The sequence below is a fragment of the Dactylosporangium sp. NPDC005572 genome, assembly GCF_040605515.1.
GTDB lineage: Bacteria > Actinomycetota > Actinomycetes > Mycobacteriales > Micromonosporaceae > Dactylosporangium.
Genome location: NZ_JBEXCY010000050.1, coordinates 1 through 57,671, shown reverse-complemented (window position 1 = coordinate 57,671; position 57,671 = coordinate 1). Strand labels below are relative to the sequence as shown.

At 72.4% G+C, this 57,671-nt stretch carries 49 protein-coding genes and 1 riboswitch (1 of these 50 running past the window's edge); of the genes, 19 read left to right on the top strand and 30 right to left on the bottom strand.

Translation table 11 applies throughout. The features are described from left to right. A protein-coding gene (locus ABZS66_RS24195) for a hypothetical protein (protein WP_354761223.1) crosses the window boundary here: on the top strand, positions 1–53 show its 3' end. The gene continues 883 nt to the left of window position 1, outside the view; only the last 53 of its 936 coding nucleotides appear in the window; its start codon lies off the left edge, out of view; its stop codon occupies positions 51–53. A gap of 1 nt (position 54) precedes the next feature. Beyond that, positions 55–594 carry a sigma-70 family RNA polymerase sigma factor gene (locus ABZS66_RS24190; protein WP_354761221.1) on the top strand — a complete coding sequence of 180 codons (540 nt, stop codon included), beginning with the start codon at positions 55–57 and terminating at the stop codon, positions 592–594. A gap of 32 nt (positions 595–626) precedes the next feature. On the opposite strand, the gene ABZS66_RS24185 is transcribed toward ABZS66_RS24190, so the two are convergent. The 8 genes from ABZS66_RS24185 to ABZS66_RS24150 all read right to left on the bottom strand — a co-directional run bounded on the left by ABZS66_RS24185 (position 627) and on the right by ABZS66_RS24150 (position 13,602). Continuing rightward, positions 627–1,790, bottom strand: coding sequence for an NAD(P)/FAD-dependent oxidoreductase (locus ABZS66_RS24185; protein ID WP_354761219.1), 1,164 nt, complete (start codon positions 1,788–1,790; stop codon positions 627–629). A gap of 519 nt (positions 1,791–2,309) precedes the next feature. Continuing rightward, positions 2,310–4,583: an excinuclease ABC subunit UvrA gene (locus tag ABZS66_RS24180; RefSeq protein WP_354761217.1), complete on the bottom strand. Its 2,274-nt coding sequence runs from the start codon at positions 4,581–4,583 to the stop codon at positions 2,310–2,312. A 63-nt stretch (positions 4,584–4,646) separates the two neighbouring features. After that, the gene (locus ABZS66_RS24175) at positions 4,647–6,248 is read right to left on the bottom strand and encodes a glycoside hydrolase family 13 protein (protein WP_354761215.1); all 1,602 of its coding nucleotides are present in this window, start codon (positions 6,246–6,248) and stop codon (positions 4,647–4,649) included. A 38-nt stretch (positions 6,249–6,286) separates the two neighbouring features. After that, a complete protein-coding gene (locus ABZS66_RS24170; RefSeq protein ID WP_354761213.1) occupies positions 6,287–9,163 on the bottom strand; it encodes a CBM35 domain-containing protein in 2,877 nt (958 codons plus the stop codon). 33 nt (positions 9,164–9,196) lie between these two features. Further along, positions 9,197–10,075 (bottom strand): carbohydrate ABC transporter permease, encoded by an 879-nt coding sequence (locus tag ABZS66_RS24165; protein WP_354761211.1) that lies wholly within the window; start codon positions 10,073–10,075, stop codon positions 9,197–9,199. Positions 10,076–10,082: 7 nt separating this feature from the next. Continuing rightward, positions 10,083–11,018 carry a sugar ABC transporter permease gene (locus tag ABZS66_RS24160; protein WP_354761209.1) on the bottom strand — a complete coding sequence of 312 codons (936 nt, stop codon included), beginning with the start codon at positions 11,016–11,018 and terminating at the stop codon, positions 10,083–10,085. A gap of 2 nt (positions 11,019–11,020) precedes the next feature. After that, positions 11,021–12,373 carry an extracellular solute-binding protein gene (locus tag ABZS66_RS24155; RefSeq protein WP_354761207.1) on the bottom strand — a complete coding sequence of 451 codons (1,353 nt, stop codon included), beginning with the start codon at positions 12,371–12,373 and terminating at the stop codon, positions 11,021–11,023. A gap of 233 nt (positions 12,374–12,606) precedes the next feature. Continuing rightward, positions 12,607–13,602: a LacI family DNA-binding transcriptional regulator gene (locus ABZS66_RS24150; protein ID WP_354761205.1), complete on the bottom strand. Its 996-nt coding sequence runs from the start codon at positions 13,600–13,602 to the stop codon at positions 12,607–12,609. A gap of 285 nt (positions 13,603–13,887) precedes the next feature. Between ABZS66_RS24150 and ABZS66_RS24145 the strand changes: the two genes are divergently transcribed. Together ABZS66_RS24145 and ABZS66_RS24140 are read left to right on the top strand one after the other, a co-directional pair. After that, positions 13,888–15,264: a glycoside hydrolase family 43 protein gene (locus tag ABZS66_RS24145; protein WP_354761203.1), complete on the top strand. Its 1,377-nt coding sequence runs from the start codon at positions 13,888–13,890 to the stop codon at positions 15,262–15,264. Next, entirely contained in the window at positions 15,261–16,694 is a 1,434-nt protein-coding gene (locus tag ABZS66_RS24140) for a glycoside hydrolase family 43 protein (RefSeq protein WP_354761201.1), read from the top strand. Before ABZS66_RS24145 ends, ABZS66_RS24140 begins: the two co-directional genes overlap by 4 nt. Positions 16,695–16,750: 56 nt before the next feature. On the opposite strand, the gene fumC is transcribed toward ABZS66_RS24140, so the two are convergent. From fumC to ABZS66_RS24125, 3 genes are all read right to left on the bottom strand, one after another. After that, positions 16,751–18,214, bottom strand: coding sequence for a class II fumarate hydratase (gene fumC, locus ABZS66_RS24135; RefSeq protein WP_354761199.1), 1,464 nt, complete (start codon positions 18,212–18,214; stop codon positions 16,751–16,753). A 6-nt stretch (positions 18,215–18,220) separates the two neighbouring features. After that, entirely contained in the window at positions 18,221–19,921 is a 1,701-nt protein-coding gene (locus ABZS66_RS24130; protein WP_354761197.1) for an NAD-dependent malic enzyme, read from the bottom strand. A gap of 86 nt (positions 19,922–20,007) precedes the next feature. Beyond that, the gene (locus ABZS66_RS24125) at positions 20,008–22,584 is read right to left on the bottom strand and encodes a tetratricopeptide repeat protein (RefSeq protein ID WP_354761196.1); all 2,577 of its coding nucleotides are present in this window, start codon (positions 22,582–22,584) and stop codon (positions 20,008–20,010) included. A 218-nt stretch (positions 22,585–22,802) separates the two neighbouring features. Between ABZS66_RS24125 and ABZS66_RS24120 the strand changes: the two genes are divergently transcribed. Next, a complete protein-coding gene (locus tag ABZS66_RS24120) occupies positions 22,803–24,242 on the top strand; it encodes a hypothetical protein (protein ID WP_354761194.1) in 1,440 nt (479 codons plus the stop codon). A gap of 206 nt (positions 24,243–24,448) precedes the next feature. Further along, the gene (locus tag ABZS66_RS24115; RefSeq protein ID WP_354761192.1) at positions 24,449–25,894 is read left to right on the top strand and encodes an ATP-binding protein; all 1,446 of its coding nucleotides are present in this window, start codon (positions 24,449–24,451) and stop codon (positions 25,892–25,894) included. Positions 25,895–25,899: 5 nt separating this feature from the next. Here the strand turns inward: ABZS66_RS24115 and ABZS66_RS24110 are convergent, their stop codons facing one another. Continuing rightward, positions 25,900–26,565 (bottom strand): hypothetical protein, encoded by a 666-nt coding sequence (locus ABZS66_RS24110; protein WP_354761190.1) that lies wholly within the window; start codon positions 26,563–26,565, stop codon positions 25,900–25,902. Between the two features lie 250 nt (positions 26,566–26,815). Then, positions 26,816–27,274 carry a hypothetical protein gene (locus tag ABZS66_RS24105; protein ID WP_354761188.1) on the bottom strand — a complete coding sequence of 153 codons (459 nt, stop codon included), beginning with the start codon at positions 27,272–27,274 and terminating at the stop codon, positions 26,816–26,818. A gap of 177 nt (positions 27,275–27,451) precedes the next feature. On the opposite strand from ABZS66_RS24105, the gene ABZS66_RS24100 reads away from it, so the two are divergent. Then, positions 27,452–27,838 (top strand): hypothetical protein, encoded by a 387-nt coding sequence (locus ABZS66_RS24100; RefSeq protein WP_354761186.1) that lies wholly within the window; start codon positions 27,452–27,454, stop codon positions 27,836–27,838. Here ABZS66_RS24100 and ABZS66_RS24095 read toward each other — a convergent pair. After that, positions 27,820–28,167, bottom strand: a complete 348-nt coding sequence (locus tag ABZS66_RS24095) for a hypothetical protein (RefSeq protein WP_354761184.1) — start codon at positions 28,165–28,167, stop codon at positions 27,820–27,822. The genes ABZS66_RS24100 and ABZS66_RS24095 overlap by 19 nt on opposite strands. Before the next feature lie 52 nt (positions 28,168–28,219). On the opposite strand from ABZS66_RS24095, the gene ABZS66_RS24090 reads away from it, so the two are divergent. Beyond that, positions 28,220–28,573, top strand: coding sequence for a hypothetical protein (locus ABZS66_RS24090; RefSeq protein WP_354761182.1), 354 nt, complete (start codon positions 28,220–28,222; stop codon positions 28,571–28,573). On the opposite strand, the gene ABZS66_RS24085 is transcribed toward ABZS66_RS24090, so the two are convergent. Continuing rightward, positions 28,548–29,492, bottom strand: coding sequence for an alpha/beta hydrolase (locus tag ABZS66_RS24085; protein WP_354761180.1), 945 nt, complete (start codon positions 29,490–29,492; stop codon positions 28,548–28,550). The genes ABZS66_RS24090 and ABZS66_RS24085 overlap by 26 nt on opposite strands. A 62-nt stretch (positions 29,493–29,554) precedes the next feature. Between ABZS66_RS24085 and ABZS66_RS24080 the strand changes: the two genes are divergently transcribed. Further along, the gene (locus tag ABZS66_RS24080) at positions 29,555–30,094 is read left to right on the top strand and encodes a TetR/AcrR family transcriptional regulator (RefSeq protein ID WP_354761178.1); all 540 of its coding nucleotides are present in this window, start codon (positions 29,555–29,557) and stop codon (positions 30,092–30,094) included. Here ABZS66_RS24080 and ABZS66_RS24075 read toward each other — a convergent pair. Beyond that, on the bottom strand, positions 30,091–31,311 hold the full coding sequence (locus tag ABZS66_RS24075) for a hypothetical protein (RefSeq protein WP_354761176.1): 1,221 nt from the start codon (positions 31,309–31,311) through the stop codon (positions 30,091–30,093). The two genes, ABZS66_RS24080 and ABZS66_RS24075, sit on opposite strands and share 4 nt — an antisense overlap. Positions 31,312–31,361: 50 nt before the next feature. Between ABZS66_RS24075 and ABZS66_RS24070 the strand changes: the two genes are divergently transcribed. Then, a complete protein-coding gene (locus ABZS66_RS24070) occupies positions 31,362–31,835 on the top strand; it encodes a hypothetical protein (protein WP_354761174.1) in 474 nt (157 codons plus the stop codon). 220 nt (positions 31,836–32,055) lie between these two features. Further along, the gene (locus tag ABZS66_RS24065) at positions 32,056–35,202 is read left to right on the top strand and encodes a BTAD domain-containing putative transcriptional regulator (RefSeq protein WP_354761172.1); all 3,147 of its coding nucleotides are present in this window, start codon (positions 32,056–32,058) and stop codon (positions 35,200–35,202) included. 7 nt (positions 35,203–35,209) lie between these two features. Here ABZS66_RS24065 and ABZS66_RS24060 read toward each other — a convergent pair whose 3' ends face one another. From ABZS66_RS24060 to ABZS66_RS24040, 5 genes are read right to left on the bottom strand one after another with little or no spacing between them, the layout of a single operon-like run. Then, a complete protein-coding gene (locus ABZS66_RS24060) occupies positions 35,210–36,040 on the bottom strand; it encodes an ABC transporter permease (protein ID WP_354761170.1) in 831 nt (276 codons plus the stop codon). Beyond that, positions 36,037–36,876: an ABC transporter ATP-binding protein gene (locus tag ABZS66_RS24055; protein ID WP_354761233.1), complete on the bottom strand. Its 840-nt coding sequence runs from the start codon at positions 36,874–36,876 to the stop codon at positions 36,037–36,039. Before ABZS66_RS24055 ends, ABZS66_RS24060 begins: the two co-directional genes overlap by 4 nt. 20 nt (positions 36,877–36,896) lie before the next feature. Further along, positions 36,897–37,364, bottom strand: a complete 468-nt coding sequence (locus ABZS66_RS24050) for a Clp protease N-terminal domain-containing protein (protein ID WP_354761168.1) — start codon at positions 37,362–37,364, stop codon at positions 36,897–36,899. Between the two features lie 3 nt (positions 37,365–37,367). Continuing rightward, a complete protein-coding gene (locus ABZS66_RS24045; RefSeq protein WP_354761166.1) occupies positions 37,368–37,592 on the bottom strand; it encodes a hypothetical protein in 225 nt (74 codons plus the stop codon). Positions 37,593–37,638: 46 nt separating this feature from the next. Beyond that, entirely contained in the window at positions 37,639–38,163 is a 525-nt protein-coding gene (locus tag ABZS66_RS24040; RefSeq protein ID WP_354761164.1) for an isochorismatase family protein, read from the bottom strand. Positions 38,164–38,223: 60 nt separating this feature from the next. Here ABZS66_RS24040 and ABZS66_RS24035 point away from each other — a divergent pair, with 60 nt between their 5' ends. Beyond that, positions 38,224–38,949, top strand: a complete 726-nt coding sequence (locus ABZS66_RS24035; RefSeq protein ID WP_354761163.1) for a class I SAM-dependent methyltransferase — start codon at positions 38,224–38,226, stop codon at positions 38,947–38,949. 24 nt (positions 38,950–38,973) lie between these two features. Here ABZS66_RS24035 and ABZS66_RS24030 read toward each other — a convergent pair whose 3' ends face one another. Further along, on the bottom strand, positions 38,974–39,519 hold the full coding sequence (locus tag ABZS66_RS24030) for a DUF4240 domain-containing protein (protein ID WP_354761161.1): 546 nt from the start codon (positions 39,517–39,519) through the stop codon (positions 38,974–38,976). Positions 39,520–39,535: 16 nt separating this feature from the next. Beyond that, positions 39,536–41,455, bottom strand: a complete 1,920-nt coding sequence (locus tag ABZS66_RS24025) for a hypothetical protein (RefSeq protein ID WP_354761159.1) — start codon at positions 41,453–41,455, stop codon at positions 39,536–39,538. 154 nt (positions 41,456–41,609) lie between these two features. On the opposite strand from ABZS66_RS24025, the gene ABZS66_RS24020 reads away from it, so the two are divergent. Beyond that, positions 41,610–42,278: a tyrosine-protein phosphatase gene (locus tag ABZS66_RS24020; RefSeq protein WP_354761157.1), complete on the top strand. Its 669-nt coding sequence runs from the start codon at positions 41,610–41,612 to the stop codon at positions 42,276–42,278. A 24-nt stretch (positions 42,279–42,302) separates the two neighbouring features. On the opposite strand, the gene ABZS66_RS24015 is transcribed toward ABZS66_RS24020, so the two are convergent. From ABZS66_RS24015 to ABZS66_RS24000, 4 genes are read right to left on the bottom strand one after another with little or no spacing between them, the layout of a single operon-like run. Beyond that, positions 42,303–42,899, bottom strand: a complete 597-nt coding sequence (locus ABZS66_RS24015; protein ID WP_354761155.1) for a suppressor of fused domain protein — start codon at positions 42,897–42,899, stop codon at positions 42,303–42,305. 3 nt (positions 42,900–42,902) lie between these two features. After that, positions 42,903–43,727 (bottom strand): hypothetical protein, encoded by an 825-nt coding sequence (locus ABZS66_RS24010; RefSeq protein ID WP_354761153.1) that lies wholly within the window; start codon positions 43,725–43,727, stop codon positions 42,903–42,905. A 10-nt stretch (positions 43,728–43,737) separates the two neighbouring features. After that, the gene (locus ABZS66_RS24005; RefSeq protein WP_354761151.1) at positions 43,738–45,219 is read right to left on the bottom strand and encodes a hypothetical protein; all 1,482 of its coding nucleotides are present in this window, start codon (positions 45,217–45,219) and stop codon (positions 43,738–43,740) included. Beyond that, positions 45,206–45,535, bottom strand: coding sequence for a hypothetical protein (locus tag ABZS66_RS24000; RefSeq protein ID WP_354761149.1), 330 nt, complete (start codon positions 45,533–45,535; stop codon positions 45,206–45,208). The genes ABZS66_RS24005 and ABZS66_RS24000 overlap by 14 nt, the downstream gene beginning before the upstream one ends. Positions 45,536–45,657: 122 nt before the next feature. On the opposite strand from ABZS66_RS24000, the gene ABZS66_RS23995 reads away from it, so the two are divergent. Continuing rightward, entirely contained in the window at positions 45,658–46,893 is a 1,236-nt protein-coding gene (locus tag ABZS66_RS23995) for a hypothetical protein (protein ID WP_354761147.1), read from the top strand. Positions 46,894–46,926: 33 nt separating this feature from the next. On the opposite strand, the gene ABZS66_RS23990 is transcribed toward ABZS66_RS23995, so the two are convergent. Continuing rightward, positions 46,927–48,417 carry an alkaline phosphatase PhoX gene (locus ABZS66_RS23990; RefSeq protein WP_354761145.1) on the bottom strand — a complete coding sequence of 497 codons (1,491 nt, stop codon included), beginning with the start codon at positions 48,415–48,417 and terminating at the stop codon, positions 46,927–46,929. A gap of 80 nt (positions 48,418–48,497) precedes the next feature. Continuing rightward, on the bottom strand, positions 48,498–50,630 hold the full coding sequence (gene helR, locus ABZS66_RS23985; RefSeq protein WP_354761143.1) for an RNA polymerase recycling motor ATPase HelR: 2,133 nt from the start codon (positions 50,628–50,630) through the stop codon (positions 48,498–48,500). Between the two features lie 240 nt (positions 50,631–50,870). On the opposite strand from helR, the gene ABZS66_RS23980 reads away from it, so the two are divergent. The 4 genes from ABZS66_RS23980 (at position 50,871) to ABZS66_RS23965 (ending at position 55,339) form a co-directional block, all read left to right on the top strand. Then, positions 50,871–51,488 (top strand): response regulator transcription factor, encoded by a 618-nt coding sequence (locus tag ABZS66_RS23980; protein WP_354761231.1) that lies wholly within the window; start codon positions 50,871–50,873, stop codon positions 51,486–51,488. A gap of 47 nt (positions 51,489–51,535) precedes the next feature. Further along, entirely contained in the window at positions 51,536–52,120 is a 585-nt protein-coding gene (locus ABZS66_RS23975) for a D-alanyl-D-alanine carboxypeptidase family protein (RefSeq protein WP_354761141.1), read from the top strand. Continuing rightward, entirely contained in the window at positions 52,117–54,081 is a 1,965-nt protein-coding gene (locus ABZS66_RS23970; RefSeq protein ID WP_354761139.1) for an ATP-binding protein, read from the top strand. Before ABZS66_RS23975 ends, ABZS66_RS23970 begins: the two co-directional genes overlap by 4 nt. A 184-nt stretch (positions 54,082–54,265) precedes the next feature. Next, a complete protein-coding gene (locus ABZS66_RS23965; RefSeq protein WP_354761137.1) occupies positions 54,266–55,339 on the top strand; it encodes a hypothetical protein in 1,074 nt (357 codons plus the stop codon). A 922-nt stretch (positions 55,340–56,261) separates the two neighbouring features. Further along, positions 56,262–56,405, top strand: a riboswitch (cyclic di-AMP (ydaO/yuaA leader). 353 nt (positions 56,406–56,758) lie between these two features. On the opposite strand, the gene ABZS66_RS23960 is transcribed toward ABZS66_RS23965, so the two are convergent. Further along, on the bottom strand, positions 56,759–57,142 hold the full coding sequence (locus ABZS66_RS23960) for a hypothetical protein (RefSeq protein ID WP_354761135.1): 384 nt from the start codon (positions 57,140–57,142) through the stop codon (positions 56,759–56,761). Between ABZS66_RS23960 and ABZS66_RS23955 the strand changes: the two genes are divergently transcribed. Then, positions 57,117–57,548: a hypothetical protein gene (locus ABZS66_RS23955; protein ID WP_354761133.1), complete on the top strand. Its 432-nt coding sequence runs from the start codon at positions 57,117–57,119 to the stop codon at positions 57,546–57,548. The genes ABZS66_RS23960 and ABZS66_RS23955 overlap by 26 nt on opposite strands. Positions 57,549–57,671: the final 123 nt, after the last annotated feature.

The following is a 57,671-nucleotide window of genomic DNA, read 5'->3' as shown; positions in this document are numbered from 1 at the left end:
CCGGGGCCGCCCTCGACTTCCTGGCCGTCGCCGCGACGATGGGGTGCGACTGACGTGGACGACGACCTGCGCATCCGCGACGGCCTGCTGGCCGGGCGCGAGGACGCCCTCGCCGAGGCCTACGACACGCACGCGGCCGCCGTGTACGGCATCGCGCTGCACCTGACCCGCGACTCCGGCGTGGCCGAGGACATCGTGCAGGACGTCTTCGTCGACCTGTGGCTGCGCCCGGAGCGCTACGACCCGGGCCGCTCGCGGCTGCGCGGCTGGCTCTGCATGATCAGCCGGCGCCGGGCGATCGACTGGCTGCGCCGCCGGCGCACGCAGGAGCTGCACCGGCACGCGCTGGCCGAGTCGGGCGTGGTCCTGCCGTACGTCGAGGACGAGGTCATGACATCCCTCGCCCACAAGCAGGTCCGCAAGGCCGTGAACGAGCTGCCCTTCACCCACCGCCAGGCGATCGTCCTGGCCTATTACCACGGCCTGACCTACCGCGAGGTCGGCGTGGCGCTCGGCATCCCGGAGGGGACGGCGAAGTACCGCCTCAGCAGCGCACTGCGGCGCATCGCCGAGCAGGTGGCCGCCTTCACCTGACGCGGTGACGACGCTCGGGACGCCGCAGGACGTCACGGTGCAGGAGCTGCGTATCGAGTGCCTCTTCCCGGCGCCGCTGCCTTGACGTCGGGGAACGACCCGTCGCCGAACAACACCCGCCGGGCGGCCGCTTGCCCGGCCCCGGTGCGCAGGGCAGCCACCGCCGCCTCGGCGACGGCGGGGGAGCGGACCCCGGCGAACAGCCGCCGCAGCGCGAGCCGCCCCCGGAAGCGTGCCCGCAGCGCGCCCCCGTCGTACTGCCGCAGGACGGTCTCGTCCCCGCTCCGCAGATACCGTTCGGTGACGTCGGCGGCCAGCTCGGACAGCCGCAGGCAGGGGTCGAGCCCACCAGCGGTGAGCGGCGACACGGCCCCGGCGGCGTCCCCGACGAGCAGCCCGCGCGGGCAGGCGAGCCTGCGCAGGATCCCGCCCACGGGGATCGGTCCGCCGCGCCGCTCCGCCGTGCCGGTGGGCCCGGCGCTGACGACGGCCCGGCCCGGCGCGTCGGCGGCGAAGCGGTCGAGCAGCTGCCGGAGCCCGCCACGCATCGCGTGCTGATATCCGGCGACGCCGATGTGGGCATGTCGGCCGTCGTCGATGACCCACCCCAGATAGCCGGGCGCGATCCTGGGATCGAGCACGCAGTGGAACGTGGGAACGTCGCCACTGGCCGTCATCGGTTGGACGATCTCGGCCCCGACGAGCAGCTGCCGGTTGACGTCGAGCCCGAGATCCCGCGCCACCCGCGACCGCGCACCGTCCGCCCCGACGACGAACCGGACCCGGACCGGGTCCTGCGCTCCGCCGGCGAGCTCGGCGACTCCGTGCGCGAGCCCTTCGTAGCGGACCCCGAGCCGCACCTGGGCCCCGGCGCGTTCGGCGGCCCGGCGCGCGTGCTCGTAGACCCCGGGCATGTCGGCGACCCGGTACTCGTCCCGGTCGCTCGTGAGCCGGACCGGCGCGCGGCGCGACGGCGGGTACAGCACCACGTCCCGTACCCCCGGCCCCAGCAGATGCCCGGGAACGTCGAAGTCCTCGAGCGTCCGCCGCACGAAGATGCCGGTCGTGCGGACCCCGGAGGCGAGCGACCGCCGCCGATCGACCACGAGCACGCCCAGCCCGCGCTCCGCGAGCAGCCGGGCCGTGTGCAGGCCGGCGAGGCCCGCACCCACCACCAGGACGTCAACAGTCTGCACAGCTCACGACGCTACGGCGGGGATGTCTTCCCGCCGCCGTCGTGCACGCTACCCGCCAGCGACATTCACACCCTCGCCACATTCCCCGGCGCGCGGTCGACGCCGGAGGCCCCACGGCCCGGCGCGGCGGGCGGGGTGTGGCGGGCGGCGTTGGGTGCGGGCCGGCTCGGGCGCGGGCTGGGTCTGGCGGCGCGGGGTGTGGGCCGGGCGGCGCCTGGCGCGGGCTGGGCCTGGCACGGGGCGTGCGGGCGGCGTGAGTTGTGGGCCGGGGCGGGCTGGGGCGGGCTCGGGCGGGCTCGGGCGGGCTGGGGCGGGCTGGGGCGGGCTCGGGCGGGCTCGGGCGGGCTCGGGCGGGCTCGGGCGGAGCGGGCGGGCTCGGGCGGAGCGGGCGGGCTCGGGCGGAGCCGGCGGGCGCCGGGCGGGCTGGGCTCGTGATCGTGGGAAACATCTGGCTGTCCGGGCAACCGGATGTTTCCCACGATCATGAGCCGGGCTGGCCCCGGGCCGGGCGGCGTGGTGTCAGGCGTTGACGTACTTGGCCAGGTGTTCGCCCGTCAGGGTCGAGCGGGCCGCGACCAGGTCGGCCGGGGTGCCCTCGAAGACCACCTTGCCGCCGTCGTGGCCGGCGCCCGGGCCCAGGTCGATGATCCAGTCGGCGCGGGCCATCACGGCCAGGTGGTGCTCGATGACGATGACCGACTTGCCCGCGTCGACCAGGCGGTCGAGGAGGCCCAGGAGCTGCTCGACGTCGGCCAGGTGCAGGCCCGTCGTGGGCTCGTCGAGGACGTAGACGCCGCCCTTGTCGGCCATGTGGATGGCCAGCTTCAGGCGCTGGCGTTCGCCGCCCGAGAGGGTGGTCAGGGGCTGGCCGAGCGTCAGGTAGCCGAGGCCGACGTCGGTCATGCGGAGCAGGATCGCGTGGGCCGGGGCCGACTTGGCCTTGCCTGTGGCGAAGAAGCCCTCCGCCTCGGCCACCGGCATCGCCAGGACCTCGCTGATGTCCCTGCCGCCGAGCTTGTACTCCAGGACGGAGGCCTGGAACCGCTTGCCCTCGCACTCCTCGCACACGGTCGACACGCCGGCCATCATGGCCAGGTCGGTGTAGATGACGCCGGCGCCGTTGCAGTTGGGGCAGGCGCCGGCCGAGTTGGCGCTGAACAGCGCCGGCTTCACGCCGTTGGCCTTCGCGAACGCCGAGCGGATCGGGTCGAGCAGGCCCGTATACGTCGCCGGGTTGCTGCGGCGGGAGCCGCGGATCGCGGTCTGGTCGACCGAGACCACGCCCGCGCCCTTCGGGATCGAGCCGTGGATGAGCGAGCTCTTGCCCGAGCCGGCGACGCCGGTGACGACGCACAGGACGCCGAGCGGGACGTCGACGCTCACGTCCTGCAGGTTGTGCCGGGTCGCGCCGCGGATCTCCAGCTGGCCGGCGGGCTTGCGCGGGCCGGGCTTCAGGGTGGCCCGGTAGTCGAGGTGGCGGCCGGTCAGCGTGCCGCTGGAGCGCAGCCCGTCGACGCTGCCCTCGAAGCAGACCGTGCCGCCCGCGCCGCCGGCGCCCGGGCCGAGGTCGACGACGTGGTCGGCGATCTCGATCGTCTCCGGCTTGTGCTCGACCACGAGGACCGTGTTGCCCTTGTCGCGCAGGCGCACCAGCAGACCGTTCATCCGCTGGATGTCGTGCGGGTGCAGGCCGACCGTGGGCTCGTCGAAGATGTACGACACGTCCGTCAGGCTCGACCCGAGGTGGCGGATCATCTTCGTGCGCTGGGCCTCGCCGCCGGAGAGCGTGCCGGAGGGGCGGTCGAGGCTCAGGTAGCCCAGGCCGATCTCCACGAACGAGTCGAGCGTCTGCTGCAGCGTGGCCAGCACCGGCGCGACCGACGGCGCCTTGATCCCGCGGACCCAGTCGGCGAGGTCGCTGATCTGCATCGCGCACGCCTCGGCGATGTTGAGCCCCTCGATCCGCGAGGCGAGGGCCGCCTGGTTGAGCCGCGTGCCGCCGCACTCCGGGCAGGCCGTGAAGGTGACCGCGCGGTCGACGAAGGCGCGGATGTGCGGCTGCAGTGCCTCCTTGTCCTTCTGCAGGAACGACTTCTGGACGCGGGGGACCAGCCCCTCATACGTCATGTTGATGTTCTCCACCTTGACCTTGACCGGCTCGCGGTAGAGGAAGTCGTGCAGCTCCTGCTCCGTGTAGTCGCGGATCGGCTTGTCGGCGTCGACGAAGCCGGAGGCGGCGAAGATGCGCACGAGCCAGCCGTCGGGGTTGTACCCCGGGATGGTGATCGCGCCGTCGTTGAGCGACTTGCTGCGGTCGAACAGCTCGTCGAGGTCGATGTCGTTGGTGGTGCCCATGCCCTCGCACCGCAGGCAGGCGCCGGCCGGCACGTTGAAGCTGTAGTGGAACGCCGGCCCCGCGCTCGGCGCCCCGAGCCGGCTGAACACGATGCGCAGCATCGCGTTGGCGTCGGTCGCCGTACCGACCGTCGAGCGGGAGTTGGCCCCCATCCGCTCCTGGTCGACGATGATCGCCGTGGTCAGTCCTTCGAGCAGGTCGACGTCGGGCCGGGACTGGCTCGGCATGAAGCCCTGGACGAAGGCGCTGTAGGTCTCGTTGATGAGCCGCTGCGACTCGGCCGCGATCGTGCCGAACACGAGCGAGCTCTTGCCCGAGCCCGACACCCCGGTGAACACCGTCAGGCGCCGCTTCGGGATCTCGACGCTCACGTTCTTCAGGTTGTTCTCACGGGCTCCGTGGACCTTGATCAGGTCATGACTGTCTGCCTCATGCACCGGGCCACCCTAACCGCCGGGTCTGACATTTTCCGAGCTTCCCGGCGGTCAGGGTCGCGGCGATCAGGCCGTCAGCCGCAGCCAGACGGCCGTGTCGCCGGGCAGGAGCCCTCCGTCGAGCGGCCCGCTGGCCAGCAGCACCGCCGCGTGCGGCGGCAGCGCCACCGGATGGGCCGCGAGGTTCACGATGCACGCGAAGCCGCCCGGGCGGGTGAACGCCAGCACGTCCTCCGGCGAGTCCGACCAGGTCATCGGGGCGTCGCCGAGGCCCGGCTCGGCCCGGCGCAGCGCGAGCGCGGCCCGGTACAGTGACAGCATCGAGTCCGGGTCGGCCGCCTCGGCGTCGACCGTGAACGACGCCCACGAGGACGGCTGGGGGAGCCAGCCCGGCCCGCCGAAGCCGTACGGGGGTTCGGTGCCCGACCACGGCAGCGGAACCCGGCAGCCGTCCCGCCCCGGGTCGGCGCTGGCGGTACGGGCGAAGATCGGGTCCTGACGGGCGGACGACGGGAGATCCTCCACCTCGGGCAGGCCCAGCTCCTCGCCCTGGTAGACGTAGACCGAGCCCGGCAGTGCCGTGGTCAGCAGGGCCGCGGCCCGCGCACGTCGGGTGCCGACGGTCAGGTCCGACGGGGCGAGGTGGCGCGCCTGCCGCAGGGCGTGGTCGAAGCCGGTCTCGGCCCGGCCGTAGCGGGTCACGTGCCGGGTCACGTCGTGGTTGGACAGCACCCAGGTGGCTGGTGCCCCGACGGCGGTGTGCGCGTCGAGGGTCTCGTCGACGCAGCGGCGCAGCGCCTTGGCGTCCCACGGGCAGCCGAGGAAGTCGAAGTTGAACGCGGCGTGCAGCTCGTCCGTCCGCAGGTACCGCGCGAACCGCTGCGGATCGGCCAGCCACACCTCGCCGATGAGCGCGCGGGGCGGGTCGTAGGCGTCGGCGATGCGCCGCCACGAGCGGTACACCTCGTGCAGCTCGTCGCGGTCGTTCCACGGGTGCGGGTCGGGCGGCGAGAGTGGGTCGAAGTCGGGCAGCGCCGGGTCCTTGACGACCATGGCGGCCGAGTCGATGCGGATGCCGTCGACGCCGCGGTCGAACCAGAAGCGCAGGATGTCCTCGAACTCGGCGCGCACCGCCGGGTGGTCCCAGTTGAAGTCGGGCTGGCCGGCGTCGAACAGGTGCAGGTACCACTGGCCGTCGGTGACCCGGGTCCAGGCCGGTCCGCCGAAGATCGAGCCCCAGTCGTTGGGCGGCAGGTCCCCGAGAGCGCCGCGCCCGTCGCGGAACCAGAACCGGTCGCGGTAGGCGTGGTCGGTGAGGGCCCGCTGGAACCACTCGTGCGCCACCGAGGTGTGGTTGGGCACGATGTCGATGATGATCCGGATGCCCAGGGCGTGCGCCTCGTCGATGAGGGCGCACGCCTCGGGCAGCGTGCCGAACGCCGGGTCGATGTCGCGGTAGTCGGCGACGTCGTAGCCGGCGTCGGCCATCGGCGACGGGAACCACGGGCTGAACCAGACGGCGTCGATGCCCAGGTCCCGCAGGTACCCGAGGCGGCGCCGGACTCCGGCCAGGTCGCCCACGCCGTCGCCGTTGTCGTCGGCAAAGCTGCGCGGATAGATCTGGTAGATGGCCGCGTCACGCCACCATCGGGCCCCTGCTGTGGACACGTGGTCCCCGCTTTCTCGTTGATGTGGAGGGTGTACTTCTAAAAGCCGCTGTTGCCGGGGCCGCGCACGATCGCGTAGCCCATGGAGTTCGACAGGCCGCCGGAGGCCGCGCCGCTCACCGTGACGTAGTTGAAGGTGGCGGTACCGACGGCGTTGAGCTCGATGCCGTAGGTGCCGGCGCCGGCGATGCGGACCCGGTCGAAGGTGACGCCGGAGATCGTCCGCTGCCAGCTCAACAGCACGCCCTGGTACGAGCTGTCGAGGATGTCCACGTCCCGCACCAGGACGGGGGTGGTGATGTCGCGGGCCTCGGCGTAGAGCCACAGCCCGCCGATCGCGCTGCCCCAGTTGCGTTCGTAGCCGCCGGTGCGGGTCAGCGTGTTGCGCTGCACGCTCGTCGTTCCGGCGAACGGCTGGGCGCCGTGCCAGGTGCTGATCGCGATGCCCGACGAGGCGTAGACCGTGTCGGAGAAGAGGTTGTCCTCGATCCGGTTGCCGTTGCCACCGTAGATGGCCGCCGTGTTGGCGAGCATCGGCAGCTGCGCGGTGTTGAAGGTGAAAGCGCTGTTGGTCACCGACGCCGTGTACGACCACATGGCGAGGGCGTCGTCGCCGGTGTTGCGCAGCACGCTCTGGTCGACCCGGGTGTTGCGCACGTCGTTGTTGAGGTTGACGCCGTCGGCGAACGTGTCGCGGATGCGGACCCCGGCGACGTAGAGCCCGTCGGTGCCGCTGCTCGCCCAGAGCCCGACCTTGGTGTGCTCGACCCAGATGTTGTGCAGCAGCGAGCCGGTACCGAAGTTGCCCTCCAGCGCGGCGTCGAAGTTGGCGTCGTCGCGGTAGCGGACGTCGCCGGCGATCGTCAGGTCCGCGATCTGCACGTTGGCGCCGGTGGCGTAGAACCCGCCCTTGCCGTTGCTGCCGCGCACGGTGGTGTGCCACTGCCCGGCGCCGCGGACGGTGACGTTGTCGACGTTGATCCGGGACGTGACGTCCCAGGTGCCGGCGGGCAGCCACAGCGTGCGCCCCTGCGACCGGGCCGCGGCGACGGCGGCGTTGAACGCGGCGGTGTCGTCGCCCCCGCCGGAGACCGCGCCGTAGTCGGTGATCGGCAGCGAGTTCGGCGGTGCCGTCAGCGCACCGGCGACGAGTTCGGTGTCGACCAGGTCGACGGTGATCGGGGTGCTGCCGTCGTTCTGCAGCCGCAGGACCGTGCCGGCCGGGTACGTCGGCAGGGTGGTGCGGAACTCGTCGAAGAACCGGTGCGGCTCGCCGCCGGCCGGGTCGTTGTTGTAGGGGTAGGCGCCGTAGACCCAGCTGTAGACCGAGTTCAGGGTCAGGTCCTTGACCTTGGCGCCGCCGGCGTAGACGGCGAGCGGCACGTTCTGGCCGTTGTCGGGCACGGACGCGCGCACGACGAGGGAGTTCGCCGGCTTGGTGAGGGTGAACTGGACGTACTTGCCGGCGTTGTCGAGCCGGACCGCGCGCCGGCCGGACGCCTCCGCGGCCATCGTCAGGTAGGCGCGGTCCGGTCCGACGGCGGTCGCGTTGGTGCTGCCGTTCTCCGCCTCGTACTCGGTGTAGGCGACGGTCGCGCCGCGGGCGGCGAGGGCGACCGAGCCCGGGACCGCGACGTTGTCGAGCGACACGTTGCCGGTGTCGCCGCTGTCGACCTGGTAGCCGACGAGGTTGAGGCCGGCCCGCAGCGGCAGGGTGTGTGTGGTGGTGAGCCAGCCGGTGCCGGCCGGGAGGGTCAGTTGCCCGGCCTTGACGCCGTTGGCGTAGGCGCTGAGGGTTCGGGTGCCGCCGGTGGTGTTGTTGTACCGGAGGGTCAGCGTGGCGGTGCCGGCGGCGGTGACGTTGACCGTGCGGATGGCGCGCGCTCCGGTCGCGGTGAACCCGGTCGCGTAGCCGCCGCCGGTGTAGCCGCCGATCGTCGTCGCGGTGGTCGCGCCGCCGGAGAGGAAGGCGGTCTCCAGCTCCGCGCCGCCGGCCGGTGGCGACGTCGATGTCGACGGCGACGGCGACGCACCGGCGATGGCGAGGTTGTCGAGGTTGACGTTGCCGAAGTCGGTGCTGTCGAAGCGGTAGGCGACGGTGTTGCTCGCGTTCGGCAAGGTCACGGTGTCGGTGCGGGTAGCCCAGGTGTCCCAGTTGGCGGTGGGTGCGAGGGCGATCTGCGTGATCCGGGTGCCGTTGACGTAGAGCGACAGCGTCATGGCCGAGCCGGTGCCGTTGGCGTAGCGCAGGGTGAGCTGGCGGGGGCCGGTGCCCGGGACGGTGAAGGTCGTTGCGGCGCTGCCCTTGTTGGCGTCGACGTAGCCGCCGACGAAGCCGGTGCCGGTGTACCCGCTGTGGTCGGTGGCGATCGCGGCACCCCCGGACAGCGCCGCCGACTCGGCCTCGTAGGTACCGGCCGGTGGGGCGGGGACGTCGGCGACGGCGAGGTTGTCGAGGTTGACGTTGCCGGAGTCGGTGCTGTCGAAGCGGTAGGCGACGGTGTTGCTCGCGTTCGGCAGCGTCACGGTGTCGGTGCGGGTCGCCCAGGTGTCCCAGTTGGCGGTGGGTGTGAGGGCGATCTGCGTGGTCCGGGCGCCGTTGACGTAAAGCGACAGCGTCATCGTCGCGCCGGTGCCGTTCGCGTATCGCAGGGTGAGCTGGCGGGGACCGGTGCCGGGCACGGTGAACGTCGTGGCGGCGCTGCCCTTGTTGCCGTCGACATAGCCGCCGACGAAGCCGGTGCCGGTGTAGCCGGCGTGGTCGGTGGCGACGGCGGCGCCGCCGCTCAGCGTCGCCGACTCGGCCTGGTAGGTGGTGGTGGCCGCTTCGGCCCGCAGTGTGGCGGTCAGGACGGCGGAGGCCGCCGCGACCAGGGTGGCGGCCCCGATCGCGAGCAGGCGGGATCGTCGGAGCATCGAACCGATCTCCTCTTCGTTGGGTGTTGGGTATCAGCCTTTGAGCGCGCCCGCGGACAGGCCGCTCAAGATGCTGCGCTGGAAGACGGCGAAGATCACCACCATCGGGATGCTGGCGATCGCCAGCCCGGCGAACATCTCGTTCGGGGTGACGTAGCCGTTGAACGCCAGGCGGCTCAGCGCGACGCTGATCGTCTGGGCGCCGGGGTCGGGCAGCACGAGCAGCGGCCACAGGAAGTCCTTCCAGGCGCCGATGATCGCGAAGATCGACACCACGGCGAGGACCGGGCGGGACAGGGGCAGCACGACGTGCCAGAGCATGCGCAGCCGGCCGGCCCCGTCGATGGCGGCCGAGTCGAGCAGCTCGTCGGGGATCTGGTCGAAGAACCGCTTCAGGACGTAGATGTTGAACGCGTTGGCCGCGCCCGGAAGCCACAGCGCCCATGGGCTGTTGAGCAGGTTGAGGTGCAGCAGCGGTACGTCGGCGACGGTGAGGTAGCTGGGCACGAGCAGCGCCGCGGCCGGCAGCATCAGGCTGGCCAGCATGCCGCCGAGGATCAGCTTGCCGAGGCGTGGCCGCAGCTTCGACAGCGCGTAGGCGGCGGCGACGTCGACGACGAGCTGGACGAGCCAGCCGCCGACCGCGTAGAAGGCGGTGTTGAACAGGTAGCGGCCGATGTCGAGCTTGCGCCACGCGTCGAGGTAGGTCTCCGGGTGCCAGCTCTGCGGCACGATGGTCGGGGTCGGCTGGGCCAGCTCGACCGGCGTCTTCACCGCGCCGGTGACCATCCAGTAGAGCGGGAACACGAACAGCAGCACGAACAGCACGGCGAGGGACCACAGCACGACGCGGTAGAGCAGCCGGTGGCGCCGCAGCTCGCCGGCGGAGACGAGGGAACGCTGATCGGACACGGTGACCTCACGGGTTGCGGGTGAGCCGCAGGTAGGCGGCGGAGAACGCGCCGAGCACGACGAACAGCAGCACGCTCATGGCGGCGGCCATACCGAAGTCGTTGTTGACCGTGAACGCGTAGCGGTAGATCAGGACCATCACGGTGACGGAGTCGGGATTGGTGGTGCCGGTCAGCTGGTACGGCTCGATGAACACCTGCATGGTGGCGATGATCTGCAGCAGGAGGAGCACCAGCAGCAGGAACCGCATCTGCGGCAGCGTCACGTGGCGGATCCGCCGCCAGATCCCCGCGCCGTCGAGCTCGGCGGCCTCGTAGAGCTCGCCCGGGATGCCGGCCAGGCCGGCGAGGTACATGATGGTCGCCCCGCCCATGTTGGCCCAGGTGCTCACCAGCACGAGCGAGACCATCACCATCCGCGGCGACTGCGTCCAGCCGGAGGTGGGCAGGTGCAGGGCCGACAGGACGCTGTTGAACAGGCCGTTGCCAGGGTCGTAGAAGTACTGCCAGAGGATCACCGTGACGATCGGCGGCAGCATCACCGGCAGGTACACCGCGAAGCGGAAGAACCCCTTCAGATGGCGCAGCTCGTGCAGGACGATCGCGACGGCGAACGGGACGGCGTAGCCGAACAGCAGGGCGAGGCCGGTGAACTCGAGGGTGTTCTTCCAGGCGGTCCAGAACAGCGGGTCGTCGAGGACCGCCTGGAAGTTGGCGAGCCCCACCCACTGCGGCTCGGTGACGAAGTTGTCCTGCTGGAAGGCCAGGATGATGCCCTTGACCAGCGGCCACCAGCTGAACAGGCCGAAGCAGAGCAGCCCGGCGGCCAGGAACAGATAGGCGTGGACGTTGTCGGCGATGCGCCGCCGGCGGAGGGAGCCGCCGCCCCGCGCGGTACCGGCCTGCGGCGGCCGCGCGGGACGGGTCGGGGTGAGGGTCGCCATGGTCACCGGACGGTCGAGAGGATCTGGTTGACCTGGGTCTCGGCGTCCTTGAGCAGCTGGTCGACGTTCGCGTTGGGGTCGGTGAGGACCTTCAGCATCACGGTGTCCAGCGCGGCGTAGACCTGCTGCGCGTTGGGCGGCTCGAGCTTGAGCGGGATGCCGGCGCTCGCGTCGTTGAACGGCTTGTAGTTGGCGGCCGGCACGTTGGCGTGCTTGGTGTTGGCCGCGATGAGCTTGCGCTCCGACTCGCCGGTCCAGATGTTCGGCTCGGGGATCCCGACCGGCTGGTTCTTCGCCTTGTCGAGGGCCTTGTCGGCGTCGACCCGGTCGGGGTCGAGCTTGCGGAACGCGAGCCACTTCAGGCCGGCCTTGATCTTGGCGGGAGAGAGGCCGGCCTTGAACATGTAGCCGTCGCCGCCGCCCAGGGTGGCCTTGCCGTCGGGGATGACGCCGAGGCCGTAGTCCTCGTACCGGCCCTTGTACTGGTTGACGATGTTGGGCAGGTCGCCGGTGCCGCCGACGAACATGCCGAGCTTGCCCGAGGCCATCTGGGTGAGCAGATCGGCGTACTCCAGCTGCTGCTTCTCGGCCATCGACCGGTCGGTGAACCGCATGTCCTTGAGGTTCTGCAGCACCTGCCGGCCCTTGTCGGTGTTGAAGCCGGCCTTCCAGGTCTCGCCGCTCTTCACGGCGACGTCGCCGCCCACGGAGTAGAGCTCGGCGGTGAAGTGCCAGCCGCCGGTGTTGTTCTTGCTGTAGTCGCCGTAGCCGGTGATCCCGTTGCCCAGGGCGGTGATCTTCTTCGCGGCCGCGCGGACGTCGGCCCAGGTCGTCGGCGGCTTGTCGGGGTCGAGGCCGGCCTGCTGGAACAGGGTGCGGTTGTAGATGAGGCCGAGCGAGTAGTTGGCCGAGGGCAGGCCGTAGACCTTGCCCTTGTCGTCGCTGAACACCTGCGTCAGGACCGGTCGCACGTCCTTGATCGCCGGGACCTCGCCCAGGTAGGGCGTGATGTCGGAGACCTGCTTCTTGGCGATGAGGTTCTGCGGGTCGGTGAAGTAGACGTAGAAGACGTCCTCGAGTTGGCCGCCGGCGAGCTTCGCGCTGAACGTCTTCGGGTCCATCTGACCCTCTTTGGCATCGATCTTGATGTTCGGGTACTTCGCCTCGAAGTCGCGGATGTCCTTCTCGAAGTTGGCCCGGTTGTACTCGTCGGTGGCGGCCGGCATGCCGTTGACCGTGATCGTCACCGGTCCGTCGGCCGACTCGGCGGGATCCTTGCTATCGCCACAGGCCGCGAGCAGCAGTGACGCGGCGGCGAGCACGCCGAGCGCGCCGCGCAGGGTGCGGTGCTTCATGGTGCCTCTCTCTCAACTTCTCCACGAGCTTGTTCACGAGTCAGGAAGTCGGGGTGCGAGCCCGAGGGGTGCGGCTTCTCTGCTCACGACGCGTGAGGGCCGCGCCGCGATCGGCGGCGCGTGGAGATGAGAGTAGGACCGTAGGCATCAGAAAGTCCATAGGTTCTTGCAATCGGATGCAAAAACATGAACCTCTGCTTGCATGGGCCTGCAAGATTGCGTGTTTCTGCTGGTCAACCCCTGTTCAAGGCCGGGCCGGTCGAGTCCCGGACGATGAGCTCCGGGTCGTAGAGCTGCTCATCGAGGCCGACCTTGCGGCCCTCGATCTGCGCGACGAGCGACGCCACCGCGGCCGCGCCGATCGTCTCGATCGGCTGGCGCACGGTGGTGAGCGGCGGGTCGGTGTAGGGCATGTACGCCGAGTCGTCGAACCCGATCACCGAGAGGTCCCGGGGCACGTCCAGGCCCTGCCTGCGGGCCGCGCGGACGGCACCGAGGGCGAGCGCGTCGCTGGCGCAGACGACCGCCGTCGCGCCGTCGGCGAGCAGCCGCGTCGTCGCCGCCTGCCCGCCCTCCATCGTGAACAGCGTGCGCGCGACGAGCCGCCGGGCCGGCCCGTTGACCCGGGCCAGGAACTCCGCGACCTTGCGGTCGGACGGCACGTGCCCGGCCGGGCCGGCGACCACGCCGATGCGCCGGTGCCCGAGTGCCTGCAGGTGGGCGAGGGACAGGTCGACGGCAACGGCGTCGTCGACGCCGACCCGCGGCACGTCGGGGTTCTCGTCGGCCGGGTTGATCAGGATCACCGGCAGCTTGCGGCGGCGTAGCGCCGCGGTCTGCTCCGGGCCGGCGTCGGCGTAGCTCGCCGCCACGAAGACGATCCCGGCGACCTGCCGGGCCAGCAGCATCTCGATGTAGTGGGCCTCCGAGACGCCGTCGGACGTGCGCGTGCACAACACCGGCACGAGACCCTGGCGAAACAGCGCGCCGGCCATCGCCTCGGCGTAGGCCGGGAAGATCGGGTTGTGCAAGTCGGGCAGCACCAGCCCGACCAGCCGGGCCATCTCGCTGCGGTGCTTGAACGGCCGCTGGTAGCCCAGGACGTCGAGCGCGGTGAGCACGGAGTCCCTGGTCGCGGCGCCGATGCCGGCCTTGTCGTGCAGGACGCGGCTGACCGTCGCCTCACTCACGCCCGCGAACTTCGCCACCTTCGAGAGCCTCGTCGTCACGTCCGGAGTCTAGCGTCAGGTCGTGCAAAAACGCCATCCTGTCTTGCAACGGTTTGCATAACCGAGAGTAGTCGGCCGCGGGCCGGCGCTGCGGCGGGACGGGTTGACACCCATGGGTGTTATCGCTAACACTCCCACCTGACGCGCCGCCCGCCACGCGGCCGTCGATGAGCTGACGCCCCCCAGTCGCCGAGCCCTTCCCGCCGGTCCCGCCACGCAACCCCAAAATGTGAACGCTCACAGCGAGCGTGAACCGGCGAGGCGCCCGCAGAGAGGACCGCCATCGTGCACCTGAGCCGCCGAACGTTCGTCCAGCTGACCGGTCTGTCCGCCGCCGCCACCACGATCGGTGTCGCCGCCACCGCGGGGTCCGCCGCCGCCGCGAACAGCGCCTACGTCTTCGCCTACTTCACCGAGTCGCCGAGCATGACCGGCGCCAACTACGGCCTGCACCTCGCGGTGAGCACCGACGGCCTGAACTGGGCGCCGCTGAACCAGAACAACCCGGTCGTCACGCCGACCGCCGGCACGCTCGGCCTGCGTGACCCCTTCGTGCTGCGCAAGCAGGACGGCACGTTCGTCGTCCTGGCCACCGACCTCAACGGCACCGACTTCGGGCAGAACAACCAGTACCTGCACGTGTGGGACTCGACCGACCTGACGAGCTTCACGGGGTACCGCCGGATCCGCATGCACACCCTGAGCACCCACACCTGGGCGCCGACGGCGTTCTGGGACGCGGCCCGCGGACAGTACGGGATCGTGTACTCGGCGAACAACGGCGCCGACGTCTTCATGGTCAACTACACGTCGGACTTCCGCACGGTCAGCGCCAACCAGGTGTACTTCAGCCCCGGCTTCAACGTCCTCGACGGCGACATCGTCGTCGACGGCAGCACGTTCTACCTGTACTACAAGAACCTCGGCAACGGCCTGACGTACGGCGCCCGCTCTTCGACCGGCGCCGCGAACAGCTACACCACCTACACCTCCGGCCTGCGCCAGGGCAGCGCCATGGAGGCGCCGATGCTCGTGCGCAACAACGCCGGCACCGGCTGGTGGCTGTGGGGCGACTCGTTCAGCCCGGTCAACAACGACTACTACGCCTGGTCGAGCACCAACGTCGGCGGCAACTCGTGGAGCGTGCTGAACCAGCGCGACTACACCCCGCCGCTGAACGCCAAGCACGGCTCGATCGTGGGCGTCACCTCGGCCGAGTACAACGCCGTGGTGTCCCGCTGGGGCCTGCCGGCCTGGGTGCGGTTCAAGTCGTCGAACTTCCCCGACCGCTTCGTCCGGCACGCCGACAACGTGGGCCGGATCGACGCCTACCCGTTCGACCCGTACCAGGACCAGCTGTGGCGGATGGTGGCCGGCCTGGCCGACGGCGCCGGCGTGTCGTTCCAGTCGGTGAACTACCCGACGCGGTACCTGCGCCACTACAACTACGAGATCCGCCTCGACGCGAACGACAACACTGCCGCGTTCCGCGCCGACGCCACCTTCTACCGGGTCGCCGGCCTGGCCGACTCGACGTGGTCGTCGTTCCGGTCGTACAACTTCGCCGACCGGTACCTGCGCCACTCGAACTATGTCCTGCGCATCGACCCGATCGGCACCGCCACCGACCGCCAGGACGCCACGTTCAAGGTGACGTCGTGAGAGGCCACCTCGTGCGGCGCGCGATCGCGACGGTGGCCGCCGTCTGCTGCCTGCTGCTGGCGACCGCCACCCGTGCGGCCGCGCTCGACCCGTTCACCGGCTACCTCCTCGCCCACTTCGTCGGGGAGTCGGCGACGGCCCAGCAGATCTACCTCGCCCACAGCAAGGACGGCCTGCACTGGACCGACCTGAACAACGGCGGGCTGGTGCTGCGCTCCACGGTCGGCACCAACGGCGTCCGCGACCCCGCCCTGGTCCGCTCGCCGGCCGGCGACCGGTACTGGATCATCGCCACCGACCTGTGCATCTCCTGCGGCCAGGACTGGAGCACCGCCCAGAACAACGGCAGCCGCAACCTCGTCGTCTGGGAGTCCACCGACCTGGTCACCTGGTCGGCGCCGTGGCTGCTCAACGTCGCCGGCGCCATCCCCGACGGCCGCAACGCGTGGGCCCCGGAGGCGATCTGGAACCCGGCCACAAACGACTACGTCCTCTACTGGGCGACGAACGCCACGCTGAACGGCGTCCTCAAGCACCGCATCTACGCCGCGCGGACGTCCAACTTCCGCAGCATCACCACCCCGCAGCTGTACATCGACCGCGCCGGCACGCAGGGCATCATCGACACGCAGATCATCGAGGTGCCGACCGGCAGCTACCGCTACGTGCGCGCGTCCGGCGACGGGCAGATCACCATCGAGGGCAGCAACTCGATCCTCGGGACGTGGACGAACCTCGGCAACCTGTCCGGGATCGGCCTGACCGGCTCCCAGGTCGAGGGGCCGATGTGGATGAGGTTCAACACCGGCAGCGAGTGGGCGCTGTACCTCGACCAGTACGCGTCCGGCCGCGGCTACCTCCCGGTGCTGACCACCAACCCGGCCACGCCACCGGGCAGCTACCGGATCCCGGCCGCGAGCACCTACGCGATGGGCGGCACCAAGAAGCGCCACGGCGCGATCCTCAACCTGACCGCCGCCGAGGAAAGCCGCGTGCTGGCCCGCTGGCCCAGCAACGTCGCCGTCAACCGCATCCAGTCGTACAACTTCCAGGACCGCTACGTGCGGCACACCAACTTCGACGTGCGCATCGACCCGAACGTGAGCCCCGCCCAGGACGCGCAGTTCCGGCTCGTGCCGGGCATCAACGGCGCCTCCGGCACCGTCTCGTTCGAGTCGGTGAACTTCCCCGGCTACTACCTGCGGCACGTGAACTACGACTTCGTCCTGGCGGCCGGCGACGGGACGGGCACCTTCGCCGGTGACGCCACGTTCCGCCAGGTGGCGGGCCTGGCGAGCAGCTCGTGGACGTCGTTCCAGTCGTACAACTTCCCCGACCGGTACATCCGCCACTACAACTACCAGCTCCGGCTCGACCCGATCACCGACGCGACGGGCCGCGCCGACGCCACCTTCCGCATCACGACCTGACGGGGTCCACTGTCGCCGGTGCCGGGCGGCCTCGTGACCGCCCGGCACCGGCCTGCTCATCTGTTGGTGGCCAGGTCTGCGGTGCCCGGGTGGGTCATGTCGGCGGGCACCACCACCCGGTCGAACAGGTCCTCGCTGACGCCGCGCTGCAGGGCCGCGTCCTTGAGGGTCAGGCCGTGGTCGACCGCGAAGTGGGCGATCTCCGACGCCTTGTCGTAGCCGATGACCGGCGAGAGCGCGGTGACCATCATGACCGAGCGGTCGACGTTCTGGCGCAGCCGCTCCTCGTCGAGCCGGACGCCCTCGACGAGGAACCGGCGCAGGTGGTCGGTCATGTCGGCGAGGATGCGCACCGAGTGCAGCACGTTGCTGATGATGATCGGCCGGAACGCGTTGAGCTCGAAGTTGCCCTCGCTGCCGGCGACGGCGACCGCGGTGTCGGAGCCGATGACCTGGACGCAGACCATGAGCATGGCCTCGGCCTGGGTCGGGTTGACCTTCCCCGGCATGATCGACGAACCCGGCTCGTTGGCCGGCAGGTCGAGCTCGTGCAGGCCGGTGCGCGGCCCGGAGCCGAGCCAGCGCAGGTCGTTGGCGAACTTGAACAGCGTCACGGCGACCCCGCGCAGGGCGGCCGACGTGCGCACGAGCGCGTCGAGGGAGCCCTGGGCCGCGAACTTGTTCGGCGCGGTGACGAACGGCCAGCCGGTCAGCGAGGCGATCGCCCGGGCCGCCTCCTCGCCGAAGCCGGGCGGGGCATTCAGCCCGGTGCCGACCGCGGTGCCGCCCATCGCCAGCCGGTACAGGCCGGCCCGGGTCGTGGTGAGGTGGTCGGTGGCGTCCCGCAGCTGGGCCGCGTAGCCCGACCACTCCTGGCCGACGGTGAGCGGGGTGGCGTCCTCCAGGTGCGTGCGGCCGATCTTGACGACGTCGACCCACTCCCGGCTCTTGGCGGCGATCGCGTCGTGCAGGCGGGTCAGCGCCGGCACGAGCTGCTCGTCGATCGCCGTCACGGCGGCGATGTGCATCGCCGTGGGGAACGTGTCGTTGGACGACTGGCCCATGTTGACGTCGTCGTTGGGGTGGATCGGCGTCTTGCTGCCCAGTTGGCCGTCGGCGAGCTGGATCGCCCGGTTGGCGATCACCTCGTTGACGTTCATGTTGGACTGGGTGCCGGAGCCGGTCTGCCATACGTACAGCGGGAACTCGCCGTCGAGCCGGCCCGCGATGACCTCGTCGGCCACCCGCGTGATGAGCTGCGCCTTCCACTCCGGCAGCCGGCCGGCGCGGTAGTTGACGACCGCGGCGGCCTTCTTCACGTAGCCGTAGGCGTGGTAGACCGCCTTGGGCATGCGGTCGTCGCCGATGTCGAAGTGCTCGAGCGACCGCTGGGTCTGCGCTCCCCAGTAGCGGTTCGCCGGCACCTCGACCGCGCCGAGCGAGTCGGTCTCGGTGCGCGTGCCGGTGGCGTCGATGCCGATCGGCAGGTCGCGCTGGTGGGGTTTCGCCTGCTGGGTCACGGTGCGTCACCCAGCCTTGATCTCGCGGTACCGCGGCTGCCACATCGCGTCGCGGACCTGCCGGGCGGTGTCGGTCAGCTTCGTGCGGGCGAGGCCCTCGGCGGCGGCCTCGTCGGCGACCGCGGTGGCGACCGTCGCCGACACCTGGCGCAGGTCCTCCACGTGCGGCAGGACCGACGCGCCGGGCGTGCTCACGTCGACCATCCGCGCGACGGCGTCGGCGGCGGCCTGGAACATCCGGTCGCTGATCCGCGACGCGCGGGCCGTGATCGCGCCGAGGCCCAGCCCGGGGTACAGCAGCGCGTTGTTGGCCTGGCCGATCGCGTAGGTGACGCCCCGGTAGGTGACCGGTGCGACCGGGATTCCGGTGGCGATCAGGCCCTTGCCGTCGGTCCACGGGATCAGGTCGCTGGGCATCGCCTCGATGCGTTCGGTCGGGTTGGACAGCGGGAAGATGATCGGCCGGTCGACGTGCCGGGCCATCTCCCGCACGATCGGCTCGGTGAACGCGCCGCGCGCGGTCGAGGTGCCGACGAGCATGGTCGGCTTGACCTTGGCGACGGTCTCCGCGAGCCCGGTCCGGCCCTTGACCTCGCTCGCCGGCCGGGCGTACGCGACCTGGAAGTCGCGCAGGTCGCTCATGTCGTCGGTGAGCAGCCCCTGCCGGTCGACGCACCAGATCTGCCGGGTGGCCGCGTCGCGGTCGAGCCCGTCGCGGACCATCGCGTCGCGGAGCTGGTCGGCGATGCCGATGCCGGCGGTACCGGATCCGAAGACCACGACCCGCTGGTCGCGCATCCGGGTGCCGGCCACCCGCAGCGCGCTGAGCGCGGCCGCGAGCACGATGGCGCCCGTGCCCTGCATGTCGTCGTTGAACGTGCAGATGCGGTCGCGGTACCGCTCCAGGATCCGCCGGCCGTTGCTCGGGCCGAAGTCCTCCCAGTGCAGCAGCGCGCCGGGGAACAGCTTCGTCGCGGCGCTCACGTAGGCGTCGATGAACGCGTCGTACCGCTGCCCGCGGACCCGCTCGTGCCGGTTGCCGAGGTAGTCCGGGTCCTGGAGCAGCTCGGCGTTGTCCGTGCCCACGTCGAGCGAGACCGGGATGACCCGGGCCGGGTCGATGCCGGCGGCGGCGGTGTACACGGCGAGCTTGCCCACGGCGATGTCGATGCCGCCGACGCCCCAGTCGCCGATGCCCAGGATCTCCTCGGCGTCGGAGGCGACGATCAGGTCCACGTCGCCGGCGCCCAGCCCGAGGTCGGCGAAGGCGGCCTCGATGCGGTCCGGCTCGGCGATCGACAGGTACACCCCGCGCGGGCGGCGGTACTCGTGGCTGTACCGCTTGATGGCCGCGCCGACCGTCGGGTCGTAGACCACGGGCATCATCTCGCGCAGGTGCTCGGCCAGCAGGCGGAAGAACAGCACCTCGTTGTTGTCCTGGAGCATCGCCAGGAAGACGTTCTTGTGCAGGTCGGTCGGCTGCTCGGCATACTGCTCGTACACCCGCCGGACCTGGTCCTCCAGCGACTGCACGGCCGCCGGCAGCAGACCCTCCAGCCCGAGGTCCCGCCGCTCCTGCCGGGTGAACGCCGCCCCCTTGTTCAGCAGCGGCGTGTCGAGGACCTCAGCCCCGCGTACCGCGGCGACGTAGCTGTCACCCTCGACGTGGAACTTCCGTTTCGCCGACACCAGCGTCGCGGCAGTCATGGCCACCTCCTGCGGCATGTGGCTGTCGCCCCCGGACCGGGGCACGGTCCTAGCTACCCGTTGCCGGCGGGAGAATCCCCGGGCCGTCAGTGGTGCTCGATCATCCGGGTCAGCTCGGCGGCCCGCTCGTCGTTGCCGACCCGGCGGAACAGTGTCCGCGCCTCCTCGAAGGCGGCCCGCGCCGCGGCCGGGTCGACGCTCGCGAACGCCTGGCCCAGGCTGCTCAGCGCGGACGCCTGGTACGAGTGCCAGCCGCGGGTGCGCCACAGCGCCACCGACTGCTGCAGGTGCTCGATCGCGTGCCGGGGCCGGCCGGCGGCCAGCTCCAGCTCGCCGAGCAGCCCCAGGCTGTCGGCGAGGTGGTGGGTCATGTTGTACTCGCGGCTCAGCGACGAGGCCAGCTCGGCCGTCTCGCGGGCGAGCGGGTCGCCGCGCAGCTGGTAGACGCGGGCCAGCGCGACGAGGGTGAGCGTCTCGGTGTAGTTGTCGCGGTACCGCCGGGAGATGGCCAGCGACTCGCCCAGCATCCGCTGGCTGAGCTCGAGGTTGCCGAGCTCGCGGTGGCCGATGCCCAGGTACTGCAGGACGGTCGCCTCGGCGCGGGCGTTGCCCAGGGCCCGGGCGTGGCTGAGCGCGGCGTCGGCGTGCCCGACCGCGGCGTCGAACCAGGCCTGGTCGAACTTCGCCACCGCCAGGACCAGGTTGGCCCGCACCAGCCCGCCCACGTGCCCGGACCGCTCGGCGCTGCGCAGGGCCCGCTCACCCATGGCGATCGCCTGGTCGTGGTCGGCCGCGGCGACCAGCGCCCAGGAGCACATGACGGCGGCGTCCGACACGCCCCGCTCGACGCCCAGCTCCTCGAACATCTCCAGCAGCCGGAACGCGTCGGTGCGCAGCTGCGCCATGACCGTGCCGTCCGTGCGGTCCTGGGCCCAGGTCATCACGTCCATCAGGCCGCGCAGCATGACCGCCTCGCCGAGCCGGTTGCCGGCGCGCCGGCAGGCGGCCAGCACGGCGGTGTTCGTGCTGGTCCAGTCGCGGTACATGCCGCGCAGGTCGAAGTACTTCTCCAGGCAGCCGGCCAGGTCGAAGGCCAGCGCGTCGAGGTCGAGCCGGCACGCCTGGTAGACCGCGGACAGCAGCGCCTCCCGTTCGGCGTCGAACCAGTCGACCGGCTCCATCGGGTGCACGTGCCCCGCGGCCCAGCCGGTCGCCGGCCGCGGCGCGGGCCCCCGGATCTCGGCGAAGCACGGGCCGGGGATGCGGCGGGCCATGTGCTCGGCGAGCGCGAGCCAGCCGCCCAGCCCGCGCCCCAGCACCTGCGCCACGGCGTCGGCCGGCTCCTCCGCCGCCGCGCGCTCGCGGGCGTAGAGGCGGACCAGGTCGTGGAAGCGGTAGCGGTACTGGCCGGCGGCGTCCGTCCCGGCGTCCGTGAGCAGCTGCGCGTCGACGAGCGCCTCGGCCAGCTCGGCCGCCTCCTCCAGCGAGCAGTCGAGCACGACCGCCGGCAGCCACACCGGGAAGTCCGGCGCGTCGAACAGGCCGAGCAGGCGGAACAGCCGCTGCGAGGTGCCGCTCAGCCACCGGTAGCTCAGCGCGAGCGAGGCCCGCACCGCGAGGTCGCCGGCGTCGAGGGCGTCGAGCCGTTTGCTGCGGTCCAGCAGCGCGACGAGCCGGGCGACCGGCCAGCCGGGCCGGGCGGCCAGCCGCGCGCCGGCGATGCGCACCGCGAGCGGCAGCCCGGCGCACAGCGCGAGGAGCTGCGCAGCCTCGGCCGGCTCGTTCGCGAGGCGGCCCGCTCCGGCCATCCGGGCGAGGAGGCCGGCAGCCTCGGCGTCGGAGTAGACGTCGAGGTCGGTGAACCGGGCGCCCTCGATGCCCTTGAGCCGGACCCGGCTGGTGATGACGACCGCGCACGTGGCGGCGCCCGGCAGCAGCGGCCGGACCTGCTCCTCGGACAGCGCGTTGTCCAGCACCAGCAGGAACCGGCGCCCGGCCAGCCGGGTGCGCAGCAGTGCCGTGCGCTCCTCCTGGTCGTCCGGCATCGCCCGGCTGTCCACGCCCAGCGCCCGCAGGAACCGGGCCACCACGTCGGCCGGCTCCAGGGGCGCCGCCTCCACCCCGCGGAGGTTCACGTAGAGCTGCCCGTCCGGGTACGCCTCGGCGACGCGGTGGGCGACGTGCACGGCGAGCGCCGTCTTGCCGATGCCGCCCATGCCGGCCAGCGCGACGACGACCGGCGCCGTGGCCGGCCGGTCGCCGGTGAGCGTCTCGCACAGCCGCGCGACGAGCGCCGTCCGGCCGGTGAAGTCCGCGATGTCGGGCGGCAGCATGGCCGGCGCCGCGGCCGGTTCGGCCGGGGTCGCCGGCTCGGCGACCGCCTGCGCGGCGATCGCGTCCCGCACCGCGGCCCAGCGGCCGGCCGCCGCCTCGTCGAGGCCGCACGCGCGGGCGAACGCCAGGACGAAGTCGCGCCTGGGCAGGCTCGACCGGCTGAGGGCGGAGGCGATGGTGCTGGCGGGCAGCGCGTCACCGGCGGCGTCGGCGCGGGCCGCCAGCTGCCGGTACGTGTAGCCCGACCACGCCCGCAGCTCGCGCAGCACCGCGACGAACGACGCCGGGCCGGTCGCGGCCGCGGGCTCGGGTCCGTCGACGTTCGTCAATCCCGCCTCCGCCGCTCGACGCCGCTGGGCATAAAGCCTAGTGGACGCCGGCCGGAGGCCGTCATGCGCGGCGGTGACCGCCCCCCGCACGGTCACCGCTGCAGTGCCGTCCACGGTGCCATCCGGCCGGGGCCCGGACATCCCGGCGGACCGTTCGGATCTGTACGGATCCGTTCGGAACACTTGAGCCCGGACCGGCCGGGCAGGGAAGCTCAGGCATGACCTCGATGGGCGGCATCCGTGCGGAGGCCGGGCGCCGGTCGCTCGACGGCGCGTCGGCGAGCCTGGTGGAGCTGCTGCACACGACCGGTACGTGGCCGGTGGGTGACGCCCTGTCGTATCTGCCGCGCCTGGCCGGCGACGCCGACCGGCAGGCCGTGATCGCGTACCTCGCGCCGCTGGCGCCGGGGGACGCCTGGGCCGCCGCGGCGGGCATCGCGGACCCGGACTGGTTCGCCGAGGCGGTCGTCGCCCTGGCGCCGTACCTGCCGGCCGACCTGCTCGGCGAGGCGCTCTCCACGGCCGCGGAGATGCCGCGGGACTCGCCCGCGGCGGCCCGGCTGCTGGCCGGCCTCGCCCCCCACCTGCCGGCCGCGCTGCTGCCCGCCGCGCTCGCCGCGGCCAAGCCCGCCCCGGGCGGCCGGTACCGGGCCGGCGCGCTCGCCGCCCTCGTGCTGCGGCTGCCCGCCGACCGCCTCGGTCCCACGCTGCGGGCGATCGCCGCCGAGCCGGACGAACCCTGCCGCGTGCAGGCCCTCGGCACGCTCGCCCCGGCCCTGCCGCCGACCCTGCTGGGCGGGGCGCTCGCCGCCGCGAAGTCGCTCACGGACCCGTCCGCGGCGCTGACGGCACTGGTGCCGTACCTTCCCGACGGCCCGCTGCTCGACGAGGGCGTCGCCGCGATCACCGCCGGCGCGCCGCGGGCGGCGGCCCTCACGACCCGCATCCCGCTGTGGTTCGGCGCCGACCGCGCCGACGCGGCCGACCGGGCACACGCCGCGGCGCTGGCCGTCACCGACCGCGCCGACCGCGCCGAGGCACTCATCGGCCTGCTCGCGCACCTGCGCGACCCCACGTACGCGACCGCGGCGCGGCAGGCGCTCGACGCCGCGGTGAGCGTCAGCGACAGCCGGACCCGGGCGGAGCGGCTGACCGCGCTCGTCCCGTGGCTCGCCGGACCCGCGCGCGCCATCGCGGTCCGCGCGGCGCACGCGGCCACCGAGGCGGTGACCGACCCCGACCTGCGGGCGGAGTCCCGGCTGGGCCTCGTCCGGTACCTGACCGGCGCCGAGCGCGACGTCGCCATCCGGCAGGTGCTGGCCGCCGCGGCCGCGACCGCCGACGGGGCGAGGCGCTGCCGGCTGCTCGCCGGGCTCGCCGCCCACCTGTCGCCCGACCGGCTCGCCGAGGCCCTGACCGTGGCCACCACGGCCGCCGGGGCCACCGGCCCGTCCGCCGACCGCTGGCGGGCGCAGACGATCGCCGGCCTGGCCGGGCACCTGCCACCGGAGCTGCTGGCCGAGGCCCTCACGGCGGCGAAGGCGGTCGGCAGCGGCTACTGGCAGGCGGTCGCCCTCAACGGCCTCGCCCCCCACCTGCCGCCCGACCTCCTGGCCGACGCCGTGGCGGCCGCCGTCCGCCTCGCCGGGCGCTCGTGACGCCGAGCCGGCGGCGGCGCGCATCGGGACGTGGGTGCCGCACGACCGGCAGCGTGCGGCCGACGTGACTGTGGAAGCGCGGTGGGAGCGAGGACAATTGGGGAGGAGCGTGCGCGGGAACGGCTTTCCAGCCAGGGCGTAGCGTCGTGATTGGTTCCGCATTCGGAAGTGCTGCCCGGGCAGGTGTCAGATCGGCGCTTGCCCTGATGACTGCCGCGGTCACGTTTCCGATCGTCGCTGCCGCGGTCATCTACGGCGTGCCGTATCTCACGATGCCGGTCGTCGTCGTACTCGGCATTCTCGGCGTCGTGGCGCTCACCTATCGGGCCGGCGCCGCGTTCGGTGTCCCGGTGGCGCTCGCGGGCTTCCTCGCCTTCGACTGGTACTACCTGCAGCCGACCCATCCCGTCGGGAGCCCGAGCATCGACGACGTGTCGGAGGCGACGGTGTTCCTCGTGCTGGCCACCGCCATCGGCCAGCTCGTCACCGCCGCCCAGCGACGTGAGATGGCCTCCGAGGCGCGCCGCGGCGTGCTCGCCGACCAGCAGGCAGCGCTGCGGCGGGTGGCGACACTCGTCGCGCAGAACGCCACGCCGGCCGAGGTGTTCGCCGCCGTGGCCGCCGCCGTCGGCGGAGTCCTCAACGCCGACATCGGGGTCGTCGCGCGGTACGAGATGGACGCCAGCGCGACCATGCTCGCCACCTGGGAGCGGCATCCGGGCGTACTGCAGGCGCCGGTCAACTATTCGCTCGGCGGCCACGACATCTCGACGATGGTGTTCCAGTCGCGGCGCCCGGCACGGATGGCCGACTACAGCCAGGCCGACAGCTCCATCGGGGTCGCCGTGCGAGAGGCGGCCATCCGCTCGGCAATCGGCGCGCCGATCATCGTCGACCAGCGGCTGTGGGGCATCGCGATCGCCGGGTCGAGACACCCCGCCGCGTTCCCGGCCGACGTCGAGCACCAGATCTGCGAGTTCACCGAACTGCTGGCCAGCAGCATCGCCAACACCGAGAGCCGGGCCGAGCTGGTCGCGTCCCGCGCACGCATCATCGCCGCGGCCGACGAGACGCGGCGGCGGCTGGAGCGCGACCTCCACGACGGGGCGCAGCAGCGGCTCATCGCGCTGGCCCTCGCCATGGCGAACGCCGAGTCGGAGACCCCGCCGGGACTGCCCAAGCTCAAGGCCGACCTGTCGGAGATGCGCAATGCCCTCAAGAGCCTGGCCGACGATCTTCGCGAGCTCTCGCGGGGCATCCATCCGGCGGTCCTGTCCGAGGGTGGCCTCGAGCCCGCGCTCAAGGGGCTCATCCGCCGTTCCGTGGTCCCCGTCGAAGGCGACATCCGCATCGACGACCGCCTTACCAAGACCGTCGAGGTGGCCGCCTACTACATCGTCTCGGAGGCACTCGCCAACGTGGCCAAGCACGCCAAGGCCTCGGTCGTGTCCGTCTGTGTCAGGAGCTCGCCCGACACGCTCGTCCTGGAGATCCGCGACGACGGTGTCGGTGGCGCCGATCCCGGCGGAGGCTCGGGCCTGGTCGGTCTCGAGGACCGCGTGAAGTCCCTCGGCGGCGCCATCGACGTCCGGAGCCCGCCCGGCCGCGGCACCGAACTCTGCGTGACGCTTCCCCTGAAGTGGGAACGGTGACCAGCTCAGGCGTGCCCCGGCTCGGCCGGCAGCGCTTCGCGGACGGCGAGCCGGGTCGGGTCCGCCGGGTCGTACTCGACGGCGAACCGGTCGCCCGGCCGTGGCGCTGCCAGCCGCGACACCAGCCTCGTCGCCACCGCCTCGAACGCCGCCGACCCGTCGGCCGGTTCGACCCGCAGCCGCAGCATCGCCAGCGGGTCGTCGTTCACGGTGGTGCCGGTGTCGCTGACCGACAGCACGGTGCCCGCCGCCGGCAGGCCGGGACCCGTGAGCGTTTCCCGCGTTCCCGCGAAGGCGGCCCGCATCCTGGCGCCGGCCTCCCGCGTCACCCGCCGGGTGTGCACGGCCGCCGCCACGATGCCGAACCCGACGAGCAGGAAGATGCCCCCGAGGAGCCAGCCGAGCTCGTTGCCCGACACCGCGGCCGCGATGGCGCCGGCCGCGAGTGCGGTGAAGAGCACGCCCATGAGGCGCAGCCCGCCGCCGGCGAGGACGGCGATGACGGCCAGCGCCGAGCCGCCGATGAAGGCGACCATGACGACGCTGAAGGAGAGCCGGCAGTTCCCGGTCGCCTCGCAGTCGCCGAGGTTCACGATGCCGTAGGTGCCGACTCCGGCCGCGACCGAGGCGACGAAGCCGATCGCGGCGGCGATGACCACGCGGGCCTTCATGCGCCACAGCCTAAGGCTGCCGCCGCGAGCGGGCCGTGTGGTTGCGGTCACCGTCAAGGTGTCGTCAAGGTGAACGCGGTGAACGTCAGGTGAACGGCATGATGATTGCAGTACTCAACCGACCGAGAGGCAAGCATCATGTCGAACACCAAGCAGCCCAAGGCCGTCTGGCGGGTCAAGCCCACCGCGACCGGCCGCACCGAGCTCGTCATGCGCTGGGAGACGCCCAAGCGGCGACTCGACTGAGCGGCTACGCCAGCAGCTGCTCGCGCAGCAACGCCGTCATGTGATCGAGGTCGATCGTGCCCTTTTCTGAGATGACGATCAATGTCGGGAACGCCGGATCCGCCGGGTGGTCGAGCGCGATCACGGCCACCGGCTCCGTGTAGTTGCTGCAGGAGTTGGTGCATTCGTAGTACTGCTGGGAAAACACGATCCCGGCGCCGAGCGCCGTCTGGACCGTGATAGCCGTGGCGCGGCGGTCGGCCGGGACGTCCGCGGCGCTGCGGTACACCCCGTGGCGGCCGTTGCCGATCCGCCCGTTGCCGTCGGTGGAGCACGTGGTCGCGTAGGCGGCCAGCCGGACGGACCGCCGGCCGCCGAGGTCGACCCACGCGTCGAGACCCGGGCAGGCGCCGGGCGCTTCCGAGCGCATGGTGAGGCGCTGCCCGGCGCCGAGCTTGAGGTTGAACGCCACCGGCGAACTCACCGGTGCAACGGTGGGTGGCGTGACCGGCGCGGGATCGGCAGGCTGTTGGCAGCCGCCGGCCAGCAGGGCGAGCACGACGACCGCAAGGCTTCTCCGGAACATGCCACCTCGGACGTGCACCGAACCCGCGCGCGTTCCGCCCTGTCGCCTACCTGACCCCGGCCGTACCGTGAAGGGATGGCCCGCCGCGACCCGCAGGAGAAGAAGGCGCTGAGCTACGCCAAGGACCGGCGCAACGACTACGGCGAGAACGACAAGAGCTCCCGCAAGAACATCCGCCGCAACAAGCGCACCCCGAACCGCTCCGACCGCCACCGCGAGCGGCAGACCCTGGCCGCCGCGACGGGCGCCGCCGTCCCCGCGGAGGCGGCCGAGGCGGCCGAGATCAAGCTGCTGGCCCGCAAGTCGATGTGGTTCACGACCCGGTGGCGCAAGTGGCGGGACGCGCCGCTGGCCGACATCGTCGTCTCCAAGCTGCGCCGCCGCGCCGGCCTTGGCATGACCGACCCGGCCGCCACCGAGGCGACGATCGAGCGGATCCGCCGTCAGTCCTCGACGCCGTAACCCGTGAACGTGTAGCGGCCTGGGCACCGGCGCTCGATCTCGGCGCCAACCCGGGCACACTCGTCGGACCAGGTCTCCTCCTGGTCCTGCTGGATCTCCTCCGGCATCTCGCCGTAGGCGTACCCGGAGTACAGCAGGATCCCCAGCGCACCGCTCTCGTAGCCGTCGTAGTCGTAGATCCCGGGGACGGCCGGCTCGCGTTGCTCGTCGCGCAGCCGGAGGCGCTCGGCGGCCGCCCGGGCCAGGGCCAGGACCGCCTGTTGCTCGTCCTCGGGCAGGGCGGCGCCGTCCTTGCGGGCGACGAACAGGGCCGGGCCGTAGGCAGACATGCGGCCACGATAATCGCTCGCGCGCGGCGACGGCCGGGCGCAGGCTGGACCGATGGGGATGCTGGAGCTGATGGCCGCGCGGGTCGCCGGGGGAGCGACGGTCGAGTTCCGCCCCACGGGTTCGTCGATGGTGCCGCTGATCCGCAGCCGCCAGCTCGTGAGGGTCGCGCCGGTGGACCCGGCGCGGGTCGAGGTCGGGGACATCGTGCTGGCCCGGGTGTCCGGGACGACGTACCTCCACCTCGTGTCGGCCGTCGCCGCCGGCCGCGTCCAGATCAGCAACAACCGCGGCCGGGTCAACGGCTGGACGACCCCGGCGCGGGTCTTCGGCATCTGCGTCGCCGTCGACGGCCTTGCCCGCCCCCGCGTGGCCGGCAAGGTCACAGGTGGGTCCGCAGGAAGCTAGCGATCTCCGCGCGGGCGGCCTTCGCCTGCGGGACCACGCCGGGCATGCTGACGAAGGCGTGCGGCGCGCCCTCGTGCTCGGTGAGGCGGACGGGAGTGCCGGCGGAGCGGAGGGCCTCGGCGTAGGCGCGGCCGTGGTCGGCCACCGGATCCAGGGCCGGCACGACGACGAGCGCCGGGGGCAGGCCGCTCAGGTCGCCGGCGAAGAGCGGTGACAGGGCCTTGGCGTCGGTGCCGTCCGGGGCAGCCAGGCGGAGGAACAGCTCCATCTGGGTCACGCTCAGGGTCGGGCTGTCCGCGTGCTCGCGCATCGACGGGTAGTCGAACGCGCTCGATGTGAGGTCAGCGACCGGGTTGACCAGGACCTGCGCCCGCAGCGGCAGGCCGGCGTCGCGGGCCCGCAGCGCCGACAGGGCGGCGACCACCCCGCCCGCGCTCTCGCCGAACAGCGCGACCCGGGCCGGGTCGACGCCCCACCGCGCCGGGGCGTCCAGGACGTGCCGCAGCACGTCCCAGCCGTCGTCGACCGCGGCCGGCAGCGGGGTGTCCCGGCTGAGCAGGCGGTGCTCGACCGACACGACCACCGCGGGCAGCCGGGCGGCGAGGTGGCTGTTGATCCAGTCGCTCTGCGGTGCCGTGCCGACGAACCCGCCGCCGTGCACGTGGACGACGAGCGGGTGGTTGCCGGGGGCCTCCGGGCGGTACACCCGGACCGGCAGCGTCCGGTCGGGGAGCGCGACCCGCTGCCAGGTGATCGCCGCCCCGCGGTCCGGGAAGCCGGAGATGACCCGCACCAGCTTCGAGGAGCGCCGGCGGTTCTCCGCGTCGCGGAAGGCGTCGAGGGCCTCGGCCGGCATGGCCGCCCAGTCGGGCTGCTTCCGTACCGCGTGCAGCATCCGAATCCCCAGCGGTGGCTTCACAGTTCCCCCTCGAATTACGCTACCTTCAGTATCGATACTAAAGGTAGCGGTATTGTGGGCGGATGTCCACCAGACCGCCCGGCCGCCCGCGCTCCGGGATCGACGACGCGGTGTTCGCGGCCACACTGCGGACGGTCCACGAGCTCGGCTACACGCGGGCGACCGTCGACCGGATCGCCGCCGCGGCCGGCATCGCCAAGACGACGATCTACCGCCGCTGGCCGTCGAAGGGCGCGCTGATCACGGCCTGCCTGGTGGACGCGTTCGGCCCGGCGCCGCTGGAGGGCGCCGACCGGGCGGAGATCATCACGGCGGCGATCCGCTGGATCGCGGCGAAGATCGGCGAGCCCGGGATCGGCGCGGCCTTCGCGGGCGTGTTCACCGACGCCGTCAACGACCCCGAGCTGCGCCAGATCCTGTCGACCCAGCTGCAGGATCCGTACCGCGTCGCGCTGCAGGAGGTGCTGGGCGAGTCCGAGCAGCGGGTGCTGTTCTTCGTCGACGTCGTCGTCGGCACCCTGCTGCACCGGCTCGGCATGACCGGCTCGCCCATGGTCGACGTCGACGACCTGGTCGAGATGATCCTGCGCGACTTCCGCTAGAACAGCAGGCCCGGCTCGGGGCTCGACTCGACCAGAGGCAGCGTGTTCGGGTCGAGGCTCCAGGCCGCGGCGACCCGCATCACGGTCATCTCGCTGATGTCCGCGTCGTCCGCGACGCCCAGCTCGACCTCCACCGGCGTCGGCGCGCCCTGCTGCTCGAACTCGCCGCTGCACCCGTCGCACCGCAGCCGGCGGACCAGCCGGCCGCCGGTGGCCAGCGCCCACTCGTGGTACTCCGAGACCCGATGCGTGCCGAAGAACTGCACCTCGGCGCCGAGCCGCTCGCTCAGCCCCGCCACCGCGAGCCCGTCGAACGGCAGCAGCGCGCCGACCACGAAGACCCACCCGCCGGTGGGCGGCGACACGAACACCCGCCGCTCATACGCGCCGTCGACACCCTCGTCCCAGCCGACCGGCCGGCCACCGGTGCGTCCGATGGCGGCGGCGACCTCGGCGGTACCGCGGCCGCGAACCGCCAGCCACCTGCACTTGAAGCCGAAGCCCGCGCCGGTCGGGGTGCCCGGCGGCAGGTGCTGGGCGGGTAGGGAGCGGATCAGCTCCAGCACCTCGTCGAGGTCTCCGGTCCGCGTCTCGTACGGAGTGGGCCGGCTGTTCGCGATGCCGTGCCCGGTGAGCCGGACCGTGCCGTCGGACAGCTCGTCGACCATCACCTCGGCGCCACCGTCGAGCAGGCGCCGGTCGATCCCGGCGGGGGCGCCGAGGAGCGAGTCGTCGGCCTCGGCGAGCGCGCGCCGCACCGTGTCGCGCAGGGTGTCCGGCACCGCCGTGTGCCCGCCGGCGCTGGACCTGACGTACAGCTCACCCGTCGCCATCGTCGTCACCTCGACGCGGCGCACGACCGGCCACCGGGGGTCGAGGGCGGCCAGCTCCCGCAGCACCGCGGCGCCCAGCTCGTCCGCCGCGACCGTGTGCGTGGGCGCGTCGGCGTCGTGCGGCTTGGCGTCGACGTGCCACGCGCCGCCGGACCGGTAGGCCCGCACGCGCTTCTCGGGCCGGAACTTCCGCACCGCGACACCGGCGACGGTCTCGCAGAACTCCCGCCACGCGCCGTCCCCGGCGGGGCGGTGCAGCTGCTCGGCGACGAGCTGCCCGAGCCGCCGCGCGGGCACGCCGTCCTCGACCCGGACCCCGCCGGAGAAGGCCCAGGTCCCGGTCACGTATATCCGGCCCTGGAAAACATGGATCTCGACCCACACGGAGACCGACGCTACCGCCCGGCCGCGCCTCCGGGTCGTGGGAGGTGCTCGTGGCGACGCGTACCGTGGCCGGCGTGGACCTCGAGTCGCTGCTGCCCGCCGTGAACCGGTCGCCGGTGCACTACCGGCAGGCCGCCGCGGACCCGCGGCTCGACCCGGCGGGCCTGGACGCGCTCGCCGGCAGCCCCTACCCGTTCGTGCGTCTCGCGGTCGCGCAGCAGCCGCGGACCGGGCCCGGCGCGCTGCTGCGGATCCTGGACAGCGAGTTCAGCGTGTGGGACACCAACCACCTGCTGCGCGTCCTCGCGGCCCACCCGCGGGCCGACCGCGAGGTCCTGCTCCGCGTCCTGGAGCGCGTCACGGGGCTGCTCGCGCACCGGGTCGTCCGGCCGTACTCGGCCGCCCTCGCGCTGGCCGGGCGGCCCGAGCTCGAACCCGCCGAGCTCCAGGTCCTCGCGACCATGCCGGGCACCTCGCGGAAGGTGCGCCGGCAACTGGCCGAGATCCTCGTGGCCCGCGGCTAGCGCGGTGTCCACCAACGTTCGCAGGGCTGCGTGCCTGGTCGGATCGACGTTTTGGTGGGTTTCTGGGCAGGGTTTGGACCGGTAGGCTTTGCGCGCGCTGCAACTCCGCGTTCGACGGCTGGTCAGCGGACTATCTGTCATGTTCGCGGGGGTTGGCGTGGCCTTGCCAGTTCATCCGGTCCAGCCTGACGACGAGGGGCGGCCGGTCGGTGGCGTTGGTTTGCGCCTGCAGGTCCTCGGCCCGTTACGGGTGTGGCGGGACGGTGTCGAGCTGGACACCGGTCCCCGGCAGCAGGCGTATCTGCTGGCCTTGCTGCTGGCTCGGGTGGGCAGGCCGATCAGCGCGAGCGAGTTGATCGATCTGATCTGGGGCGCCGGCGTTCCCAGCAGCGCGCTCAACGTCATCCAGAAGTACGTCGGCGCGTTGCGGCGGCTGCTCGAACCCGCGATCCCCTCCCGGAGTACCGGCTCATACCTGCACCGCCGCGGCAACACCTACCTGTTCGCGGCGCCTTCCGGCATGTTGGACCTGGTCGCCTTCCGGGAGCTCGTCGAGACCGCGAAAGAGGCCCTCGCACAGCATCGTCACGAAACGGCGCTTGATCGCTACGTCGAAGCGCTCGGCCTGTGGCAGGGCCGTGCGGGCGACGGATTCACGCATGGGCCGACCGCGTTGCCGATCTTCGCGGCCCTCGACGACGAGTTCCACGCCGCGTGCGCTGCAGCGGCCGAACTGGCGATGTCGCTGCGCCGGCCGGTGCCTGTGCTGCCGGCGTTGCGGCTGGCCGCATCGATGGCGCCGTTCCATGAACCGGTGCAGGCCAGCCTCATCGCCATCCTCGGGGCCGCGGGACGCCGTGCGGAGGCATTGTCGGCGTTCCGCACGGTCAGCGACCGCCTCGCCGACGAGCTCGGTGTCGAGCCCGGCCCGGCGCTGCAGGCCGCATATCTGCAGGTACTGGCGCAGCCTCCGACGTCGCCGGTCGTGACGGGTGCGGACGTCGGGGATGACGGCGCGTCGGTGCGAGCGGCCGGGCTGGTCGGCCGGGCCGAGGAGCTCGCCGTCCTGCGGCAAGCCGTCGAGATGGCACTCACCGGCCGCTCGGCGCTCGCCATCGTCGAAGGCGAACCGGGCGTGGGCAAGACCCGCCTGCTGCAGGAAACCGCCGCCGAGGCGAGCCGGCTCGGCCCGTTCGTGGTCTGGGGTTCCTGCTTGGAAGGTGATGGAACACCGTCGATGTGGCCGTGGGAGCAGGCGCTGCGTCCGATCCTCGACAGCCTGCCGGCGCCGTTGCGGGAGAAGTGGCTCGCCAGTGATCTCGGCGGCCTCCTCGAACCGCGAAACGACAGCGCGGCCGCGCCAACGGTTCCTGACAGCGGCGCCCAGTTCCGGCTGCTCGAACAGGTCGTCACCGTAGTCGGGCAGGCCTCCGCGCAACGGCCCACGCTGCTGATCCTCGATGATCTCCAATGGGCTGACACCGCCTCGCTCCAGCTGTTCGGCCACCTCGCGGCGCGGCTACCCGCCGGCACGGTGATCATCGGCGCGCTCCGTGATCGCGCACCCGTACCCGGCTCTGACTTGTCGCGGGTCCTGGCCGCGGCCAGTCGGCTGCCGGATCACCGCAGGATCCGGCTCGGCCCGCTCGGCTTGAGCGAGGTGACCGAGCTCATCCGCCGCGAAATCGGCCAGGACCCGGGCGCTGATGTCGCCCGCGGCATCCATACCCGTACGGCCGGCAATCCGTTCTTCGTCCGGGAGCTGTCCCGGCTCCTGAGCGACGGCGGCTCGCTGCGCGACGGCGAGGCAGCAGTGCCGGCCGGGGTACCGGCCACCGTACGAGACGTCGTCCGCGACCGGATGGCCGGTCTCGACGACAGCGCTCGCGACCTGCTGCATGTCGCCGCGCTCATCGGCCGCGACGTGGACCTCGCCCTGCTCGCCGCCGCAGGCGGCGTCGACGTCGCGGACTGCCTCGAACGCCTCGAACCGCTGCAGGCGCTCGGTCTGCTGGAAACCAAGCCGGAAAGCCCGCACTCGCTACGGTTCGCGCACGACCTGGTCCGCGAGTCGGTCACCGAGACCACGACGCGGCAGCAGACCGTCCACCTGCATCTGCTGGTCGCCGACGCCCTCGAACGCACCCATGTGGACGACGAGTCTGTCGCCGAACGCCTCGCCCACCACCTCTGGGCCGCCGGCCCGCTCGCCGACCCGGCTCGCACCGCTCAGGCACTGGCCCGTGCCGGGCGCCGTGCGGCGACCAAACTCGCGTTCGCGGCCGCCGGCCGGCACCTGGAGTCGGCCGCCCAGATCGCGCGCACGGCCGGCCTGCGGGACCTGGAGCTGTCGGTCCTGTCACTGCTCACCCTTGTCGCCAGGAGGCACGCGGGATACGGCGGTTCGACGTTCGACCTGCTGGAGCGGGCCGAGTACGTGGCCCGCATGCTCGGCCGCGAGACGCAGGCCGCCGACTTTCTGTTCGTTCGGCTGGTCGGGGCCTACACCGTGATCGAGAAGGACCGTGGGAGGTGGGCTCGCCGGGTGTACGAGCAAGGACAGGCGTCCGCTGACCCGACCGTCCAGGCGTACGGTCGGCATGCCTGGGGCCTGCACCAGTGGGACATCGGCAACATCGGCGAGGCGTACCGCTGCTTCAGCGAGCAGGGCCACACCAGCCCGCACCGTGGTGCCGGCGACGCCCGGCCGTGGAAGGTGCCGAACGAGCGGATCGGTTGGCTGGCCGTGATCACCGCGCTGCACGGTGATGTCGAGACGGCACGGTCCGCGATCGACACGGCGTACCTGGCCGACGAAGACCTGTTTACGGTCTGGGCGTACTACCACACCATGGCGGCCTCGATGGCCGGTGACGCGCGATGGGTGATGTGGGCGGGCGAGCGGTGGATCGCGGCCGGCGCCGACCGCTCCGGCGTCGCGCAGGAGCACTACATCTTGCTGGACCGGCTCTGGGCCTGTGCACTCACCGGCGACGACCCGGCCGGCAAGGCGGCAGAGGCCGAACAGCTCCTGGCCGCGACCCTCCTCGACCCGCCGCGTTGGGGCATCGCATACCACTACGGACTGATCGCCGAGATGTGGCTGGCCGCCGACATGCCCGACGCGGCCGCAACCGCCCTCGACCGAGCCGACCAGGCCATCACGACCTACGGCCAACGGTTCGCCGAAGGGCTCCTGCTGTTGCTGCGCGCGCGCCTGCTGCACGCCCGCGGCGAACCCGTCGACGTCGTGCGAGCCGCCGCCGAAGCAGCCCGCGCCCGATCGGACGAACGCGGGGCCTACCTCTTCGCGCGCCGCGCCGAGCGGTTCCTGGCCGAAATCGACCAGGAATCGCCGGACATCTGATCGCGCCCTAGCCGACGCGCTGGAGGGTCTGCTCGCGGCGTTCGGCGACGCGGGAGCCGGACTCGCGGCGGGCCATGCGGCGCAGTACGAGCGGGGCCACGACCAGGCCCGCCACGGCCCAGGCGCCCAGCACCGCCGCCGTCTCCAGGTGGCGCCACGTGCCGCCGATCTCCACGGCGGCCGCCGCGTCCGGGAGCAGGGCCGAGCGCATGCCCAGGCCCAGCCAGTACACCGGGAACGCCTGCGCGACCCACTCCAGCCACCGTGGCAGGGCGCTGACGGGGTAGAAGATGCCGGAGATCGCGATCAGCGCCAGGATCGGCACGGAGAGCATGCCCGCGCCGCGGGAGCTCCTGAGCAGCGCGCCGAGGATCGCGCCGGCCGACTGGGTGGCGACCAGGCCGAGCAGCAGGACCCAGGCCAGGGTGGGCCAGGCGATGTCGCCGAGGCGGAAGCCGTCGACGACGAGCATGCCGGGCACGAGCAGGATCGCCAGGTACGCCAGCACCGTCGCCGACACGGTGACGAGCTTGCCGATCAGGTAGCCGCGCACCCCGTCGGGGATCGCCCGGGCCCGCAGCAGCGTGCCGTCCTCGCGGTCGGCGGTGAGGTGCTGGACGATCAGCAGCATGCCCAGGGCGACGAACATGCCCAGCACCCCGGGCAGGACCAGGGTGCCCAGCCCCAGCTCGGTACCGTCGACGGGGCGGTGGCGCAGCAGGAAGATCGCCACCAGGGTCGCGAGCGGCCAGAACAGGTTGCCGATCAGCTCACCGCCGGTGAAGGACTGGCGCAGCTCGATCAGTCCCTGCCGCAGGCCCGAACGCACAGTGGTCATCGCGCGGCTCCGCTCAGTTCGGCCCGGCGCACCAGGGCGAGGTAGGCGTCCTCCAGCGAGGACCGGCGGACCTCGAGGTCGGCGACGCTGTCGCCGTGCTCGCGGAACAGGTCGAACACGAACCGGGTGGAGCGGTCGGTCAGCTCGATGAACCGCTGCCCGCCGAGGGTCCAGCGCACCTCGTCACGGCCGGCGATCTGCCGGGCCAGCGCGGCCGTGGTGCCGTCGGCGACGATCCGCCCGCCGCTGAGGATGACGATGCGGCCGGCGAGCCGCTCGGCCTCGTCGAGGTCGTGCGTGGTGAGCAGGACCGTGGTCCCGTGCTCGTCGGCCAGGCGCTGGACCAGGTCGTGGAACTCGCGGCGGGCCTGCGGGTCGAAGCCCGCCGTGGGCTCGTCCAGGAACAGCACCTCGGGCCGGCCGACGATGCCGATCGCCACGTCGAGCCGGCGGCGCTGCCCGCCGGAGAGCCTGCGGACCTGCTGGTGCGCCTGGTCCGTCAGCCCGACCGCCGCGATCAGCTCGTCGGGGTCCATGTTCCGGCCGTAGCGGGCGTAGTAGCCGCCGAGGTAGGCCAGCAGCTCGCGGACCCGCCACTTGCCGTGGTCGCGCCAGGACTGGAGGACCACGCCCAGCCGGGCCCGCCACCGCTCGTCGCCGTGCGCCGGATCGGTGCCCAGCACCGTCACCCGGCCCGCCGAGCGCATCCGGAAGCCCTCCAGGATCTCGATCGTCGTGGTCTTGCCCGCGCCGTTCGGCCCGAGCAGCGCCACCACCTCGCCCTGCCGCGCCCGGAACGACACGTCGTGCAGGACGTCCCGGGTGCCGTACCGCATCCGCAATCCATCGACCTCGATCACCGCAGCGTCTCCCGCACCCGGGCGATCAGCGCGCCGCGGTCGGCGCCGGCCAGGGCGAGTGCCCGCGGCACCGTCCCCACCTCGGCCTGGAGGATGCCGAGCACCAGGTGCGCCGGGCGCAGGTCCCCGCCGGCTCCGGCCTTGACGCCGCGCTCCAGCGCGAGCTGGATCGAGGCGCCCGGGCGCGGCGTGCGGTCCGGGTCGGGGCTGGCGGGTCCCGCGTCGAGCGCCGGCAGCGAGATCCCGACCGTCTCCAGGCTGGCCTCGAACTCGCGGTGCAGCGCCGCGCGGATCGCCGCGTGGTCGAGCCCGGCCTCGGCCAGGACCCTGCCGGGCGGGCTGTCCGGGTCGGCGGCGACGGCGAGCAGCAGGTGCTGCGCCTCCACCGTCGCCGAGCCGTCCGCGCGGGCCTCGGTCTCGGCCCGGGTGAGCATCGTCTTGAGGTACCGGTCGAATTCGGCCACGGCTCAGCGCCTCCTCAGCTCGACACCGGCGGCGATCAGCCGCTTGATGTGCTTCTTGTGGACGGCCTGACGGGTCACGCCGAGCGCCTCGGCGACCTGCGGCCAGCCCCAGCCGGCTCGCATGGCCTGTTCGACGGCGGCGTCTTCCAGCTGGTCGGCCAGCCGGCGCAGGGCGGCCACGGCGGCCAGCGCGTCGGCGGGATCCCGGGGAACAGTGACGTCGGGCATGCAAGCAACCGTAGTTGACTAATTGGAGATTAGTCAACCGGAGTTGCTAGGCGGACGCGACCAGGGCGAGCACCTGCTCGGTGCCGAGGACGTCGCCGAAGCGCGGCAGCGTGACGGACAGGGCGTGCTCGTGCTCGGCGGCCGTCATGCCGCTCATGGCGTCGGCCGCGAACAGCACCTCGAAGCCGTGGTCGGCGGCGGCCCGCGCGGTCGACTCGACGCCCATGGTGGTCGCGATGCCGGTCATCACGACCGTGTCGATCCCGCGCCGGCGGAGTTCGGCGGCCAGGTCGGTACCGTAAAAGGCTCCGATCGTCCTTTTGACCACGACGACGTCACCGTTGCGGGGCTCGAGCTCCGGCACGAAGCCGCTGCCGGGCGGCTGCTCGGTGACATTGGGCCGCTCCACCCGCACCAGCACGACCGTGCCCCCGGCCCGCCGGAAGGCGTCGGCGAGGCGGACGGTCCGCGCGACCACGTCCGCACCCCGGTGCGGCCCCAGGTCCTGCTCCACGATGCGCGGCATCAGGTCCACCGCGATGAGCGCCGCCCGTTCCGTCGCGAATGTCATACCCGTGAGCCTATGCACTTCTCCTTGCCATCCACGGCCCGGGGCGGGTTGGCTCGGCGCATGGGCCTCATCGCGTACAACGGTGTCGATGCGGCGGCGTTCGCGGCGAACCGGCACCTCGGCGACGACGCGCTCGGCGAGTGGCGGGCGGCGATGCTGCGGTACCTCGACCCGCGCCCGGGGCTGCGCCTGCTCGACCTCGGCAGCGGTACCGGCAGCTGGGCCCGCGCGTTCCGGCAGTGGTGGCCCGGCGTCGAGGTGGTCGCGGTCGAACCGTCGGCGGCGATGCGCGAGCGGGCGGTGTTCGCGCCGACGCTCGCCGGCGACGCCGCAGCCGTCCCGCTGGCCGACGCGAGCGTCGACGCGGTCTGGCTCTCCACCGTCGTGCACCACATCCCGGACCTGGCGGCCGCCGCCCGGGAGATCCGCCGGGTGCTGCGGCCGGGCGGCCCGGTGCTGATCCGCTCGGTCTTCGCCGGGCGCCCCGAGGGGGTCGCGTTGTTCCGGTACTTCCCGGAGGCCGTCGCGGTGCTCGACCGGTACCCGAGCGCCGCCCGCGTCGAGGAGGCATTCACCGGCTTCACCGTCGTGGGCTTCGAGCCGGTACCCCAGGTCACCGCGCCGTCGCTGCGGGAGTTCACGGCCGGCCTGCGCCGGGAGGCGCACACGCCGCTGCAGCTCATCACCGACGCGGCGTACGCGGCGGGCGTGGCCCGCCTCCGCGCGGCGGCCGAGACCGCGGACGGCCCGGTGGTCGACGCCCTCGACCTGCTCGTGCTGGCGTGACCCGGCCTCGCCGCGTCCTGGTGACTACCCCTTCGGGCCGTCGTAGAGCTCGGTGAGGCGAGGCAGGCGGCGGCGCATTTCCGACCCGTCGTCGAAGTCGAAGTCCCACGCCGCGTCGAGGGCCGGGTGGCGGATCGTGAACGCGCCCGGGGGCAGCTCGCGGCCCGTCGCGGCCAGGTGCGCGTCCCAGGCGACGCCGAGGATCTCCCCGCACTCGAGTTCCTCGTCGTCCGCGGCGGCCCGCCGGACGACCGGGTTGCCGGCGAGGCTGTCCGGGTCGGCCAGGGCCTGTTCGTACACCGTCCGGCCCTGGGCCACCAGCCAGCCGCGGAAGTAGTCGAAGCCGTCGTCGGAGGCGCCGGCGTTGATCAGGTAGGCGGCGGCCCACAGGTCGGCGCGGTACGACTCGGTGAGCACGTCCCACAGGGGCTGGGCGAAGGCGACGATCTCGGCCGGGTCGCGCCGGGCCAGCAGTGCGGCCATCCGCTCGGCGACCTCGCCGGCCTCGGCCGTCTCGCCCAACTCCCGGCGCGCCTCGTCGACGAGGCGCCACACGTCACTGGTGTCCACGAGAGATCAGTGTCGCTCATCGCCAGGCCGTCACCACCGGGAGGCGCTCGACCCTGCCCGGCGACGTCTCCACCGCGGCGGCCCAGGAGCGGGGGTCGTCGGTCGGGTACAGCGGGAAGTTCGGCGCCGAGCCCATGTCCGCGCCGATCCGCCAGATCACGCCGCTGGAGCCGAACGGGCCGCCGGTGCAGCCGCCGACCCAGTACGGGTAGCCGGGCACGCCCTGCGGGCCGCTGCCCGAGCGGCGGCGGCACTCGGCGCCGTTGGCGAGCTTCACCATGAACACGTCGGTCTTGCCGGGCGTGCCGTCGTTGGCGTCGCCGGGGTCGTGGGCGAGTCCGGTGTACCGCGTCCAGGTGCCCGTCGTGGTGCCGGGCGCGCAGAGGAACTCGGTACTGCTCGACGGGCTGGCGAAGCACGGGTCCTGGATCTGGTTGCCGACGAAGCAGCGGTACCCGTCGCGGCGCGGTGCCAGCTCCGACGGGATGCAGGAGCTGTCGGCGGGGGCGGCCTTCGTGGTGGCCTTCCCGGCGGCGCCGTCACGCCACGGGTCGACCGTGCGGAACGCCGTCACGGCGGCGGCCGAGCCGGTCAGCTTGAGCGTGAACCCGCCCGGCTGGTCCTTGCCCCACTGCGAGAACGCGTCCGGGAGCTGGGAGAACGTGGCGGTGATGACCCCGGCGACGCCGAAGATCTTGATCAGGCGGCCGAGCAGGCGGAGCCGGTTGATCGACTTGCGCAGCGACGCCTCGGCCTCCTTCGCGTAGCCGGCCTCGCCGAACAGGCCCATCGCCTGGTTGAACGCCTTCTCAGGGTTCGCCAGGTTCTCCAGGGAGTTCTCGACGAAGCACTGCACGAAGTCCTTGGCGCTGTCCCACGACGGGAACGTGCGCAGCTTGTCCAGGCACTGCACGACGGTCAGGAACGAGCCCTGGACGTTGTCGCGCGGGTCCAGGCCGAGGATCGCGCCGCCGACGCTGAACGCGGCGCTGATGTGGTCTATGTAGGCGTTGAACGCCTTGTCCTCGGAGCGCTCCGGCTGCTTGTAGCCGGCGCTCAGCCAGCCGTTGCCGGGCAGCAGCACCTCGCGGTTGCGGTCCCGGTTGGTCACGTTCGCGAGGGCGCTGCGGAACCAGTCCTGCTCGTCGTTGACGTACAGGTACTCGGCGCCGGGCGCGACGCTGACCCACTCGAAGAACCGGCGGTTGGTCTGCACCTGCAGCTCGGCCCGGTCCTTGTTGGTGATCGCGCACAGGTGCACGAGCGTGGTCTTGTTGCTGACCGTGCTCCACTTCGGGGCGCCGCCCGCGCAGGGCCGCGGGTCGGTGCGCTGGGTGGCCACGTCGGCGAGCGAGTCGCCGAGGTTCCTGGCCCAGTCCGGCAGCTTGACCCAGCCGAGCAGGTTCGGCGAGAAGTCGGTCGTGACCAGCTGCGGCGGCCCGCCCGCCGCGGCGGCGAGGGCCGAGCGGGCCTCCCAGACGCCGCCGCCCGGCCGGTGCAGCACGACCGGCAACGCGCCGGACGGCAGGCGGTCCCGGGTCGCGGGGTCGTCGAAGGTCACGGTGACCGGGTTCCTCAGGGTCGTGCCGCTGAAGGACACGTCGATGCCGGGGCCGGCGACCTCCACCAGGGAACCGGCCGGCGCCTCGGCCGCGAGCCGTTGGACGGTGACCGAGCCGGTGGACGAGAAGCTGCCGGCCGGGGCCGTCACCTGGCCCACGCCCGGCACCGCGACGGAGAACGCCTGGTCGGCGGTCACGGCAACCTTGATCGGGTCGCCGACGTCGCGCACCGTCGGGTTCGGGAGATCCCCGACGGCGGCGGGGGCGGCCACAGGAGTGCGGTGCCGCAGCACGAGCACCGCCGCCACCGCGAGCACCGCCAGGACCGCGACCACCGCCGAGACGACGACCGTCACCCGCCGCGAGATGATCATGTCCCTATGTCATCACAGCGGTACCCGGTAAGGATCCGTCTTCCAGGTCGTCATGGTGACCGGAACGACGCGGCGGGAGGTCGTCGGTACGACCCCGTCCTCGACTTCGTCGGCTCGGCCGAGCCGCACGCCGTCAGAGAGATAGCTTGGGTGGATGGCGATCACCCGGCTGGACTGGCCCGGCCTGCGCAACGCCCGCGACCTGGGCGGGCTGCCGACGCGGGACGGCGGCCGGGTCCGGCACGGCGCCGTGGTGCGGGCGGACTCGCCGCACGCGCTCACCGCGGCCGGGATCGCCGCGCTGCGGGCACACGGCGTGACCCGCGTCATCGACCTGCGCTGCGCGGACGAGGCGCGGCTGCGGCCGAACGTGCTCGCCGGTGACCCGATGTACCGCCTGATCCCCTTCACCGATCCGGACGACGATCCCGCCGACGAGCTGTCGGACCTGGCCGGGGTCGACGAGCTGTACCGCTGCCGGATCGCGGGCGACGCCCGCCGGGTGGTCACCGCGGTGGCCGCCGTCGCCGACGCCCCGCCGGGGGCGGTGCTCGTGCACTGCCAGGCCGGCCAGGACCGCACGGGCATGCTGGTGGCCCTGCTGCTGCGCGTCGCGGGCGTCCCGGACGACGTCATCGCCGCCGACTACGCGTTCTCGTCGGTCTGCTGGGACTCCCCGGGCGAGTGCGAGCCGGAGGCGATCCTGTCGATGCTCGCCCTGGTGGACGACCGCTGGGGCAGCGCGGACGACTACCTGCTGACCCACGGCCTGTCGCCGGCCCAGCTACACGCGCTCCGCACCCGCCTCCACGATCACCACTGACTCGTCCACCGGACCGAGGCGCCGTCAGGGCGCGACCGACGGGCGGTCCGGGTCGGTGGGGATGATGCCGGCGTCCTCGAAGCGCTGTTCGAGGGCCTCCAGGCCGTGGTCGTGGCGGAACGTCTTCTCGGCCGCGGTGATGGGCAGCAGCCACAGCAGCCGGGCGTGCCCGCCCGGCACGGTGCACGTCTCCAGGGACGGGCCCCACGGGTACGGCAGGCTGACGAGCAGGTGGTCGCACGCCGATCCGCGCCACCACGGCCGGCCGATCGGCACCGTGTGGCCGTGGCCGAGCGTGTAGTCGCCGCCAGAGGCGTGGTAGAACGCGGCCATGGTCAGGGTCTCGACGTGCACCTCGTCGGCGGCCATCGGCGCGTGCAGCACGAACTCCAGGCCGTGCCCGCCCTCCTGGGTGGCGTCCCAGAGGCCGGCGGTGGCGTAGAGCCACCCGCCCTCCGGCAGGCGCAGGCTCAGGACGTGCAGGGAGGGGACCAGCTCGTGGATCGGGCCGGGAGCCGGCGCCAGGATGTCGACCTGCCGGCCCCCGAAGCGGGTGCGGAGGTGCTCGAGGATGGCCCGGGCGGCCGGTGTCAGGTCATCGTCGGTCGTCGCCGCCGTCACCGTTCACACCCTAGGGGAGGACAACAGTACCGCCGCGAGCACCGCGAACCCCGTCAGCTGCAGGGCGGCCGCGGCCCACGGCGACTGCACGGCCAGGACGGCGAACCCGCCGTGGGCCAGGGCCGCGGCGAGCACGACGACCGAGCGGCGGGTCACGACCACCAGCACGAGTGCCAGCAGCGGCGTGACGACGACGGCCAGCAGCAGGTACACCGGATAGCCGGCCCCGGCGACCGTGGTGAGGATGCTGCTGTACACCACGGAGCGGCTCCCGGTGACGTAGGCGGCGACGCTCGCGGCCGCGGCGGCGAGCGCCATCGCCGAAGCCACCGCGGCGGCGCCGACGAGGGCGGCGAGCGTCGCCGGGCGGCGGTGGACCAGGCCGGCCGCGGCCAGTGCCGTGACGAACACCGCGAACGCGGCCAGCTCGTGCAGGGCGGCCGCCACCGGCACCGACCCGGCGGCCAGGCCGGTCAGCCACTGCAGGGCGACCGCGCCCGCGACCGGCGCGGTGCGCCGCCACGCGTGCGGTGCGGTGAGCAGCGCGACGGCCAGGAGCGGGGCGACCCACAGCTCGGTGATCCGGTGCACGGTCAGGGCGGCGCCGCCGGAGAGCCACCGCTCGGCGCTGTCGAGGACCATGCGGTCCAGCGCCATGACCGGGCCCTCGCCGGGCAGCGCCCGCAGCGCCGAGTGGTCGCCCACTCCCTCCGCGCCGTCGGTGGCGATCCAGCGGTACAGCGCGCCGGCGAAGAAGCCGGCCGCGACCGACTGCACGACGGCCTGGGCGGCGATCAGCAGGGCGAGGACCCGGTACGGGCGAAGCATGCGCCGCACTCTAGGCAGCCTGCGCAACCCTTCGGACGTGCTCGCGGGCGGCGTGATCATAGGCCTCCGACCGGTACCAGCGGGCCGCCAGGGACGGCAGCCCGGCCGCCGCGATCCGGGCCGCGCGGGCCGGGTCGTGCGTGCGCGACTCGCCCGGGTCCCACTGGAACCGCAGGCCGTCGAGCGGCCGCGCGACCGGGCGGCCCAGCTCGGCCAGCAGCGCCTCGTCGGCGAGGCCCAGGCCCCGGATCCAGTCGATGCGCGCGGCGGTGACCGGCGCGCCGTACGCCCGGTCGATCCACGCGAGCTGGAACGCGGCGCGGGCCGACGGCTCCAGCAGCAGCACGTTGCCGTAGGCCGTGAACGCGCCGCCGAGCGTTGACTCGATCCGCCCGCCGAGGAAGGTCTCGTCGGCCTGCTCGACCCGGGGACGGTACCGCTCGACGTCGCTGAGCATGTCGGCATCGCGACCGAGCAGTGTCCGGTACTCGGCGCCGAAGGAGGCGAACGCCCGCACCAGCGCGGTCCGCTCCGGTGGGCCGAGCCGTTCGGTGAGCATCGGTTCGAGGTACCGCAGCAGGGCCGGGTCACGGAGGTCGGCGACCGCGACGGCCGGCGCGTCGCCGTAGCGCGGGAACGGCCAGCGCCGCGTCGGCTCGGCCACGCAGCGGCGCAGGTGGTCGCGCACCGGTGCCGGGTCGGTGGCGAGGCCGGCGCAGCGCCGCCGGGTGATGAGCTCGGCGAGGGCATCGGCCGATCCCGGTACCTCGACGAGCCGCGGCACCAGCCGCTCGCTCGCCGGATGCGCGGCGACCCGCTCGACCACGCCCGGCCAGAGCGGCGGGCCGTGCGACAGCGCGTCGACGAGTTCTTCGGTGACGGTGTCGAACCCGGCGAGCAGCTCGGCCGCCGCGCGCCGCACCCCCGGGCCGCGCCCCGACAACCCGCGCAGCACCCCGGCGAGGCGCGGCGGGCAGTCGTGCCAGATCCGGTCCCGCAGCCGCCGCTGCCCGAGGAACGGCACGACGTGTTCGTCGCCGTGCGCGCTGGTGAACCACTCGACGTAGTCGGTGGTGGCGTCGTCGCCGCGCTTGAGGTACCGGTCGGTGAGGTGCTCCATCGTCTCGGGCCAGTGCTGGACCCCGAGGCTGCGGGCCCGCGCGGTGGCGACCGCGTCGAGTGCCACGGCCGCCGCCCACAGCGGCTCCTGCCGCGCCTCGACCCGCGCGGCGAGCGCGTCGGCGGCGTCGGCGCCGGCCTCGGGCCCGAGCCACCCGAGGCCGATGACGGCCCAGTACCGCAGCTGCGCGTCGCCGAGCGCGCCGAGCAGCGCCGGCACCGCGGCGGCACCGGCGCCGTCGACGAGCTCCCGCATGGCCCGCCCGGGGTCGTGCGGCGAGGGCGTGAACTCACTGTCCCAGGTGCGCTCGGCCCACACCTCGGACCGGAACGCGTCGAAGAGCCGCTGGACGTCCGGGTCAGCGGCGGCCAACGTAGCGGAGGTTCTGGGGCGGGACGCCGGCCGAGCAGAGCAGGTCGGCCAGGTCGGACCGGGGGTTGTCGACGAAGACGGGGACCTCGTGGCCGTCGCCCAGGGCGCAGGCGGCCGCGAGGGTGCCGACGTTGATCGGGTCGATGGCACCGACGTCGGTGAGGTCGAAGACGAGCCGGAGCGGGCGGACGTGGCGGACGGTGCGGAGGATCAGCTGGCGCAGCTCGGCGGCGCGGTCCTCGCCGACGCTGCCCCAGGGATGGATGATGACGCTGCCGTCAGGAGTGGTACGGACCTCGAGGGAGTGGGCACGCATGGGACCGCCTCTCGTCACCGAGATGTTCACCCTCAGGGCCACCATAGGGGGATTCCCCGCGGATCGGAACCCGCCACTCGGCAGGACTGCCCTATCCGTGACCCGCGGGCATACTGTCCGCCGTGGACGATGACGACGCCTGGCAGCTCCGCGAGGCCGGCCGGGGCGACGCCGAGTCGCACTACGTGGTGTTCGACGAGGCCGTGGCGAGCGACCGCGAGGACCTCGTGGGCGAGCTCGTCGAGCACCTCGCGACGCTGCCGGGGGTGACCTGCGTGGACTGGTACGACCGGGAGGTCGTCCTGATCGACGCCCGCGCCGTCCCGACCGCCCGGCTGACCGAGGCGGTGCGGCGGTGGTGGGACGCGGCGTCGGCCGAGCGGCGCCCGTGGATGGTCGCGATGGACCGGGCCGCGGGCCTGGTGCTCGACCGTACCGGCGGGCGCGGCTACACGCTGGACGGCTGGGAGCTGACCCGGGTCGTGGACGGCGAGGTCGCCCACGTGATCACCCTCTACCACGGCTTCGGCCGCGGCGACGGGCACGTGGTGAGCGTGACGGCGCGGGTGCGGCTGTCGGTGCCGGACGTCCACCACGTCGAGGTCACGCGGTACACCGGAATCCTCGGCGACGACGACGCGCTCGGCGTCGACCTCGACGCGCTCGACGCGCTGTCCACTGTGGACGAGATCCTGGCGCTCCCGCCGGCGCCACGGCTGCACGCCCGACTGCTCGTCGCGCGCGGGCGGGTGGCCGAGGCGGCCGCGGTGTACCAGGCCGAGTTCGAGCGGTGCATGCCCAGACAGCGGCCGTACCTGCTGCAGCTGGTCGAGTCGCTCGGGGTACCGCGGCCGCGCACCGGGACGAACCCGGACCTCAGCGTCGCCGACGAGGCGACCCTGGAGGCGTGGCGGGCGGGCACGGGCGCGCTCACCGAGCGGCTGCGGCAGCACACCGGCCTGCGCCTCAACGGCTCCCGGCGCTCGCTCGTCGAGCTGTGGACGTGGCTGCGGGCCGCGCCCGGGCCTGCGCCGGGGGAGCCGGTGCTGCCGCCGAGGTTCTACGGCATGACGTCCCGCTACGAGGCGGAGAAGGCCGAGCCGTCGGTGCGCGTCACCGCGGAGCTGGTGACCGCGTACCTCGGCGAGGTCGTGATCCGGTACACCCGCGGCACCGCGTGGGCCATCGCGAACGACGGCGATCTGGCCCTGGTCCGCCGGGGCGGCACCCGCCTGCTGTCGCGCGTCTTCGGCCTCGTGCAGGGCTCGGACCATCCGCGCGCCGACGACCCGCGCCGCCTGCGCCGCCTGGCCGACGACATGCTCGTCTGGCTCGGCGACCCGAAGCACCGGCTGTGAAGGGCCCCGGGCGGGCCGGGGCCCTCCGATGCACTAGCCGAGGTACTTCTGCCAGGGCCCCGTGATCGCGAGCGTCAGGCCCGGGGTCTGGATGTTCACGAACAGGACCCGGCCGTCGGGGGAGAAGGTCGGGCCGGTGAACTCGGAGTACGTCGGGTTGCCGTTCGAGGTGCCGTTGCTGAGCATGTTGCGGGCGATCGCGTACGTCGGGCCGCCCGGCACCGAGCTCAGCACGTGCGAGGCGCGCACGCCGTCCTCGGCGAGCACCAGCGTGCCCCACGGCGTGACGGTCACGTTGTCCGGGCCGTCGAAGGTCAGGTCGGCGTACTTCGGGAACGCGCCCTCGCCCTCGCCGGCCGGGTTGTGCGGGAAGTAGGTGACGAGCGTGATGGTCTCGTCGGCGTAGTCGTAGTACCAGACCATGCCGTCGTGCTTGGTGGCGTCGGCCGGCAGGTCGCTCGCGCCGAAGGCGAAGCTGTTGACGATGTAGCAGCCCTTGCCGGTGCTCCACACGCCCTCGAACTTCTTGCCCCGGGTGACCGTGCCGTCGGCGAACTGGGTGCGCACGGTCTGGGTCTTCGCGTCACGCTCGGGCACCGGGATCCAGGTGACCTTGAACGGGCGGCCCAGCTGCGCCGAGGTGAGGTAGGCGACGTCGGGCAGGATGCTGCCGTCGTCCATGCGGATCTGCATCGCCGCGAGCACACCGGCGTCGTCGGCGAGCGTGTTCGCCGCACCCGGGCCCAGCTTGACGCCGCGGGGCGCGGTCCAGCGGTAGAACAGGCCGTTGGGGCCGCTCGCGTCCTCCGAGAGGTACACCTGACGCAGGTTCGGCTCGACCGCGAGGGCCTCGTGGTCGTAGCGCCCGAACGCCTTGATCGGCTTGGGCAGCTGGTGCGCCGAGTCGCGCGGGAAGACCTCGAAGACGTAGCCGTGCGCCTTCTCGTAGGTGCCGGTCTGACCGGCCGCGGACCAGGTGGCGCCCGCGTTGATGGTGGTCTCCTCGCAGGTCAGCCAGGTGCCCCACGGGGTCACGCCGCCGGCGCAGTTGCGGACCGTGCCGGCGATGCCGACCCACTCCGAGATCGGCTTGCCGGAGCCGTCGGTGGTGATCACCGTGCAGCCGCCGGCGTTCACCGCGCCCGGGTCGTAGACGGTGCCGGCGATGTGCGGCACGCCGTAGGCCGACATGTGCGGGGTCAGCTCGTGGTTCTGGATGATCGTCAGCCGGTCGCGGCCGGTGCCGACGACACCGGTGCCGTCGTGGAGGCCGGGCGTCTTGCCCTGGCCGCCGGACATGTCGGTGACGCCCTCACGGGTGACGATGCGGTACGAGAACCCGGCGGGCAGCGCGAGGATGCCGTTCGGGTCGTCCTGGAGCGGCGGGAAGGGGCGGCCGCCGGACGAGGGGCGCTGTTCGTGGGCGGCGGCGGGCTCGGCGAGGGTCGGCAGGACGCCGGCGACGGTGAGCCCGACGCCGGCGGCTGTGCTGCCCTTGATGATCTGACGACGAGAAACTGTCACGGTGGAACGATTTCGCCGCGCCCGGCGGTCTGCCAGGGTGTTCAGGTGGCCGGTTGATGAACGCCCTGTAAGGGGTAAGGTTAGGCGGTCCTAAGCACGACCAGCTGCTGCGTTGCTCGCGTCATCGCCACGTATCGATCGACGGCGCCCTCGATACCGTCGCCGAAGTTCTCCGGATCGACGATGATCACCAGATCGAATTCGAGCCCTTTCGACAGCTCCGGGGTCAGCGATCGAACCCGCTCCATCCCCCGGAATCCGGCGGCGCCGATGACACAGGCGACGCCCTCGGCGTGCCCGGCGAGCCAGCCGTCCAGGATCGCGTCGAGCTCCGAGGCCTTCCCGTGTACCACGGGCAGCCCGCCCGTGCGGATCGACGCCGGCACGTTCGCGTCCGGCAGCGCCGCCCGGATGACCGGCTCCGCCTCCGCCATGACCTCGGCCGGCGTGCGGTAGTTGACGGTCAGTGACGCCAGCTCGATCCGGTCGAGCCCGGCCCTTTCAAGTCGCTCCTGCCACGACTCGGTGAACCCGTGCCGGGCCTGGGCCCGGTCCCCGACGATCGTGAAGCTCCGCGACGGGCAGCGCCGCAGCAGCATCTGCCACTCGGCGTCGGTGAGCTCCTGCGCCTCGTCCACCACGATGTGCGCAAACGGGCCGGCGAGCCGGTCCGGGTCGGTGTCCGGCAGCGCGGCCGTGTCGACCAGGGCCTCCTCGAAGTCCTCGCCGCGCAGCATGGTGACCAGCCCGACGCCGTACTCGTCGTCGACCGACGCGATCAGGTCGTCCACCACCCGGCCCATCCGCTCGCGCTCGGCGGCGACCGCGGCGTCCCGGTGGCGGTGGTGGCGCTCGGTCTCCGGGTCGCCGAGCCGCTGCCGGGCCGCGTCCAATAGCGGCAGGTCGGCCACCGTCCAGGCCCGGGCGTCGCCGCGCTGCAGGCGGAGCACCTCGTCGGTGCTGAGCCACGGTGCGCACCTGCGCAGGTACGCCGGGACCGACCAGAGGTCCCCGACCAGGTCGGCCGCTTCCAGCAGCGGCCAGGCCCGGTTGAACGCGGCCCGCAGCTCCCGGCTGCCTGCGAGCGCATCCCGGTCGTCGGCCAGGATGTTCAGCAGCTCGTCCCAGATCTGCTCGCGCGCCTCGTTGTGCGGCGTGCCGGGCTCGACGGCGGCGAACGCCTCGGCCCAGTCGGCGGCGCTCACCCGGACGTCGTCCCACTCGGTCTCGATCGTCATGCCCTTGGCGGGCGGCTGCTCGTAGAACCGGACCGCCGCCTCGATCGTCCGCACCATGTCCGCGGACGATTTCAGCCGGGCCACCTCCGGGTCGGGCTCCGGCGCCGCGGCTTCCCCCTCGGCGACCAGGTCGCGCAGGGTGCAGGTCTGCACGCCCTCCTCGCCGAGGCTGGGCAGGACGTCGGCGACGTAGGCGAGGTACGGCTGGTGGGGGCCGACGAACAGCACCCCGCCCCGGCGGTGGTCGAGCCGCGGGTCGGCGTAGATGAGGTACGCCGTGCGGTGCAGCGCGACGACGGTCTTGCCGGTGCCGGGCCCGCCGTCGACGACGAGCGCGCCGCGGGAGCCCGCGCGGATGATGGCGTCCTGGTCGGCCTGGATGGTGCCGAGCACGTCACGCATCCGGCCCGAGCGGGTGCCGCCCAGGCTGGCGATGAACGCGGACTGGTCGTCGAGCGCGGCCCGCTGGGCCTCGTCGGCGAAGCCGTCCGGGGTGAACACCTCGTCCCAGTAGTCCGTGATCAGGCCGCGGATCCAGCGGTACCGGCGGCGGCTGGCCAGGCCCATCGGGTTGGCGTGGGTTGCGCCGAAGAACGGCTCGGCCACCGGCGAGCGCCAGTCGACCAGCAGCCGCCGACCGCCGGCGTCGGTGAGGCCGAGCCGCCCGACGTAGACCGGCTCAGTGCCGTCGGTGCCGTCGGTGCCGACCATGCGGCCGAGGCACAGGTCGAGGCTGTAACGGCGCAGGGTGCGCAGCCGGGCGGAGAGCCGGCGGACCTCCTGGTCGCGGTCGAGCGCCCGCTGCCCGACGCCGGCGTGCGCCTTGCGCTCGGTGTCGAGGCGCCCGGACAGCTCGGCGGCGACCTCGTCGAGGCGCGCGGCGACGGCGGCGAAGTGCCGCTCGTCGGCGGCGATCAGCGCCGGGTCGGCCTTGGCGGCGAGGCGGTCGGGAAGGTTGAACACACTGCTGGGCACGCACACCGTCCGTTTTGCGGGGTTCCGGATGTTCGGTTGGTGATTGTGCGCCCTGGGTGGGGTCTTGCCGCAAGCCCCGGGTTCCGGTATACCTTGAAAATGGAGGGGATTGAGTTCCTCTTCCCTCCCATCCCTCATCGTTCACCTGGCGAGCGCCGTTCTGTGTCCACTGTGGATGGTCGTTGACCTCGTGGTGTGACGCTGGAGCGGTTTATTGTGGCCGGTGTGGCTTTGCGGGTGATGGTGGTGGATGACCACCCGATGTGGCGCGATGGGGTGGCCCGGGATCTGACCGATGCCGGCTACCTGGTCACCGCCGCGATCGGTGAGGGGGCACAGGCGCTCCGGGTCGCGCGGGCGGCCTGTCCCGACGTGGTCGTGCTCGACCTGCAGCTGGCCGACCTGCCGGGTGTCGAGGTGATCCGCGGCCTGCTCGACGCCCTGCCCGCAGTACGCATCCTCATGCTCTCCGCAAGCGGGGAGCAGCGCGATGTTCTCGACGCGCTGAAGGCGGGTGCCACCGGTTACCTGGTGAAGTCGGCCGGGCGGCAGGAGTTCCTGGACGCGGTGCGGCGTACCGCGGATGGCGAGGCCGTGTTCACCTCCGGGCTGGCCGGCCTGGTGCTCGGCGAGTATCGGAAGCTGGCCACGTCGCCGAAGGACGCCCCTCAGCTGACCGCACGCGAGATCGAGGTCCTGCGGTTGGTCGCCAAAGGCCTGTCGTACAAGCAGGTGGCGGAGGACCTGGCGATCTCCCTTCGCACGGTGCAGAACCATGTGCAGAACACGCTGAGCAAGCTACAGCTGCACAACCGCAGCGCATTGGTGCGCTACGCATTCGAGAATGGTCTCGACTGAGTAGTTCTACTCATGCCCGGCCGCTGCCGTTCCGGGATCTTCTGTGCATGGCCTTGTACCGATCGATGGCGATTCGAAGCCACGGGATCGTCCGGCGCCGCGATGCGGTGTATCGCACCGTCACCCGCCTGCTGGCGGTCGTGCTGGCGCCGGTCGCCGCTGTCGTCGCTCCGGGGCGGGCCCGCCACACCGCCTGTCAGTGGGCGTTGACGATGCGCTTCCCGGCCGAGAACCTGGCCGGTCTCACGCCCGGGACGCGGGCGGCGTTCGAGGCGGCCCGCACGCAGGCGTTGTGGCGGCATGGGGAGCTGCTCGGGCTGACCTCCGGCTACCGGGATGCGGCCACCCAGGCCGCGTTGTACGCCGCGGAGGTCGAGCGCAGCGGTTCGGAGGAGTCGGCCCGGCACTGGACGCTGCCGCCGGACGAGTCGCGGCACGTCGCGGGTCTGGCCCTCGACGTGCGGCCCTCGGAGGGCGCGCGCTGGCTCGAGGAGCACGGCGCGCCGTACGGCCTGTACCGAACATATGACAACGAATGGTGGCATTTCGAGTATCACCCGAGGGGCCGGCCGACCCGTCGGGCGCACCCGGCCATCGCGCGCGCGGGAAGTCGGTCAGGATCATCGACATGAACGAACGGACGCAACGGTGGGGGATCGCCCTGGCCGGCCTGGGCGCCGGTCTGCTGATCGCGGTGGTGCAGTCCTCGCACGGGGGAGGATTCTCGCCGCGGCTCGGCGTGCAGGGGCCCGACGCGTACTACGGGCCCGACCCGTACACGCCACTGATCCCGACCGCGGCGACCGTGCTGGCGCTGTGCCTGCTGCGGTGGTGGCCCTACCTGGTGACGGCAGGCGGGCTGCTGTGCGTGCCGATCGCCTGGCCGGCGGTGATTCCCAGCCCGTTGGCGATGACCTTCTACTACGCGTTCGGCGCGGCGTTCCCGCTGCTCGTCATCGGGGCGCTGGCCGCCGCGCAGCGACTGCTGCGCGGCGGTGCGCCGGGCCTGGGCGCGGCCGTGGCGAGCCTGGTCATCGGCTTCGGCCTCTTCGGCCGCGCCCTGCCGGGAAGCATCTACCAGCTGATGGACCGGTCGCTGTCCGGCTGGCACGTCATGCTCGTCGTGGCCGGTCTCGCCGCCGTCGCCCCGGCGGCCTGGCGGTGGCGCCGAGGCGATCCGGCCGCCGTCGGACTGCCGGACGACAAGGCCTGGAGCTGGAAGCGCCTGCGGCTGATCCTCACCGGCGGGCTGGTAGCACTCGTGGCGCTGCCGTTCGCCATGATCTCGACCGAGCGGCTCGCGGCTGTGCTGGAGGTCAGCTGGCGGACCCTGGCCATCTACCCGACCGCCAGGGCCGCCATTCTCGGCGGGATGACGCTGGCCGCGGCGGTCATCCTGTCCACCCTGGCCGGATTGTGGCCGCTGGCCGGGGCGCTGACCGCGGCGACCGCGCAGATCGCGGTCTCCGCGCCCTTGGCGATCGCGTTCCTCGCGACCAGCGATGCGGGCCCGACCCGCTGGTTCGGCGCACTGCTGGGGGTGGCGATCGGCGCGGCCGCCGTCGCCACCAGATGGCGGATCGCGGCCGCGGTCACGCTCTCGGTGGGCGCGGCGACGTGCCTGTTCATCGCGTTCTCGGCGACGAGCGGCGAACCGCAGAAACTTGTCGGGCAGCAGAGCGTCACGCCGGCGTTGCTGATGATGGTGCTGGCGACCGCCGCCGCGACCGCCGTCGTCGGTGCCACAGCGCCGGTGCTCGCTCCGAGCGGCGCGGTCCCGGCAGTGCTCGGCCCGATCACCGGCGTGCTCGTGGTGGCCGGCGTCCAGACGGCCCCGGTGATCTACCTGCGCAGCGGAGCATCGCCACGGTCTCTCAGCGCGAACCTCCACCTCGACACCGCCGGCGTGCTGCTGCTGGTGTCGGCCGCAGCGATCGGCGGCCTGGGCATCGCGCACTACCTCTCGGAGCGCTGGGCGGAACGCAAACGGGCCGAGCTGATCCGGCAGGAGGCGGCCGCCGCGGAACGGGACCGCCTGGCCCGGCCGATCCACGACGGCGTGCTGCAGGTCCTCGCCCTGGTCCAGCGGGAGGGCTCGGAACTGGGCGGAGCCGGCGCGCAACTGGCAGCGTTGGCCGGCGAGCAGGAGGTGGCTTTGCGCAACCTGCTCAGCGGCAACCCGGCAGAACCCGGCGCGGCCACAGAAGCCGACCTGCGAGCGAAGCTCAGCGGGCTCTCGTCACCGGCCATTGACGTCTCCGCCCCCGCCGACCCGGTGATCCTGTCGGTCGGCCCGGCGACCGAGATATTCGCGGCGGTCCAGGCCGCCCTGGACAACGTCCGGCAGCACGCCGGCCCGGGTGCGCGAGCCTGGATCCTCCTGGAGGACGAAGGCACCGGGGTACGCGTGACGGTCCGCGACGACGGAGTCGGCTTCGAGCCCCACCGCCTGCAGGAGGCGGCCCGCTCCGGCCGGCTCGGGGTGGAGCAGTCGATGCGCGGCCGAATTCACGACCTCGGCGGCACCACGACCATCAAGAGCCGCCCAGGGAGGGGCACGGAGGTCGAGTTCTGGATCCCCCGGCAGCGCTGACCCCACGCAACGCCAACGGTCGCTCGCGCGCGGTACGGAAGACTTCTACGGTGATCAACGGCATCGCGGATCGACGGTGACGGCGCCCATACCCGGCGGTGCGTCCTCACTCAACGAGACGCTGGAACTCATTCGCCGTACGCGGCCTGTAGCGGATGATGTGTCCAACCTCGGGTCTCATCGCGTGCACCTCGGCGTCGCGGCGATCGGGCCCGGTGACGTGACCAGTGTCTACGAGGTTCGCGCCGGCCTCGTAACAGTGCTGCTGGCGAACAAGTATTCGTACCGCGAGGACGTCGCCGTCGCGCTGCTCGACGCTGCGGAGCAGGTCGCCCACGTCGCTTCGCCGGGCGCCGCGGTATACGTCCAGCCCATCGAGGTACCCGGGTGCCCGCTGGACCGGGCGGTTGTGCTGGGTCCCGGCGGCCACCGGCTGCTCAACGAGACGCCTGAACTCGCGCGGCGCACGATCGGTGTCTTCGCACTGCACCGAAGTGAGTTCGTCGAAGATGAAGGCGGTGCTGCTTTCTGGTCGGCGATCGACAACAGGAGCTTGAGAGTTCCCATCGCCGAGTGGCATCGCGCTCCGAAACCACGGGCTGATGTCCGACTTCTCGACGACTGGCCGGGTGGCCCCATGCGCCGGCTCCGCCGCCCGACGCCATGGTCAGCCGAGCTTCTCATGACGCAGTACGTGCCGGACCTTGCCCGGGGTGTGCGACTGTCCGTCCGTGATGTCCGGGGCTTCGAACTGGTGCTGGAACGTCGGTGGGACCGCATCGTCGGCACCGTCACCGCTCCACACCGGGCCGCCACCGTCGACGTCGACATCGCCCGAATCCGGGCCTGGGACACGTTGCGATCGTTGTTCCACGGTGAGGCGGTGGACCTCACGATGCTGGGCATGGCCACGGCTGAGGAGCCCCCGGAGACCAACATGCTGGAGCTGACGTACTCCACTGCCGACCGTGGGTACGCCAGCCTGCCTCGCCTGTGTCCGCTCGACGAGTGCATTGCCCGTCTGTCCGCCCACATTACGCGCACCGCCGGCAACGCCGCGGTCTTCACCTCCCGTGCCGGCGTCGCCGTCAGTATCAGATGCGAGGAGGGTCAACGACTGTGGTTGGAGGTCCTCGACCCTGCACGCCCACCGTCGCACGGACGGCACGTCACACTCGAGGAGGCGGCGCACCTGCTGAGGCTTCTGGCACAGCAGGAGCGCGGCGGCATCGAACAACTCCACAACTCCGGACGGTAGGAACATCCGCTCATCGGCAGTTCCGTCAACCCCTACCGGCGCGGGGGGCTTGTCACGGGGCGTGACGGACCTCGTCGGCCTTGCGCTCGCGGCCAGAGCGACCCATGCCGTAGCTCGGAGTCGCGTGAACGCTCATGCCGTACTCGTATTGCAAACCGGCGTCCGCAATGAGTTGCGCAGCGCGCGGCAAGACAGGGCGTGAACTGACCTTACTCAAGGCCATCCGGCGTACGGCCCGATTGAGCCTGGCCGAGGCGCTCGTCACCGCTGCCCAGTTCCACCGTGCCGGATCCCCGAGTCCCGGTTCCCCGAGCCCCGGAGTTGTCTCCGCCCACCGCAGGGCACGCTTCGTTCCGCTGTGGGTTCAGCGTCGATTGCTGTCACCTGGCCTGCTGATCTCCATCGAACCACGGCCGTAACAGCCACGGCGGTGCCACCGAGTTCGGCAACTCGACCACAAGGACATCGTCGAGCGGGACCGCCGGTACCGCTGCGCGGCCCAAGGCCGCGAGGGTGACTTCCTCATGCATTGTGCGGAGGCGACCGGCGACAACATCGGCGACCTCGGAGTACGAACCGTCCAGAGGACAGCAAGGATCATCGACTACCGGAAAGTAGTGACCGTCCATGCATCGCACGAAGACATACCGCACGATCGTCACGCTACGCGAGTTCACAAACCGCCCCGCTCGGCGCGATATCCGTCTGCCGCCGACGGCTGCGAGAGGTACACCCTCCAAGACCAGGGCAAGAGCGGACGGCCCGAGGCTGTGAACCGGCGTCGATGCCGGTCGCTCTTCGGCGCAAAGCCTGCCTGCCGCGTGCCCGCTGGCACTTCCCATCAGGGGTTTTCCTGACGATGCAGAAACGTTATGGTCATTGGGCTCACCGTGGCTGGCTGTTGCCGTTTCAGGGCGACGTCACGATGGGCCCGCTGAGTCGTGCTCGCACGAGCCGGGGAACCAAGCACAACTGGGGTGAATCCACGAGGCGCTCCGCCTCGAGGTAGGGCGATCTTCCCGTCCGAATCCGTCAGCTAACCCGGTAGGCGGTTTCGGAAGGAGCATCGAGTGCAGACCCTCGCACGGCGCAACAGCAGCCGCCCCATCTCGACCCGCGGCCAGGGAGCCGATCCGCCGGCGTAGTCCGGTCACGGGTTGCCGCGGTAGTCGCCGCGGCGCCCGATGCCTCCCGTTCGGCACGCCCACAGCAACCCCTGCACGACTGTCCATTCTGGACAGCCGGTGGATGCTGCCGTCCTCTCATGCCGAGCCCGGCTTGCCGCCGGGCCGGTGGCTGCTGCCCGGATCGGCCTGTCGAGGTTTCCGTGACGTATCTAGACGATGATCATTCAACCACCGCACCGGCCGGAGAGGCCGACGATGAGCGGCCTGGCGCCGAGCGCCGGCGCGGGCCCCGTCACCTGCGACGCGACCATCGCGGCCGGCACGCCGCGGCGGGCCGGCCGCGCATCGCGCTGTACTCGGCCGGAGCCGTCATAGCGGCCGCGGTGGTCGGCTCGGTGTTCGTGTCGATGTCGTCGGCCAGCCGGCCGGACCCCGTGACCCGGGCCGACACGGTCACGGTGGACGAACCGAGCCGCTCGGCAGCCACCGAGAACCGCGCGGCCCGCAGCGAACAGCGCTCGCCGGACCCGCCCAGCCCGCAGCCGGCGTCCTCGGGCGCCCAGCCGAAGGCGTCGGCGACGCAGGCCCCCACAACAGCGGCCCCGAATTCGGCAGTACCGAAGGCGACGTCGGCGGCGCCGAAGCCGACCGTGCACGCACCGGTCGGCGGGCTCACCCAGGCCGAGATGAACAACGCGGTCGCCATCATCGAGGCCGGCCAGCAGCTGAACCTGCCGTCGCGCGCGTTCGTCGTGGCGATCGCCACCGCGCTGCAGGAGAGCCACCTGCACATACTGGCGAACCCCAACGTCCCCGCGTCGCTGAAGCTGTCCAACGAGGGTGTCGGGACCGACCACGACTCCGTCGGCCTGTTCCAGCAGCGGCCCAGTTGGGGGTCCACCGCCCAGCTCATGGACCCGCACCAGTCCGCGCGCCTGTTCTACGCGGCGCTGGTAAAGGTCAACGGCTGGCAGCAGATGGCCGTCACCGTGGCGGCCCAGACCGTTCAGGTATCGGCGTTCCCGGACGCCTACGCCAAATGGCAGTCCCTCGCCGAGCAGATCGTGAAAGCCGTCGTGTAGGACGGCCACCCGGACGGCCGGGGGCTGACCTGGTTGGGTCAGCCCCCGGCTCACTGCGTCGCGATCTCAGCCGGTGAAGGTGGCTGTGATCTGGGTGAACTGCCAGTTGTTCTGGGAGATGCC

Bases quoted from the DNA above. Each gene is read 5' to 3' on its own strand.
- ABZS66_RS24090 (WP_354761182.1), top strand. From the start codon at position 28,220: ATGGGGATGCTGGAGCTGATGGCCGCGCGGGTCGCCGGGGGAGCGACG.
- ABZS66_RS24035 (WP_354761163.1), top strand. From the start codon at position 38,224: ATGGGCCTCATCGCGTACAACGGTGTCGATGCGGCGGCGTTCGCGGCG.
- ABZS66_RS24040 (WP_354761164.1), bottom strand. From the start codon at position 38,163: ATGACATTCGCGACGGAACGGGCGGCGCTCATCGCGGTGGACCTGATG.
- ABZS66_RS24080 (WP_354761178.1), top strand. From the start codon at position 29,555: ATGTCCACCAGACCGCCCGGCCGCCCGCGCTCCGGGATCGACGACGCG.
- ABZS66_RS24100 (WP_354761186.1), top strand. From the start codon at position 27,452: ATGGCCCGCCGCGACCCGCAGGAGAAGAAGGCGCTGAGCTACGCCAAG.
- ABZS66_RS24170 (WP_354761213.1), bottom strand. From the start codon at position 9,163: ATGCTCCGACGATCCCGCCTGCTCGCGATCGGGGCCGCCACCCTGGTC.
- ABZS66_RS24130 (WP_354761197.1), bottom strand. From the start codon at position 19,921: ATGACTGCCGCGACGCTGGTGTCGGCGAAACGGAAGTTCCACGTCGAG.
- ABZS66_RS24000 (WP_354761149.1), bottom strand. From the start codon at position 45,535: ATGCGTGCCCACTCCCTCGAGGTCCGTACCACTCCTGACGGCAGCGTC.
- ABZS66_RS24110 (WP_354761190.1), bottom strand. From the start codon at position 26,565: ATGAAGGCCCGCGTGGTCATCGCCGCCGCGATCGGCTTCGTCGCCTCG.
- ABZS66_RS23975 (WP_354761141.1), top strand. From the start codon at position 51,536: ATGGCCTTGTACCGATCGATGGCGATTCGAAGCCACGGGATCGTCCGG.
- ABZS66_RS24160 (WP_354761209.1), bottom strand. From the start codon at position 11,018: ATGGCGACCCTCACCCCGACCCGTCCCGCGCGGCCGCCGCAGGCCGGT.
- ABZS66_RS24095 (WP_354761184.1), bottom strand. From the start codon at position 28,167: ATGTCTGCCTACGGCCCGGCCCTGTTCGTCGCCCGCAAGGACGGCGCC.
- ABZS66_RS24020 (WP_354761157.1), top strand. From the start codon at position 41,610: ATGGCGATCACCCGGCTGGACTGGCCCGGCCTGCGCAACGCCCGCGAC.
- ABZS66_RS23980 (WP_354761231.1), top strand. From the start codon at position 50,871: ATGGTGGTGGATGACCACCCGATGTGGCGCGATGGGGTGGCCCGGGAT.
- ABZS66_RS24025 (WP_354761159.1), bottom strand. From the start codon at position 41,455: ATGATCATCTCGCGGCGGGTGACGGTCGTCGTCTCGGCGGTGGTCGCG.
- ABZS66_RS24060 (WP_354761170.1), bottom strand. From the start codon at position 36,040: ATGACCACTGTGCGTTCGGGCCTGCGGCAGGGACTGATCGAGCTGCGC.
- ABZS66_RS24010 (WP_354761153.1), bottom strand. From the start codon at position 43,727: ATGCTTCGCCCGTACCGGGTCCTCGCCCTGCTGATCGCCGCCCAGGCC.
- ABZS66_RS24115 (WP_354761192.1), top strand. From the start codon at position 24,449: ATGACTGCCGCGGTCACGTTTCCGATCGTCGCTGCCGCGGTCATCTAC.
- ABZS66_RS24120 (WP_354761194.1), top strand. From the start codon at position 22,803: ATGACCTCGATGGGCGGCATCCGTGCGGAGGCCGGGCGCCGGTCGCTC.
- ABZS66_RS24155 (WP_354761207.1), bottom strand. From the start codon at position 12,373: ATGAAGCACCGCACCCTGCGCGGCGCGCTCGGCGTGCTCGCCGCCGCG.
- ABZS66_RS23970 (WP_354761139.1), top strand. From the start codon at position 52,117: ATGAACGAACGGACGCAACGGTGGGGGATCGCCCTGGCCGGCCTGGGC.
- ABZS66_RS24045 (WP_354761166.1), bottom strand. From the start codon at position 37,592: ATGCCCGACGTCACTGTTCCCCGGGATCCCGCCGACGCGCTGGCCGCC.
- ABZS66_RS24055 (WP_354761233.1), bottom strand. From the start codon at position 36,876: ATGCGGTACGGCACCCGGGACGTCCTGCACGACGTGTCGTTCCGGGCG.